The organism is Paenibacillus sp. 01T424, from assembly GCF_056398745.1.
Genome location: NZ_JBFTPZ010000037.1, coordinates 1 through 57,671 on the forward strand (window position 1 = coordinate 1; position 57,671 = coordinate 57,671).

At 46.2% G+C, this 57,671-nt stretch carries 53 protein-coding genes, 1 tRNA gene and 2 other annotated features (1 of these 56 running past the window's edge); of the genes, 49 read left to right on the forward strand and 5 right to left on the reverse strand.

What is annotated here, in order from left to right; genetic code table 11:
- Window positions 1-722: discoidin domain-containing protein (locus AC1DPK_RS24415; RefSeq protein WP_477511907.1), on the forward strand; the 722-nt coding region annotated here is incomplete at its 5' end.
- Window positions 723-972: 250 nt separating this feature from the next.
- Window positions 973-1,944: a class II fructose-bisphosphatase gene (gene glpX / locus AC1DPK_RS24420; protein WP_477511908.1), complete on the forward strand. Its 972-nt coding sequence runs from the start codon at window positions 973-975 to the stop codon at window positions 1,942-1,944.
- A 1,108-nt stretch (window positions 1,945-3,052) separates the two neighbouring features.
- Here the strand turns inward: glpX and AC1DPK_RS24425 are convergent.
- Complete coding sequence (locus tag AC1DPK_RS24425) at window positions 3,053-3,733, reverse strand: TIGR00266 family protein (protein ID WP_339207825.1); 681 nt, start codon at window positions 3,731-3,733, stop codon at window positions 3,053-3,055.
- A gap of 133 nt (window positions 3,734-3,866) precedes the next feature.
- A complete protein-coding gene (locus tag AC1DPK_RS24430; protein ID WP_076271639.1) occupies window positions 3,867-4,406 on the reverse strand; it encodes a phosphatidylglycerophosphatase A family protein in 540 nt (179 codons plus the stop codon).
- A gap of 131 nt (window positions 4,407-4,537) precedes the next feature.
- On the opposite strand from AC1DPK_RS24430, the gene AC1DPK_RS24435 reads away from it, so the two are divergent.
- The 3 genes from AC1DPK_RS24435 to rdgB all read left to right on the forward strand — a co-directional run bounded on the left by AC1DPK_RS24435 (window position 4,538) and on the right by rdgB (window position 7,278).
- On the forward strand, window positions 4,538-5,590 hold the full coding sequence (locus tag AC1DPK_RS24435; protein ID WP_477511909.1) for a GerMN domain-containing protein: 1,053 nt from the start codon (window positions 4,538-4,540) through the stop codon (window positions 5,588-5,590).
- Between the two features lie 292 nt (window positions 5,591-5,882).
- A complete protein-coding gene (gene rph / locus AC1DPK_RS24440; protein WP_076271641.1) occupies window positions 5,883-6,620 on the forward strand; it encodes a ribonuclease PH in 738 nt (245 codons plus the stop codon).
- A gap of 7 nt (window positions 6,621-6,627) precedes the next feature.
- The gene (gene rdgB / locus AC1DPK_RS24445) at window positions 6,628-7,278 is read left to right on the forward strand and encodes an RdgB/HAM1 family non-canonical purine NTP pyrophosphatase (RefSeq protein ID WP_477511910.1); all 651 of its coding nucleotides are present in this window, start codon (window positions 6,628-6,630) and stop codon (window positions 7,276-7,278) included.
- A 104-nt stretch (window positions 7,279-7,382) separates the two neighbouring features.
- Here the strand turns inward: rdgB and asnB are convergent, their stop codons facing one another.
- The gene (asnB, locus tag AC1DPK_RS24450) at window positions 7,383-9,227 is read right to left on the reverse strand and encodes an asparagine synthase (glutamine-hydrolyzing) (RefSeq protein WP_339209540.1); all 1,845 of its coding nucleotides are present in this window, start codon (window positions 9,225-9,227) and stop codon (window positions 7,383-7,385) included.
- Window positions 9,228-9,368: 141 nt separating this feature from the next.
- Between asnB and AC1DPK_RS24455 the strand changes: the two genes are divergently transcribed.
- Window positions 9,369-9,701 carry a hypothetical protein gene (locus AC1DPK_RS24455; RefSeq protein WP_076271644.1) on the forward strand — a complete coding sequence of 111 codons (333 nt, stop codon included), beginning with the start codon at window positions 9,369-9,371 and terminating at the stop codon, window positions 9,699-9,701.
- 221 nt (window positions 9,702-9,922) lie between these two features.
- Entirely contained in the window at window positions 9,923-10,531 is a 609-nt protein-coding gene (locus AC1DPK_RS24460; protein ID WP_477511911.1) for a P-loop nucleotide/nucleoside kinase family protein, read from the forward strand.
- A gap of 71 nt (window positions 10,532-10,602) precedes the next feature.
- On the opposite strand, the gene AC1DPK_RS24465 is transcribed toward AC1DPK_RS24460, so the two are convergent.
- Window positions 10,603-11,496, reverse strand: coding sequence for a LysR family transcriptional regulator (locus AC1DPK_RS24465; protein WP_477511912.1), 894 nt, complete (start codon window positions 11,494-11,496; stop codon window positions 10,603-10,605).
- Between the two features lie 115 nt (window positions 11,497-11,611).
- On the opposite strand from AC1DPK_RS24465, the gene AC1DPK_RS24470 reads away from it, so the two are divergent.
- Window positions 11,612-12,076, forward strand: coding sequence for an HPP family protein (locus AC1DPK_RS24470; protein WP_477511913.1), 465 nt, complete (start codon window positions 11,612-11,614; stop codon window positions 12,074-12,076).
- Between the two features lie 111 nt (window positions 12,077-12,187).
- Here the strand turns inward: AC1DPK_RS24470 and AC1DPK_RS24475 are convergent.
- Window positions 12,188-12,264, reverse strand: a tRNA-Arg gene (locus tag AC1DPK_RS24475).
- A gap of 239 nt (window positions 12,265-12,503) precedes the next feature.
- Here AC1DPK_RS24475 and AC1DPK_RS24480 point away from each other — a divergent pair.
- The 41 genes from AC1DPK_RS24480 to obgE all read left to right on the forward strand — a co-directional run.
- The gene (locus AC1DPK_RS24480) at window positions 12,504-13,409 is read left to right on the forward strand and encodes a hypothetical protein (RefSeq protein WP_256711093.1); all 906 of its coding nucleotides are present in this window, start codon (window positions 12,504-12,506) and stop codon (window positions 13,407-13,409) included.
- Window positions 13,410-13,497: 88 nt separating this feature from the next.
- Window positions 13,498-14,787 (forward strand): trigger factor, encoded by a 1,290-nt coding sequence (gene tig, locus AC1DPK_RS24485; protein ID WP_441875719.1) that lies wholly within the window; start codon window positions 13,498-13,500, stop codon window positions 14,785-14,787.
- A 228-nt stretch (window positions 14,788-15,015) separates the two neighbouring features.
- On the forward strand, window positions 15,016-15,609 hold the full coding sequence (gene clpP, locus AC1DPK_RS24490; protein ID WP_053374767.1) for an ATP-dependent Clp endopeptidase proteolytic subunit ClpP: 594 nt from the start codon (window positions 15,016-15,018) through the stop codon (window positions 15,607-15,609).
- Between the two features lie 16 nt (window positions 15,610-15,625).
- Window positions 15,626-16,882: an ATP-dependent protease ATP-binding subunit ClpX gene (gene clpX, locus AC1DPK_RS24495; RefSeq protein ID WP_076271649.1), complete on the forward strand. Its 1,257-nt coding sequence runs from the start codon at window positions 15,626-15,628 to the stop codon at window positions 16,880-16,882.
- A 205-nt stretch (window positions 16,883-17,087) separates the two neighbouring features.
- Complete coding sequence (gene ispG, locus AC1DPK_RS24500) at window positions 17,088-18,197, forward strand: flavodoxin-dependent (E)-4-hydroxy-3-methylbut-2-enyl-diphosphate synthase (protein ID WP_054027210.1); 1,110 nt, start codon at window positions 17,088-17,090, stop codon at window positions 18,195-18,197.
- 805 nt (window positions 18,198-19,002) lie between these two features.
- Window positions 19,003-20,706, forward strand: a complete 1,704-nt coding sequence (gene lonB, locus AC1DPK_RS24505) for an ATP-dependent protease LonB (protein ID WP_339207835.1) — start codon at window positions 19,003-19,005, stop codon at window positions 20,704-20,706.
- A 37-nt stretch (window positions 20,707-20,743) separates the two neighbouring features.
- Entirely contained in the window at window positions 20,744-23,113 is a 2,370-nt protein-coding gene (lon, locus tag AC1DPK_RS24510) for an endopeptidase La (protein ID WP_477511914.1), read from the forward strand.
- Window positions 23,110-23,697: a ribosome biogenesis GTP-binding protein YihA/YsxC gene (gene yihA, locus AC1DPK_RS24515; protein WP_076271653.1), complete on the forward strand. Its 588-nt coding sequence runs from the start codon at window positions 23,110-23,112 to the stop codon at window positions 23,695-23,697. Before lon ends, yihA begins: the two co-directional genes overlap by 4 nt.
- A 212-nt stretch (window positions 23,698-23,909) precedes the next feature.
- Window positions 23,910-24,500 (forward strand): non-ribosomal peptide synthetase module, encoded by a 591-nt coding sequence (locus AC1DPK_RS24520; protein WP_339207840.1) that lies wholly within the window; start codon window positions 23,910-23,912, stop codon window positions 24,498-24,500.
- 170 nt (window positions 24,501-24,670) lie between these two features.
- The gene (locus tag AC1DPK_RS24525; RefSeq protein WP_477511915.1) at window positions 24,671-25,354 is read left to right on the forward strand and encodes a YjgB family protein; all 684 of its coding nucleotides are present in this window, start codon (window positions 24,671-24,673) and stop codon (window positions 25,352-25,354) included.
- A gap of 281 nt (window positions 25,355-25,635) precedes the next feature.
- Window positions 25,636-26,034, forward strand: a complete 399-nt coding sequence (speD, locus tag AC1DPK_RS24530; RefSeq protein WP_054027216.1) for an adenosylmethionine decarboxylase — start codon at window positions 25,636-25,638, stop codon at window positions 26,032-26,034.
- 199 nt (window positions 26,035-26,233) lie between these two features.
- On the forward strand, window positions 26,234-27,616 hold the full coding sequence (gene hemA, locus AC1DPK_RS24535) for a glutamyl-tRNA reductase (RefSeq protein WP_477511916.1): 1,383 nt from the start codon (window positions 26,234-26,236) through the stop codon (window positions 27,614-27,616).
- Window positions 27,617-27,638: 22 nt separating this feature from the next.
- Window positions 27,639-28,451: a cytochrome C assembly family protein gene (locus tag AC1DPK_RS24540; RefSeq protein ID WP_076271657.1), complete on the forward strand. Its 813-nt coding sequence runs from the start codon at window positions 27,639-27,641 to the stop codon at window positions 28,449-28,451.
- 31 nt (window positions 28,452-28,482) lie between these two features.
- Window positions 28,483-29,127, forward strand: a complete 645-nt coding sequence (locus AC1DPK_RS24545) for a precorrin-2 dehydrogenase/sirohydrochlorin ferrochelatase family protein (RefSeq protein WP_477511917.1) — start codon at window positions 28,483-28,485, stop codon at window positions 29,125-29,127.
- Window positions 29,127-30,098, forward strand: coding sequence for a hydroxymethylbilane synthase (gene hemC / locus AC1DPK_RS24550; RefSeq protein ID WP_339207845.1), 972 nt, complete (start codon window positions 29,127-29,129; stop codon window positions 30,096-30,098). Before AC1DPK_RS24545 ends, hemC begins: the two co-directional genes overlap by 1 nt.
- 5 nt (window positions 30,099-30,103) lie before the next feature.
- Window positions 30,104-31,672 (forward strand): uroporphyrinogen-III C-methyltransferase, encoded by a 1,569-nt coding sequence (gene cobA, locus AC1DPK_RS24555; RefSeq protein WP_477511918.1) that lies wholly within the window; start codon window positions 30,104-30,106, stop codon window positions 31,670-31,672.
- Window positions 31,673-31,675: 3 nt separating this feature from the next.
- On the forward strand, window positions 31,676-32,674 hold the full coding sequence (gene hemB, locus AC1DPK_RS24560; protein ID WP_076271668.1) for a porphobilinogen synthase: 999 nt from the start codon (window positions 31,676-31,678) through the stop codon (window positions 32,672-32,674).
- 4 nt (window positions 32,675-32,678) lie between these two features.
- Complete coding sequence (gene hemL, locus AC1DPK_RS24565; RefSeq protein ID WP_477511919.1) at window positions 32,679-33,980, forward strand: glutamate-1-semialdehyde 2,1-aminomutase; 1,302 nt, start codon at window positions 32,679-32,681, stop codon at window positions 33,978-33,980.
- 87 nt (window positions 33,981-34,067) lie between these two features.
- The gene (locus AC1DPK_RS24570) at window positions 34,068-35,069 is read left to right on the forward strand and encodes an RluA family pseudouridine synthase (protein ID WP_477511920.1); all 1,002 of its coding nucleotides are present in this window, start codon (window positions 34,068-34,070) and stop codon (window positions 35,067-35,069) included.
- Window positions 35,070-35,158: 89 nt separating this feature from the next.
- Window positions 35,159-36,451, forward strand: coding sequence for a LysM peptidoglycan-binding domain-containing protein (locus AC1DPK_RS24575; protein ID WP_441875749.1), 1,293 nt, complete (start codon window positions 35,159-35,161; stop codon window positions 36,449-36,451).
- A gap of 119 nt (window positions 36,452-36,570) precedes the next feature.
- Window positions 36,571-36,811, forward strand: a binding site (T-box leader).
- 56 nt (window positions 36,812-36,867) lie between these two features.
- Window positions 36,868-39,510: a valine--tRNA ligase gene (locus tag AC1DPK_RS24580; RefSeq protein ID WP_076271664.1), complete on the forward strand. Its 2,643-nt coding sequence runs from the start codon at window positions 36,868-36,870 to the stop codon at window positions 39,508-39,510.
- Between the two features lie 29 nt (window positions 39,511-39,539).
- Window positions 39,540-40,925 (forward strand): bifunctional folylpolyglutamate synthase/dihydrofolate synthase, encoded by a 1,386-nt coding sequence (locus AC1DPK_RS24585; protein ID WP_430057732.1) that lies wholly within the window; start codon window positions 39,540-39,542, stop codon window positions 40,923-40,925.
- Window positions 40,926-40,932: 7 nt separating this feature from the next.
- Window positions 40,933-42,327 carry a UDP-N-acetylmuramate--L-alanine ligase gene (gene murC, locus AC1DPK_RS24590; RefSeq protein ID WP_477511921.1) on the forward strand — a complete coding sequence of 465 codons (1,395 nt, stop codon included), beginning with the start codon at window positions 40,933-40,935 and terminating at the stop codon, window positions 42,325-42,327.
- A 984-nt stretch (window positions 42,328-43,311) separates the two neighbouring features.
- Window positions 43,312-44,733 (forward strand): SPOR domain-containing protein, encoded by a 1,422-nt coding sequence (locus tag AC1DPK_RS24595; protein ID WP_477511922.1) that lies wholly within the window; start codon window positions 43,312-43,314, stop codon window positions 44,731-44,733.
- A gap of 61 nt (window positions 44,734-44,794) precedes the next feature.
- Window positions 44,795-45,037: a DUF4321 domain-containing protein gene (locus AC1DPK_RS24600; protein ID WP_477511923.1), complete on the forward strand. Its 243-nt coding sequence runs from the start codon at window positions 44,795-44,797 to the stop codon at window positions 45,035-45,037.
- 54 nt (window positions 45,038-45,091) lie between these two features.
- The gene (locus AC1DPK_RS24605) at window positions 45,092-45,721 is read left to right on the forward strand and encodes a Maf family protein (RefSeq protein WP_477511937.1); all 630 of its coding nucleotides are present in this window, start codon (window positions 45,092-45,094) and stop codon (window positions 45,719-45,721) included.
- A gap of 90 nt (window positions 45,722-45,811) precedes the next feature.
- On the forward strand, window positions 45,812-46,501 hold the full coding sequence (radC, locus tag AC1DPK_RS24610; RefSeq protein ID WP_076270860.1) for a RadC family protein: 690 nt from the start codon (window positions 45,812-45,814) through the stop codon (window positions 46,499-46,501).
- 39 nt (window positions 46,502-46,540) lie between these two features.
- A complete protein-coding gene (locus AC1DPK_RS24615; protein ID WP_076270859.1) occupies window positions 46,541-47,569 on the forward strand; it encodes a rod shape-determining protein in 1,029 nt (342 codons plus the stop codon).
- A gap of 73 nt (window positions 47,570-47,642) precedes the next feature.
- Window positions 47,643-48,491 (forward strand): rod shape-determining protein MreC, encoded by an 849-nt coding sequence (gene mreC, locus AC1DPK_RS24620; protein WP_430057735.1) that lies wholly within the window; start codon window positions 47,643-47,645, stop codon window positions 48,489-48,491.
- Window positions 48,488-49,012 carry a rod shape-determining protein MreD gene (gene mreD / locus AC1DPK_RS24625; RefSeq protein ID WP_076270857.1) on the forward strand — a complete coding sequence of 175 codons (525 nt, stop codon included), beginning with the start codon at window positions 48,488-48,490 and terminating at the stop codon, window positions 49,010-49,012. Before mreC ends, mreD begins: the two co-directional genes overlap by 4 nt.
- Before the next feature lie 65 nt (window positions 49,013-49,077).
- The gene (locus AC1DPK_RS24630) at window positions 49,078-49,743 is read left to right on the forward strand and encodes a septum site-determining protein MinC (protein ID WP_076270856.1); all 666 of its coding nucleotides are present in this window, start codon (window positions 49,078-49,080) and stop codon (window positions 49,741-49,743) included.
- A gap of 3 nt (window positions 49,744-49,746) precedes the next feature.
- Window positions 49,747-50,538: a septum site-determining protein MinD gene (minD, locus tag AC1DPK_RS24635; RefSeq protein WP_054027234.1), complete on the forward strand. Its 792-nt coding sequence runs from the start codon at window positions 49,747-49,749 to the stop codon at window positions 50,536-50,538.
- A 7-nt stretch (window positions 50,539-50,545) separates the two neighbouring features.
- Window positions 50,546-51,691, forward strand: coding sequence for an FtsW/RodA/SpoVE family cell cycle protein (locus AC1DPK_RS24640; protein WP_477511924.1), 1,146 nt, complete (start codon window positions 50,546-50,548; stop codon window positions 51,689-51,691).
- Window positions 51,692-51,853: 162 nt separating this feature from the next.
- Window positions 51,854-52,771, forward strand: coding sequence for a peptidoglycan DD-metalloendopeptidase family protein (locus AC1DPK_RS24645; protein WP_477511925.1), 918 nt, complete (start codon window positions 51,854-51,856; stop codon window positions 52,769-52,771).
- A complete protein-coding gene (locus AC1DPK_RS24650) occupies window positions 52,764-53,645 on the forward strand; it encodes a M50 family metallopeptidase (RefSeq protein ID WP_477511926.1) in 882 nt (293 codons plus the stop codon). The genes AC1DPK_RS24645 and AC1DPK_RS24650 overlap by 8 nt, the downstream gene beginning before the upstream one ends.
- A gap of 37 nt (window positions 53,646-53,682) precedes the next feature.
- A complete protein-coding gene (locus AC1DPK_RS24655; protein WP_477511927.1) occupies window positions 53,683-54,912 on the forward strand; it encodes an Rne/Rng family ribonuclease in 1,230 nt (409 codons plus the stop codon).
- A gap of 101 nt (window positions 54,913-55,013) precedes the next feature.
- Window positions 55,014-55,103, forward strand: a sequence feature (ribosomal protein L21 leader region).
- A gap of 15 nt (window positions 55,104-55,118) precedes the next feature.
- Window positions 55,119-55,430, forward strand: a complete 312-nt coding sequence (rplU, locus tag AC1DPK_RS24660) for a 50S ribosomal protein L21 (RefSeq protein ID WP_053374798.1) — start codon at window positions 55,119-55,121, stop codon at window positions 55,428-55,430.
- Between the two features lie 11 nt (window positions 55,431-55,441).
- Window positions 55,442-55,780, forward strand: a complete 339-nt coding sequence (locus tag AC1DPK_RS24665; protein ID WP_054027239.1) for a ribosomal-processing cysteine protease Prp — start codon at window positions 55,442-55,444, stop codon at window positions 55,778-55,780.
- Between the two features lie 88 nt (window positions 55,781-55,868).
- Window positions 55,869-56,180, forward strand: a complete 312-nt coding sequence (gene rpmA, locus AC1DPK_RS24670; protein ID WP_076270851.1) for a 50S ribosomal protein L27 — start codon at window positions 55,869-55,871, stop codon at window positions 56,178-56,180.
- A gap of 211 nt (window positions 56,181-56,391) precedes the next feature.
- Window positions 56,392-57,129, forward strand: a complete 738-nt coding sequence (locus tag AC1DPK_RS24675) for a Spo0B domain-containing protein (RefSeq protein WP_076270850.1) — start codon at window positions 56,392-56,394, stop codon at window positions 57,127-57,129.
- Between the two features lie 13 nt (window positions 57,130-57,142).
- On the forward strand, window positions 57,143-57,671 hold the 5' portion of the coding sequence (gene obgE, locus AC1DPK_RS24680; protein ID WP_076270849.1) for a GTPase ObgE. It continues 797 nt past the right edge of the window; the window shows 529 of its 1,326 coding nt (coding positions 1-529); it begins with the start codon at window positions 57,143-57,145; the stop codon falls past the right edge of the window.

Here is a 57,671-nt window from a genome sequence, read left to right on the forward strand (position 1 = left end):
ATGGAAATGGAAAAGCCTATAAGCTGCAAGTATCCTCGGCGGCAGCGCCAGGAGAAAGCGACTGGACGGATGTATTCACAGAAGCCGCAGGCAATGGCGGGCTCGACAACATTACATTAAACGGGCAAGAAGCAAGGCATATTCGAATGGTTGGATCTGCTAGGGGCACCATTTACGGTTATTCCCTGTGGGAGTTTGAGGTGTATGGCACATGGGTAAGCGGCGGCGAAGGAGGAGAAAACGGAGGCAATCCGGATCCTGGAACCACTCCGAATCCAGTGCTAGTGAACCTGGCGCTTAACAAGCAAGCTGTTGCATCAAGCTTTAATGCCGTTTTTCCTGCTCATTTGCTAACAGATGGCGATAAGGTTACAAGATGGGAAGCAAAATGGAGTGACAATAATACAGCTCCGTATCATGCAGAATGGTTTTATATTGATTTGGAAAAAGTTTATTCCATTAATAAAATCATTTTGACTTGGGAAGCTGCGTATGGAAAAGTGATTGATATTCAAGTTGCTGCAGCAGGAAGCGATTTATCGGCAGCAAGCACAGATTGGAAGACGGTACATTCCTTGAACAGAGAATTGAGAGCGGAAGACTTTGTTGAAACAATCACCCTTGCAGACAGTGCGGAGGCTAGATATGTTCGTATTTTAGTGACAGAAAAAGGTCTTCCTCCATATGGTCCATCGCTTTATGAAATTGAGATTTATGAATAACTGTTTTATTTAGAGTGATAAAGAGAGCATGCTTTTACAGGGAATCCTGTGAAGTATGCTCTTTTTTCTTTTTGACGAACGATGGTTGCTCTTAAGGTAAACGTTTGTTTATTAATGATGATTTAATGAAGAATGGTAAATATATATTGCGACACATATAAATATATGATACATATTAAATAACGGAAATGACCTCAAAATGCGTTCTAATTATTTATTCCGTCATATGAAAGCAAAGGGAGACTGGATCATGGAGAGAGAATTAGCATTAGAGCTTGTACGCGTAACGGAACTGGCTGCGCTCGCATCGGCGCCTTGGATGGGAAGAGGCGATAAGAATAGCGCTGATGGAGCAGCAACATCTGCGATGCGCTCCATGTTTGATTCAGTGTCCATACGCGGTACTGTCGTTATAGGCGAAGGGGAAATGGATGAAGCGCCGATGTTGTACATTGGGGAGGAAGTAGGAAGCTTGAATGGCCCCGAGGTTGACGTAGCGGTTGATCCGCTGGAAGGTACGGAAATTGTAGCCAAAGGACTTAACAATGCAATGTCCGTGCTTGCAGTGGCAGGGAAAGGTCAGCTCTTGCACGCTCCTGATATGTACATGGAGAAGCTCGCTTTCGGTCCTGCTCTTGTTGGCAAGCTGTCGATAACTGATCCGATGGATGTCACGCTCCGTAAAGCGGCTGACGCATTAAACAAGAAGGTTTCGGATTTAACGGTTATGATTTTGGACAGGACGCGCCATGAAGCGATCGTCAAGGTGCTGCGCCGAGTAGGTGTGCGTATAAAGTTTTTGTCGGATGGTGACGTTGCAGGCGCGATGGCACCTGCATTTCCGGAGGCAGGCATTGATTTGTATGTTGGTTCGGGAGGTGCGCCAGAGGGGGTACTGGCTGCGGCAGCGCTGAAGTGTTTAGGCGGCGAGCTGCAAGCAAGGCTGATGCCGGCGGATAGCAATGAGTACAATCGCTGTGTTCAAATGGGCATTGCAGATCCGTATCGGGTGCTTACGATGGAGGATATGATCGGAACGGGCGATGTTTATTTTGCAGCAACAGGCGTTACGCCAGGCGAGTTTTTGGGCGGAGTACAGTATTTTCCTGACGAGAGGGCAGAAACGCATTCCATCGTAATGCGCGCTAAGACCAAAACGATCCGATTCGTACGTGCTATGCACTATTTGCCGAATAAAACATTTTTAAATAATGATAATTGATTGATCACTGGAGTGGCCGGCCGAAAGGCCGACCACTATTAAAATAACATTCTAATAATACAATGAGCAGCAAGAATATAACTCAGCTGATTAGGAATTAACGGACATCAGATCCGTTATTTGCTTGAAATCCCCGTTTTTAAAGAGCTAACGGACATACAGTCTCTTATTTGGTCTCAAAAGCCATGATTATGCTTCCATTTACATAAATAACGTATCTGATGTCCGTTAGAATTGTATTTGAGCTGTATTCACCATAATAGCGGAACCTATGTCCGTTAGAGCTGAGCGCGTAAGCTTAACCTGCCAAACTTTGTCTAATCTCGTCAACCTAACGACCCCAACGACCCCAACGACCCCAACGACCCCAACGACCCCAACGACCCCATCAACCCTAAGACCCCCCCAGAACCCCCACCTAAAACTAATATTGATTTCGAGCTGGAAACGCTCCTATTAACCTTTATTGCGAAAGCGTTCCTCATAGAGGAATTGACGGACATCAGATCCGTTATTTGCTTGGAATCCCCTATTTTTAAGGATCTAACGGACATACAGTCTCTTATTTGGCTTTAAAAGCCGTGTTTACGCTTCAATCGCCATAAATAACGTATCTGATGTCCGTTAGAATTCAATTTGAGCTGTATTCACCATAATAGCGGAACCTATGTCCGTTAGTGCTGCGAGAGGGCTTAACCAGTCTAACCCCAAGCCCCCAAGCCCTCAAGCCCTCAAGCCCTCAAGCCCTCAAGCCCTCAAGCCCCCAAGCCCCCCCCACCTACAAAATGTCGATGCTGAGCTCGATACGCTCTAGTCACTCATCATTCGATGAGTTAGGTGGCATATTACTGAAAAAACTCCCGTCAATTCGAGTACATCCTCTCCTTAGAGTAGATGTTGTCGAAAAAGCGGGAGTTTTTTTAAATTAACCGATATGAAGTCTGTCACAAATGAGATAAGTAGAAGCTATTCTTGTTAGTTTTTCTATGAGGTGGCTGCTTACTTTTAGTGCTTCATTGTGTGTAAATGCTCTCACATCTGAATGGGACTTCTTCCGTAAAAGTAACTCAAATGCTAAGTAGAAGTGCTAATGTTGACTATGAGTACGTTAGTTGCCGCCTGGTATGAACTTTTTCAACCAAGTTCCAAAGCTGGATGGATTGCGAGTTTGAATCAGCACGACACCTTCACCGCGGAAGCGGCATACGAGACCTTCGCCGCTCGTAATGCTGGATAACCAGCCTTTAGACGCTTTTTCTATCGTATAGTTCATATAGCCCGGCCAAGCAACTAAATGACCGTTATCGATGATGACTTCTTCGCCATGGCTCAAGTTTAGAGCATGGATCGCGCCATATGAGGAGAGAAACACCGTGCCTCGGCCGCTGATTTCTACAATAAAGAAACCTTCGCCCGATAAGAGCCCCTTGCCTAGGTTTTGCATTTTTGTATTGACCTCTATGCCGCTGGTGCCAGCTAAGAAACCATCCTTTTGCACATAAAGCTTATAGGAGCCGTCGAGTTCAATCGCTTCAATATCACCGAGAGAAGGAGGGGCAAGGTGGACTTCACCTTGACCCCGATTTGCTGTCATCTCTTGGAAAAAGAACGTCTCTCCGCTTAACATTCTTCCGAGTCCGCGCATAAACCCGCCGTCTGTTGTCCCTTTAAGATCGATGGTAGGGGACATGGACACCATTGCACCCATTTCGGCTTTTACGCTCTCACCCGGATTGAGCTTCACCTTCAGCATGGCAAAGGCGCCTTTATAAAAAATATCATAGTTCATGTATTAACCTCCTCAAAGGTTTACCTAAGCAATATCTACTTCGCATCCATCGCATCAAGCTCGCGATGTAAAACTACGCTTCGTCTCCATCGCACTAAGCTCGCAATGTAAAACGAAGCCTCTTAAATTCCATTTAGTCAAGCGGAGGCTGTGTCACACCTTCGCGCTCTGCTTGTCTGCGATGAGCCATCCGACTTGCTGCAGATGCAGCGATAGCCCCAACGATATCGTCCAAAAATGTATGGATTTCTCCATCGGTTTTGTCGTTCAGCTTGACCAAAATGCCTGGCTTCAGCTTATCGACATATCCGAAATTCGTAAACCCGATGCTTCCATACACATTGACAATGGACAATGCCAAAATTTCATCGCATCCATAAAGACTCTCGTCATGCTTGATCATATCCTGCAGCGGAGCCATAAGCTTGCCTTCCTCAGCGAGGATATCAAGCTGGATGCCGGTCAAAACGGCATTTTGCACCTCGCGCTTCGATAGGACGGCATCAATATGGACGATACAATCCTCAGGCGTTAAGCCAGGGAAATAGTCTTTTTGCAAAAAATGCACGAGCTCGGCGATAGCCAGCTTTGTTACTCCGCGTTTGAGGAGCCATTCGTCTGTAGCCTCAGCCACTTTGCGGCTGTTGAGGCTATAAGTTTCGGGATTGGACATGTTTTTGTTCCCCCTTAGGATTTTATGGACAAAACTGGTCTAAAAAAGGGAAGGGCTCGTATACATAGTACTACAAATAAGGAGTTGTACAAAGCCGCTAGGCAAAACTTGATTAGGGAGGAAAGGTCAATATGATTCAAAAAAGATGGATTAGGGGTGCTGTACTTTCGGGGGTTCTCGTGCTGCCCATTCTTACTTCGGGTTGTGGTCTGTTTTCCAAGCAGACAAGCCAATCAATCGATCCGCCGCAGATTGAGGTTAAGGAGGGAGTAGAAGGTGCAGAAACTGGACAGGCAATCGGAGTTGGTGAAGAAGCGCAAATGACGGTATACCTTGAAGATCGTAACGGTTATTTGGCTCCAATCTCACTTCAGACCTCACTCGGAGCGAATGAGCAAGCCGCACAAAAAGCGCTGGAAATGATGGTCGAGAATGGGGCGTACGCAAACCAGCTGCCTGAGGATTTCCGCGCAGTTATCCCGCAAGGCACTCAAATTAAATCGTATAAATACGATAAAGAGCAAAAGCTTGCTAAAGTAGAATTTTCTGAGCCGTTCAGTGACTACAATCCACAGGACGAACGTACCATTGTTGAAGCGATCACATGGACTCTGACAGCTATGCCGGGGATTGAAGGAGTAGAAATTTGGTATGAAGGCGCTAAGCTGCCAGAAATGCCACAAGACGGCTTCCCGCTTGACAATACGCTGACACGTTCAGTGGGCATTAATATCGAAGCAGCAGACGGTGTGAACTATGCGCAATCAACGCCTGTAACGCTGTACTTCTCCGCTCAAACGTTAAACGATGAACAATATTATGTGCCAGTTACAAGACTAGTCGCTCGCTCGGAGACTCCGACGAAAGCAGCGCTGGAACAGCTCATTTCGGGTCCGCTTAACAAAAAAGAGTTGACCAGTGTAATCCTTCCGGATGTACAAGTGAAGGATGTTGTACAGGAAGGTGATGTTGTCACTGTAGATTTGCAGGATGAAGCGTATCAGCAAGGTCAGAAGCTTCCGTCCGAAATGCTTCAGGCGCTCGTTCTTTCTATCACTGAAAATACGAAAGCAGCAACGGTTCAAATTAAAGTAAATGGAGAATCTAATTTTACCGACGAAGCGAATAACTCCTATAGCGAGCCTGTAGGCAGACCGCATCACGTCAATGCTATTAAGTCATAAGAGATAACACCGTAATGTACAAAGAGGCCGATCAAAAGTGAACGCTTTTGAAAAGCCTCTTTTGTGCATTTATTAGCATGTATTCGGTCTGAACGGTTTATTTTAAACAGAAGCAAGCATGCAAAAAACTTCCACCAAACAACTAAACTTGTACATTCATGATCGCTTCACTTTTCTTTTTCACGGGCAGCGGATGCAATTCACAGGTTACTTTGTTAAAATAGGAAAGATTGCAGGATGGGATACTTTTGTTTTCTAATCGAAAAACGCTAGCACTCAGGAGGAAATTAGAATGAGAAACGATGGTCGGCAACCGAACCAGCTTCGGCCGGTAACCATAACGACAGGTGTCAATAAATACGCAGAAGGATCGGTTCTCATCGAGGTTGGAGAGACGAAGGTCATTTGTACAGCGAGCGTGGAGGATAGAGTACCTCCATTTATGAAAGGGCAAGGCAAAGGCTGGATTACAGCTGAATATGCAATGCTGCCTCGCGCAACACATACACGCAATATTCGTGAAGCGGCTAAGGGGAAGCTGACAGGTCGGACGATGGAAATTCAGCGCCTCATTGGTCGTGCTTTGCGTTCGGTCATTGATTTACAAGCACTAGGTGAGCGGACTATTACGCTTGATTGCGATGTCATTCAAGCCGATGGCGGTACTCGTACGACATCGATTACGGGTGCGTTTATCGCGCTTTCCATTGCAATTAACAAAATTTCCGAGAAGGTTCAATTTGCAAAATATCCGATTACAGATTTTTTGGCGTCGGTAAGTGTAGGCGTCATCCAAGAGAGAGCGCTGCTTGATCTGAACTACGAGGAAGATTCCAAAGCTAAGGTTGATATGAACGTTGTTATGACGGGCAGCGGCAAGTTTGTTGAGGTGCAAGGAACTGGCGAGGAAGCACCATTTTCGCGCGATGAGCTTAACCAATTGCTGCAACTTGGAGAAGAGGGTATTCACGAGTTGATCAGCAAGCAAAAGGATGTTCTCGGTCCTTTGGCGGCGCGAATCGGAGGTTAACATTCTGATGAAACATTCCATATTAAATCATGCTGTTATTGTTGTAGCTACAAAAAATGCAGGTAAAGTGAAGGAATTTGCGCATGCGCTTCAGAAGCTTGATAAATCGGTAGAAAGCTTGCTGGATTATCCGCAAATTCCAGATATCGTGGAAGATGGCGATACGTTTGCCGCCAATGCTCGCATCAAAGCTAAGACGACGGGAGACATTCTTGGCGTTCCTGTGCTGGCTGATGATTCAGGCTTGCGCGTTGCAGCGCTGAATGGCGATCCAGGTGTCTATTCCGCTCGTTATGCAGGTGAGAATGCGACTGACGGTGAAAACAATGCCAAGCTCATTCAGGAGCTTCATCAACTAGCTGATCATGCAGAACGAGAAGAATTGCAAGACGGGTCCAAAATACTGAGCAAAGCGCAGTTCGTATGCGCGTTAGCGCTGTATGATCCTGCGACCGGTTTGTTTCTGGAATCGGAGGGAACAGTGGATGGCGTCATCACGGATAATCCTCACGGCAATGGAGGCTTCGGTTATGATCCGCTGTTTTGGCTTCCTAGCTTGAATCGCGGGATGGCCGAGTTGTCTAAGGAAGAGAAGCAGCAGATCAGCCATCGCGGTGATGCATTAAGAAAGCTCCTTCCGTTGCTTAAGCAAGCATAATAAGTGAAAAAGCAACCCTATCCAAGAGCAGCTGAATGCAGCGGCTTTTAGCGGATGGGGTTGCTTTTTTTTGTGATGAGAACAAAAACATTGTCCTTGTCAGCTTATGATATGACGACTTTATATTCCTTCAGCCATAAATTCACCTGATATAAATAAGCGAATAGCTGCGGACCGGACATCAATTGACCAAACCAAGGGGTATTCGAGCTTGCGGATTCCGACTCGGTTAGCGCTCTAACCTTTTCTACATTAATTAATGGAAGGAGCGGAGAGCTGGAATCGTTCAGTACATCTAATAAAAGTCCTTTGACTGCGGCCAAATAGTTCGGATTATGCGTTTTAGGGTAGGGGCTTTTTTTACGAGTCAATACGTCTTCAGGCAATACACCGCGCAGCGCCTTGCGCAATATTCCTTTTTCGCGATCGCCGGATGTTTTGATCTCCCATGGGATATTCCAAACATATTCAACTAACCGATGATCACAGAAAGGGACACGAACCTCAAGGCCTGCTGCCATGCTCATTCGATCCTTGCGGTCTAGAAGCGTTGGCATGAAGCGGGTAATGTTCAAATACGACATTTGACGCATCTTCCGCAGCTGCTCAGATTCGCCATCTAGATGAGGAACCTCTGCTATCGCTTGGGAATAACGATCCCCAATGTAGTCAAGCGGTTTAATCCAAGCGGCAACGTCAGGTGCGAGCAGATCAGCGCGCATAACTGAAGCAAGCGACCAAGGGAAGGTATTGGCATTTAAAGCCTCTTCGCGATGAAACCAAGGATAGCCGCCAAAAATTTCATCGGCAGCTTCGCCTGATATTGCTACGGTTGCATCTTTTTTTATTTCATGGCAAAAGAGCAGCAACGAAGCATCAACATCGGCCATGCCCGGAAGATCGCGAGCAAAGGTGGCTGCTTTTAATGCGCCAACCAAATCAGGTGTATCAAACTGTATAGGATGATGAATTGTGCCCAGATGCGTCGTCATTCTCTCGATCCATGGCGCATCACTATTAGGCTGGAAGGCATGTGCCTTAAAATGTTTATCGTTGTCCGCATAATCAACAGAATACGTGTGGACATTCCCTTGCCCGTTCTCATTGTAATAATTGACAGCGAGTGTAGTTAGCGCACTGGAATCAAGGCCGCCAGACAGCAGGGTACATACAGGAACGTCCGAAACGAGCTGCCGCTCAACGGTATCTTTTAGCAGCGCTCCTACTTGTTCAGCTGTTTCTTCTATATTTTGCCCATGGGGGCTGCTCTCAAGCTGCCAGTACGTAATCGTCTTCACGCCCGCGTGATTGACGGTCATACACTTGCCAGGTCTAAGCTCATTGATTTGCTTATATACACCATGGCCTGGAGTGCGTGCTGGTCCTAAAATAAAAATCTCAGCAAGCCCTTCCGCTCCAACCTCCGGCTTCACGGCAGGGTGTGCCAATATACATTTTTGTTCGGAGCCAAAAATAAACAAACCGTCCTGTGTGCTATAGAACAGCGGTTTGACGCCAAGCCGATCACGCGCTAGAAATAGTTCTTGCTCTAATACGTTCCATATGGCAAAAGCAAATATTCCATTAAAACGCTCTACGCATGACTTGCCCCATTCCATAAAAGCGACCAGCAGCACTTCTGTATCGCAATTTGTCGTAAAGATTCTGCCCCTGCTTTCAAGCTCCTTGCGAAGTTCTGGTGCATTGTACAATTCCCCGTTATAGACAACGACATATTTGTCGTCGCCGGTATGGCGAATCATTGGCTGTGCCCCGTTCTCCGGATCAATGACGGATAAACGTCGATGGCCTAAAGCGCAATGAGCTGATATCCACGTACCGGAAGCGTCGGGACCGCGCGGTGCAAGGGTGTCTGTCATCTTCTCTAAGCTTTCACTTTGCTTAGTCAGATCACGGTTCCAGTCGATCCAGCCGGTAATTCCACACATTGATCTCATTCCTCTCTTTTGCTGGTCTCAAAGTAGCGATAATATCAGTTATATGCAGAATAAGGGATAAAATGTCTGTCCGACGGGGGATGCTAGAAGTGGCTGTGAAAAGTAATAAACGCAGGAAGGAGTGTGCGATTGATGGCAGAGCAAGAAGCAGGCAGTGAAGAACGCAAGCATTATTTCGTTTCTGTTCAGGCGGGACAAATATTAGAGGATCCACAGGCAGCTGCGTATGAGCTTGAGATTATAATGAACGAAAATGAGCATACGAAGCTTAGAGAGCTGTTTGATGAGCTGTCCAGCATGGATGAAGCGGAGATGTTTCATTTCTCGCACAGTCCGTTTGGCTCAGCAAGCGACGGCGAAATCAATGCTGGCTACGATCAGTTGATTGAGCGTATTTACAGGCAATTGTATGAGTTTGGAACGGACACGACGAAGCAGCATATCGAATCCATGCAGTTTTTTTAATAAGCAGATAAGCAAGCATAAACAGGGTGTTGCAGAAGCTGAATAGCAGCGGCAACATCCTGTTTTTTTATAAAACAATAAATAAATATAAGATGATTGATACTATAAAAATGAATATGAGTGTTTTTTCCAAATTATATCGCTGCTTTTACGTAATCATTTCTATTATATTGCTGCAAAAAATGATATACTTCTACAAAAAATAGTGGAGGGTTTTCGTTTTGCAAAAGTTAGTTTTTTTTGTCGGAGTAGCGGGGACGGGCAAAACAACGGTAGCTAGAAAGTTGTCTGCTCGCATTCCAGCTGCTTTTCTTGACCGGGATACGATAGGCGGTCGTTTTGTTGAGGCTATATTGGAGTTAAACGGCCTGGATAAAAGAGATCGGGATTCTGATTATTACAAAAAGCATTTGCGTGATTTGGAATATGATACGGCGAAGGACGTATGTATCGAAAATTTGGCTGCTGGTCAAAACGTATTTATGATTTCACCTTTTACGGCAGAACTGAAAAACAAACAGTGGATCGAAGAGGTTGTTGAAGCAGCAGGCCTCACGATGAGCGAGGTAGTCGTTAAAGTGGTTGTTGTCACGCTGCTGGATATGGAGCTGCAAAAAAATCGGATCATTGGGCGTCAAACAGAGCGCGATCAGTGGAAACTGGACAACTGGGGCGACTTTGAGAAGCGGATTGAATTTGTTCCGCAAATCAACTGGGATATTCCTAACTCCTCCATCCTCGTGTTTGATAATAGCGGAGAGCTAACGGAAGAGAAGGCCGAGCAATTATTCCAATTTGTTAATGAACAGCAGGCAACATTATCCGTTTAATATAATYAGAAAAGGCGGCTTCATTTAGGAAATTGCCCTATGAAGCCGCCTTTTTATTTGTGATTTTGGGATTAAACGGTTTTCAAAAATGATTTCAATTGCTGGATAAWGGCTTGTGCCRCAGCTTTAGGCTCACGTGCTTTATGTGTAATAATGCCATGCGTCAATAGGAGCTCTTGGTTCAAGGGCAATGACAGCAGCGTACCTGCGGCTACCTCATTAGCTACATTTGATTCTGGTACGAATGAGATACCCATTCCGCAAGCAACCGTCTGCTTAATGAGCTCAACACTGGAGAAAGACAAATGATCGGCAAGCTCAACATCGACTTCTCTCAGCATATCGCGTCCATAAGTGTGGTAGATACACTGATCCCCGAAGCTAATGAAGGCGTTGTCGTGCAACGCTTGCCATCCAAGCTGCGCGAAGCGCTCTTCCAGCGCAGGAGCACAGATCAGCAAGAGCTTCTCTTCTATTAAAGGTGCAAATAGAAGGTCGTCACGTTCCGGAGGCTTGGGGACAATGCCAAGGTCAGCGCGATGATTTAAGACTTGTGCGGTAATATCATGCTGCAGACCAGGCGTTAAATGCAGCTTGATCTTGGTATATTGCTGGAGAAAGCCGGTTAAAAAAAGCGGCAGATGAGAGATGGCAAACGACTCTAGAGCTCCAATTCGAACGATACCAGACGGCATGCCAGACTCCGAGAACGCATCCTGAAGCGAATGTCCAAGCTGGATAAATTGATACGCATAGGGAGCTAGCAGCAAGCCTGCTTCTGTTGGCTCTACACCGCGCGGCAAACGGTGAAATAGCTTTTTGCCGCTTGCTGTTTCCAAATGTCGAATATGTGAGGTTACCGTCGATTGAACGTAACCGAGACGATCAGCGGCACCGCTGAAGCTTTTCTCCTCCAGCACAGCAGTAAATGTAACAAAAAAACGTCCTTCCCAAGACTCCAGCATGTTATCTCCCCTTAGGTATCGGAATTTGAAATGGGTTCCATTGTAAATATTCAATTCTCGAATGATTCCTCTTATGATAGCATGATGTCATAATAAGAGAAACGGGGAATGAAAAATGCTGAGAAATAAAAATTGGAAGCCGCTGGCGGCAGCGGTTGTTGGCACCGTTGTTATCGCATTGCTGCTGACCATGGGCGATTTAATGTCGATTACGCTGATGATGGCTCCGTTTGGGGCCAGCTGTGTTATCGTATTTGTTTTGCCAGATAGTCCGCTTGCCAAAGCCAGAAATGTTGTTGGAGGCCATTTGATCAGCACTGGAGCTGGTCTTGTGATGCTGCATCTCTTCGGTGATTCAACATGGATCATTGCACTATCTGTTGGATTGTCCATCCTTCTGATGCAGCTTACAAGAACCGTTCATCCACCCGCAGGTGCTGATCCGCTTGTTGTCATGCTAAGCCATGCCGGGTGGTCCTATCTGTTTACTCCGGTCCTATTCGGAGCGGTGCTGATCGCGCTTGCCGCTTATGGTTATAGGAAATTATTGGCGACCAAGTTAGCAGCTTTGAAGTCATAGAAATAAAAAAAGGGCTGATCCAGTTGGTAAATACCGGAATCAGCCTCTTTTAAATAGATCAATATATAATAAAAAAACCACCTGAGTAGGCGGCGTTAATGGATATTAATATGGCGTCCCGGAAGAGATTCGAACTCCCGACCGACGCCTTAGAAGGGCGTTGCTCTATCCAGCTGAGCTACCGGGACACAAGAAATAATATAGCACACATCATTAAAATATTGCAAGCACTTTTTTGAATTTATATTCTTTTTATTATAAAATAAGATTTATGAGTTGTCGGAATACTACATTTGTTTTTTCTTTTGATTGTACATGGTATAATCGTACGCAAGATTGTCCGAATGAACAAAAGGCACGACCATAAGGCGGTGTTATCATTACAACTCCCAATGACACACAAGGCGACAACAAGGATAACGTTTACTTGTTCCCTAGCATGCTGGACCATTATCAGGTACAGTTAACCCGTATGCTGGAAGCGGAACAATACGGGGAGGCCAAGGAGTTGCTGCGCTTTTTGCTGCAATGCCAGGGCGAGGATGCTCGCCATTATGAAGAGTGGGACAGCTTACTTACGTGGCTTGACATGGCTTTTCCTGGAGAAGGAAATGATGGAGAAGATTCGGGATTCCTATCGGCCAAGCGAGAGAAGGAAGAGGACGAGGCGACTATGCGCGAGCAGCTACTTAATCCTCCTGATCAAGATGAAGCTTATGTGAACCAAGTGCTCTACATCATGCAAAATCATCCGATGATCGATCAGCAAATTCTTGCTCTTGAACGTGCTGCTTATATTCAGACTCCAGAAGTGGATGATTCCATTAAAAATTGGCTGGTAACCCAGCAGGTTCACCCTGTCGTTCAGTTTAAGGCACTGCAATGCTTGCGCAAGCGGGGTGCTGCCGGTTTACTGACACTGGAGAGACTTGGTGAAACCGTAGAGCTTGATTTGGAAGCGACGCCTCTTTCTATGGATGAATTCCCTTCGCCAATTATTAGGATATTGGAGCGGACAGAGCAGGTTGCCGAGGTCGATGATCCCACATTGCCGCATTTTGCTAGAGAGCTTTGGAAGGAAAGTTTACAGTTTTTGTATGGTACGGCTGCTTATCATTGGATGTTGAGAGAAGACGAGGATACAGTCGATTATTTTGCAGCTGCGCTGCATTTGACGCTGCTTCTTACCGTTTACGGCTCGGCAAACGATGACGATATTCGTGATACATACGGCATTACCGAAGGTTTAAGGTTCCGTTATGAGCAAGCATGCAAGGCGCTTAGACAGGTTGCCGTTTTGCAGCAATCGGGAGAAGATGAGCCAGAGTCTTGATAATCTGGGCTAGCTTGTTTATAATAGAATGGTTTATGAAACGTGATAACTACTGATGCATGAGCATTTTCGGAGGGGAAGGCATAAAATGAAAGCAACTTGGGAAAAAATAGACAAGAACATCGTGTCGATCGACGTGGAGGTAGGGGCGGAGAAAGTCACTGTTGCTCTTGATCAAGCATTTAAGAAAGTCGTTCAAAAAGTAAACGTACCTGGATTCCGTAAAGGTAAAGTGCCTCGCGGCATGTTCGAATCCCGTTTCGGTATTGAGAGCCTGTACCAGGATGCAATTGACATTCTGTTGCCAGATGCTTATTCCGATGCGATCAAAGAAACTAATCTTGAGCCGGTTGACCGTCCTGAGATTGAAGTTGAGCAATTCGCAAAAGGCGAAACATTCAAATTCAAAGCAAAAGTTATCGTTAAGCCAGAAGTTACACTTGGCGAATACAAAGGCTTGGAAGTTGAATCCGTTGTTTCTGAAGTTACAGAAGAGGAAATCGCAGCTGAACTTGAGCGTTTGCAACAGCGTCATGCTGAGCTTACTGTTGTTGAAGAAGGCGCAGCGGCTAACGGCGACATCACAGTTATCGATTTCGACGGTTATGTAGACGGCGAAGCGTTTGAAGGCGGAGCAAGCGAGCGTTATTCACTAGAGCTTGGTTCGAATTCCTTTATTCCAGGTTTCGAAGAGCAAGTGGTTGGCATGCAAATCGGAGATTTCAAGGACATTGAAGTTAATTTCCCTGAGAGCTACCATGCAGAGCACCTCGCAGGCAAACCAGCTGTGTTCAAAGTGAAGCTTCACGAAATCAAACGCAAAAGCTTGCCAACGCTAGACGATGAGTTTGCAAAAGACGTAAGCGAGTTCGATACGCTTGAAGAGTACAAGCAGGATCTCGTTAGCAAACTTAAAGAGCGCAAAGATCAAGAAGGCGAACAAGCTCGCGAAACAGCAGTTGTTGACAAAGCTACGGCAGCAGCAGATGTTGAAATTCCAGAGCCAATGATCGTGACTGAAACGGATTACATGATCAAAGATTTCGAAAACCGTCTTAAAATGCAAGGCATGAACATGGACCTATACTTCCAATTCTCCGGTCAAAACGAATCTGTTCTTCGCGATCAAATGCGCGCAGATGCTGAGAAACGCGTTCGCAACAACCTTGTGCTTGATGCAATTGCTAAAGCAGAAAACATCGTTGCAAACGACGAAGATTTGAACGAAGAGCTTGAGAAGCTGTCCAAATCATACAACCGTCCTTCTGCTGAGCTTCGCGACATTTTTGAGAAAAACGGAAATCTTAGCAACTTGCAGGAAGATATTGCACTTCGCAAAACAATTAAGTTCTTGCTTGAAAACAGCAAAGCTGTTTAATAGCCACATACGAATAATTGAATAAATGCTTCACTCAGGATAAGGCACGTCGTTGATACGTGCCTTATTTTGACCCTACATATGGAAATGTGCTTGTTTTGGAGGCTAAACTCCGTACATATCGAACGGCCGGCGTCGTATAATGTATTAGTGGAAAAATGACATGAATACGATGACGTGTTACAATAAGTAAGTAACCAAAGTCATAAACGAAAAGAGGTTGGTCGCATGAATCTAGTACCGATCGTAGTCGAACAAACGAATCGCGGGGAACGTTCTTACGATATTTACTCCCGTTTGCTGAAGGACCGTATCATTTTCCTTGGGAGCGCAATCGATGATGATGTTGCAAACTCCATCATTGCACAGCTGCTGTTTCTGGCGGCCGACGACCCAGAGAAAGACATTCATCTATACATTAACTCTCCCGGCGGCTCCGTGACTGCGGGAATGGGTATTTTTGATACGATGCAATATATTAAGCCTGAGGTGTCCACGATTTGTATGGGCATGGCAGCAAGCATGGGTTCGCTGCTTCTTACAGCGGGAGCGAAGGGCAAGCGTTTTGCGCTTCCTAACGCTGAGGTTATGATCCATCAACCACTTGGCGGCGTACGCGGTCAAGCATCTGATATCAAAATCCATGCTGATTGGATTTTGAAAACGAAACAAAAGCTAAACCAAATTTACGTAGACCGCACCGGACAGCCTTATGAAAAAATCGACCGAGATACCGACCGTGACAACTTCATGAGCGCGGAAGAGGCTCTTGCCTACGGTTTGATTGACAAGGTGATTACTGCACCGGTATCGACGATTTAATCGAAGGGGTGATTACATGTTTAAATTCAACGACGAAAAAGGCCAGTTGAAATGTTCTTTCTGCGGCAAATCGCAGGATCAAGTACGTAAATTGGTTGCCGGTCCTGGCGTCTATATATGCGATGAGTGCATTGAGCTTTGTACCGAAATTGTTGAGGAAGAACTCGGCAATGAGGAAGAGCTTGATCTTAAGGATATTCCGAAACCGAAAGATATCCGGGCTATTCTGGATTCTTATGTCATCGGTCAAGAGTTTGCGAAAAAATCGTTGTCTGTAGCGGTTTATAACCATTACAAACGGATTAATTCCGGAAGCAAAATCGAAGACGTAGAATTGCAAAAGAGTAACATTTTGCTGCTAGGTCCTACGGGCTCAGGTAAAACGCTGCTAGCTCAAACGATGGCTAAAATTTTGAATGTTCCATTTGCAATTGCAGATGCAACTTCGCTAACAGAAGCAGGTTATGTGGGCGAAGACGTTGAGAACATTTTGCTTAAGCTCATTCAAGCTGCAGATTATGATGTGGAAAAAGCGGAACGCGGCATTATTTATATCGATGAGATCGATAAAGTAGCTCGCAAATCGGAAAACCCATCCATTACGCGCGATGTTTCTGGTGAAGGTGTTCAGCAAGCATTGCTCAAAATATTGGAAGGTACAGTTGCATCCGTTCCTCCGCAAGGTGGGCGCAAGCATCCGCATCAAGAATTCATTCAAATCGATACAACGAATATTTTGTTCATTTGCGGCGGCGCATTCGATGGCCTCGAATCATTGATCAAACGTCGTATCGGTAAGAAAGTTATCGGCTTTAGCTCTACAGGCGAATTGCAGAAGGATCTTAAAGCTGGTGAATACCTCACGATGGTATTGCCAGAGGATCTGCTCAAATTCGGTTTGATTCCGGAGTTTGTAGGCCGTCTGCCTATCATTTCAACGCTTGAGCCGCTTGATGAGCCTGCACTCGTTCGGATTTTATCCGAGCCGAAGAACGCGCTTGTGAAGCAATATCAGAAGCTGCTTGAAATGGACAATGTGAAGCTTGATTTCGAACCGGCTGCACTTGATGCTATTGCGAAAGAGGCAATTAAGCGCAACACCGGAGCTCGTGGCTTGCGTGCGATTATTGAAAGCATTATGCTGGAAGTTATGTACGAGGTACCATCACGCGATGATCTAAGTACATGCCTAATCACTGAGCAAACCGTTCAAGAAAAAATCATGCCTGAGCTTACCGCTAAGAAAAGCAAGAAGAAAGAAGAGAGTGCGTAAGCCAGCACTCCAATATAAGAAGCTATAAGTCTAGGCTTATAACTTAACTTATATATGACCGCGAAACGAGCTGTTTCCGCTACATTGTAATGGAATGGGAGCAGCCGTTTACGCTTGACTACCGTCATTGTTTCCACCCAGCCGCGCGGTTTCTAAAACCGCCAGTCAAAGGGTGGACTTTGCCGTTCATGGGAGAGATAAGCTTATGTACTTACGTCAAGATACGGTACCGGTTAAAGTCGGCAATCTAACGATTGGCGGCAGTAACGAAGTGATTATTCAAAGTATGTGTACGACGAAGACTGCTGATGTCGAAGCTACTGTTGCGGAAATACTAGGACTTGAAGAAGCTGGCTGCCAGCTTGTCCGGGTTACTGTCAACAACAAGGAAGCGGCGGAAGCGATTAAGGAAATCAAGAAACGCATTCATATTCCGCTAGTTGCGGATATTCATTTTGATTATCGCTTGGCACTGCTAGCTATCGAGAACGGCATCGACAAAGTGCGGATTAATCCGGGCAACATCGGTCGCCGCGAACGCATCGAAGCGGTTGTTAAGGCTTGTAAGGAAAAAGGCATCCCGATCCGGATTGGCGTCAACGCTGGTTCATTAGAAAACCATTTGCTAGAAAAGTACGGTTACCCGACGCCGGAAGCAATGGTAGAGAGCGCGTTGTTCCATATCGGTATTTTGGAGGAGCTCGATTTCCACGATATTATCGTATCTCTTAAAGCATCGGATGTTCCAATGGCCATTGCTGCTTACTCGATGGCGGCAAAAGTCATTAAGTATCCGCTCCACCTAGGCATTACAGAAGCTGGAACGCTGCACACAGGCACGATTAAGAGCTCCGCTGGTATTGGTGCTTTGCTCGCGCTTGGCATTGGCAACACGCTGCGTATCAGCCTTAGCGCTGACACGGTAGAGGAAGTCAAGGTTGCTCGTGAGCTTCTTAAAACCTTTGGTCTAATTACAAATGCTGCAACACTCGTTTCCTGCCCTACTTGCGGTCGTCTAGATATCGATCTGTTTTCGATTGCAAATGAGGTAGAAGATTATATTTCAAAAATTAAAGTGCCAATCAAGGTTTCTGTGCTTGGTTGTGCGGTCAATGGTCCAGGCGAGGCTCGTGAAGCGGATATCGGTATCGCTGGCGCTAGAGGCGAGGGCATGCTTTTCCGTTATGGGGAGCTCATTCGCAAGGTGCCAGAAGCTGAATTGCTGTCTGAGCTAAAGAAGGAAATTGACGAAATCGTACGCGTTTTTGAAGCGACGGGCGAAATACCTGGCCGCAAGCATCATACACCTGCATAATCATTTATGAAAAGGTTTATTTACGTCATTTGCAGACGTGAGTAAGCCTTTTTTTTGTTGATAAAAAGGAGGGAAGTTTTGTTTAACGCTTCCTATGATGAATGTGATGTTAGGCTTATATTGTACTTTATACTTTTCGTGATAATAGGATATTCCTCTAAGTGACGAGCTTCGCTAAAGTAATTTCCCCTTTCCCAACCCGAGGTTTCGAAATAAAGAGAATTGCTTGTGAAAAATAACAGCATTAACGGTTATTACCACATCGTAGAGGCAATACTATTTTATACGCATGTTTATTAAGGTTAGCTATGTACATTGAAATCAACGAAGCAGGTCTAAGTTCTTCTCTTAAGCCTTCTTGTAGTTGCATGATTAGCTAGAAAGGTATGAAAATGAAGCAAGATAATTAATTATTATTTCCATTTAAGGATTATATTCCTGCGGAAATGATCGTCACTATTCAAATGGCTACAGCCGTTTACGCTTGAAATATTAGAATGAAAATAGCTGATCATTTTCATAAGAATCTTATATTTCTACGCGAAACGAGCCTACACTATTTCATCGGCTACAGCCGTTTACGCTTGAAATATAAGGATGAAAATAGATGATTATTTTCATAAGAATCTTATATTTCTACGTGAAACGAAGTTTACACTATTTCATCGGCTACAGCCGTTTACGCTTGAAATATAAGAATGAAAATAGATGATTATTTTCATAAAAAGCTTATATTTCTACGCGAAACGAGCCTACACTATTTAGACGGTTTCAGCCGTTTACGCTTGAAAGGAGCGGATTACTAATGAGTTTAAGTGTTGTATTAATGTTGATTCAAGTGTTTTTTGCAGTTGTTATCGGCTTGTATTTCTGGAATTTGCTGCGCAATCAGAAGACGAACCGCTCGGCCGTTGATCGTGAGTCTCGCAAGGAGATGGACAAGCTCAGAAAGCTTAGGAGTGTATCGCTTACGAAGCCCTTATCGGAGAAGACAAGGCCGCAAGCGATGCAGGACATTGTTGGCCAACGTGACGGTCTGCGTGCCTTAAAGGCGGCGCTGTGCAGCGCAAACCCTCAGCATGTTATCATTTATGGCCCTCCAGGTGTTGGGAAGACCGCTGCGGCGCGTGTCGTGCTGGAGGAAGCCAAAAAAAATCCATCCTCGCCGTTTTTGCCTGAAGCGAAATTTACAGAGATCGATGCGACAACCGCTAGGTTTGATGAGCGCGGAATAGCTGATCCGCTAATCGGCTCGGTTCATGATCCTATTTATCAAGGTGCAGGTGCGATGGGTGTAGCAGGTATTCCTCAACCTAAGCCAGGCGCTGTGACGAAGGCGCATGGCGGGATCTTGTTTATTGACGAAATAGGTGAATTGCATCCGATTCAAATGAATAAATTGTTAAAGGTACTGGAAGATCGTAAAGTGTTTCTGGAGAGCGCGTATTATAATTCGGAGGATTCGAATATACCAGTGTATATTCATGATATCTTCCAAAACGGCCTGCCTGCTGATTTCCGTCTAGTCGGTGCAACAACACGGTCGCCGCAGGAAATTCCGCCAGCTATCCGTTCGCGCTGCATGGAGGTGTTTTTTCGTCCGCTGCTTGCTGAGGAGATTGGCTTAGTAGCAGAAAACGCAGTGAAAAAAATTGGCTTTGCTCCTTGTCCTGAAGCGATCGATGTCGTCAAGCGATATGCGACGAACGGACGCGAAGCGGTTAACGTCATTCAGCTAGCTGCGGGTGTAGCTCTATCCGAAAAAAGGGACAGCATCGCTGCGGGCGATATTGAATGGGTTGTAAACAGCAGTCAAATTCCACCGCGTCCAGATCGCAAGGTGCCGGATGCACCGCAAATCGGTTTCGTAAATGGCCTTGCTGTATATGGTCCAAATATGGGCACGCTGCTCGAAATCGAAGTAAGCGCAATTCCTGCTGCTTCTGGCAAAGGTCTGTTTACAATAACAGGCGTTGTAGACGAAGAGGAGCTTGGCGGAGGATCGCGGACGCTTAGAAGAAAAAGTATGGCAAAGGGCTCAGTCGAAAACGTAATTACAGTTTTGAGACGTATCGGGCTTAATCCGCAGGATTTTGACTTGCATATCAACTTCCCTGGCGGTACGCCAATTGATGGCCCTTCTGCCGGTATTGCGATGGCAACAGCTATTACATCAGCAATAAAAGGCATTCCAATTGACAATAAACTGGCCATGACAGGTGAAGTTGGCATACATGGAAACGTAAAACCAGTTGGCGGCGTATTAGCTAAAGTTGAGGCAGCTTTCCAAGCTGGTGCGAAAACAGTCATTATTCCGAGGGAGAACTGGCAAGCGATTTTTGCAGACTTGGAAGGTCTTAAGGTCATTCCTGTCGAAAAGGTGGAAGAAGTGTTCAAGTTTGTGTTTCCAGATACTGAAGTGTCCCCTGTGCGGGTCGAAGCTCCGCTTGGAACCGATCTTTTTATCGCTTCAGCCGTTCCGTATTTGCAGGCTGATTCCGTAGAATGATAAACTAGGGTAGACGTTAACAATTGGAGGTGCTGGTGTGGGACCTAGTAAATCGAAAGGTCGTCGGCTGCCCTTGCTTCCGCTTAGAGGGCTACTCGTTTATCCCAGCATGGTGCTCCACCTTGATGTGGGTAGGGACAAATCGGTTCGAGCGTTAGAACGCTCGATGGTCGAAGATCATATGATATTGCTTTGTTCACAGTCTGAAGTGAACATTGAGGAGCCGACTGAGGAAGATATATATAAAGTTGGCACCATAGCAAAAGTAAGGCAAATGCTGAAGCTGCCTAACGGCACGATCCGTGTGCTGGTGGAAGGCGTATCGCGTGCTGAGATTTTGGACTATTTGCCGAACGACGAGTTTTATGAAGTATCTGTAAAAGAATTGCCGGAGCAGGAGACGGATGATCCTGAAGTCGATGCGCTTATGCGCTCGGTCTTGAACCAATTCGAGCATTATATTTCATTATCGAAGAAGGTTACGCCTGAAACCTATGCGGCGGTTTCCGACATTGATGATCCGGGCCGCCTTGCGGATGTCATTACGAGCCATCTTTCGCTGAAAATCAAGGATAAGCAGGATATTCTTGAAACCGTAGATGTCGGAGCTCGACTAGAGAAGCTGCTCGACATCTTGAACAACGAGCGCGAAGTGCTGGAGCTTGAGCGCAAAATAAACCAACGCGTCAAGAAACAGATGGAAAAGACGCAAAAGGAATATTATTTGCGCGAGCAAATGAAGGCGATCCAGAAGGAGCTCGGAGAGAAGGAAGGCCGTGCTGGCGAGGTCGAGGAGCTGCGTGCGCAGCTGGCCGAGGCAGGCGTGCCTGATCTCGTGAAAGAGAAGATCGAGAAGGAAATTGATCGACTCGAGAAAATGCCGTCCACCTCTGCAGAAGGCGGCGTCATTCGCAATTATATCGATTGGCTGCTTTCTTTGCCTTGGAGCAAGACGACCGAAGATGATTTAAGCTTGAGCAAAGCAGAAGCGATTCTTAATGATGACCATTATGGTCTAGAAAAGCCGAAAGAGCGGGTGCTTGAATATTTGGCGGTTCAGAAGCTAGTCAAGCAGCTAAAGGGTCCAATCCTTTGCTTGGTAGGCCCGCCGGGTGTTGGTAAAACTTCGCTTGCCCGTTCGATTGCCAAATCTCTTGGTCGTAAGTTTGTGCGTATCTCGCTTGGCGGGGTGCGAGACGAAGCAGAGATCCGCGGTCACAGGCGGACTTATGTAGGCGCTATGCCAGGAAGAATTATTCAAGGCATGAAGACGGCAGGTTCTTCAAATCCTGTATTTTTGCTGGATGAGATTGACAAAATGGCGATGGATTTCCGTGGAGATCCAGCTTCAGCGCTTCTAGAAGTGCTCGATCCAGAACAAAACAACACGTTCAGCGATCATTATGTAGAAGTGCCATTTGATCTATCTAATGTGATGTTCGTAACGACCGCGAATGCGATGCACAATATTCCTCGTCCGCTGCTTGATCGGATGGAGGTCTTGTATATTCCAGGATATACGGAGCTTGAGAAGCTGCAAATCGGTAATCGTTATCTATTGCCGAAGCAGAAAAAGGAACATGGCTTGACCGAGGAACAGCTCATTGTCTCGGAAGAGGTATTGCTCCAGCTGATTAGGGAATATACGAGGGAATCCGGCGTTCGAAATTTAGAGCAGCAAATTGCAGCAGTGTGCCGTAAGGCAGCGAAACGATTTGTTGCAAATGAGCAAACGGAATCCTCCGAGCCATTTGAAGTTACGAGTGAGGAGCTCAAGGAATTGCTGGGCCCTTCGAAGTTCCGTTATGGCCTAGCTGAGAGCGAGAATCAGATCGGAGCGGTGACTGGTCTTGCGTGGACTGAGGTAGGTGGAGATACGCTTGTCATTGAAGTCACAGTAATGCCGGGTAGCGGAAAACTAACGTTAACTGGTAAACTAGGTGATGTCATGAAGGAATCTGCTCAAGCGGCATTCAGTTACACTCGCTCGAAAGCGCTTGAGCTGGGCATTGACCCAAGCTTTCATGAGAAAAATGATATTCATATTCATATTCCAGAGGGTGCGATTCCAAAGGATGGTCCATCAGCAGGCATTACGATTGCAACAGCGCTTATCTCCGCGCTTACAAACCGCTATGTGGATAAGGAAGTGGCGATGACGGGCGAAATTACGCTCAGAGGCCGCGTGCTTCCGATTGGCGGTTTGAAGGAAAAATCGCTGGCAGCGCATCGTGCAGGCATTCGCAAAATATTGTTGCCGAAAGAAAATGAACGGGATCTAGGGGATATTCCCGATAGCGTACGACATGATATGCAATTTTTTCCTGTCAGTCATATGGATGAAGTGCTGCAGCATGCGTTGCTTCCGGTTCAAACGGAAGAGAAAGCAGGTACAACGATTTTATGAAAATTACACAAGCAGAATTCATCATCAGCGCAGTAAAACCACATCAATACCCAGAGGACGCCTTGCCAGAGATAGCTCTGGCAGGGCGTTCGAATGTCGGAAAATCTTCATTGATTAATAAACTTATTTTACGCAAAAACTTAGCTAGAACGAGCTCGCAGCCAGGCAAAACGCAGCAGCTTAATTACTACCGCGTGAATGACCTTATTTATTTGGTTGATTTTCCGGGGTATGGCTATGCTAAGGTTTCCAAAACTCAGCGCTTGCAGTTTGGCGAAATGATTGAACGTTATATCCGTGACCGTGAGCCGCTCAAGCTTCAGCTGCTGGTCATCGATATTCGTCATGAACCGTCTCTGCTCGATCAGCAAATGTACAAATGGCTGAAGCATTATGAAATCCCAACATGCGTCGTTGCGACCAAGGCGGATAAAATTCCGAAGTCGAAGTGGGACAAGCATATTAAAATGATCAAAAAAACGCTTGAAGTCGACCCAAGCGATTCCGTCGTATTATTCTCGTCTGAATTAGGGCTTGGACGCGAGCAACTATGGGACATCATAACTGAAGCGATTGCTACATGAGGTAGCAAGACCAGCAAGTTATTCTATAAAGCAGAGGATTTAGTGAAATAGTCGGCATTCCTCGTGAATTCTACCGTTATTTTGTGGAATATGCGAGAATATCGGGGATGAACGACAGGAATAAAATGATAAGATCACGTATAATATACTTAAGCAACAAGACCAAAGTTAAAGACCAAAGCGTGCAAGTTCAAAGAATTGAGGAGATTTTTATGGCTAAGCGGCTAGCCACAGAGTATGTAAATGCCAAACTGCAATTGACGAATGAAGAGATGGCTGAGTTTATCCGTTCATTTGAAGAGCAACAAATACACCTTCAGGTGTTGGTGCTTGACAATGGGAATCAGGAGCTCGTTCTCGAAGATGTAGCAGGGAGGGAAGAAGTCCGACTGACCTTTGAACGTCAACAAGACTATTACGTGTGCGTATTATCTTGCCGTCTTGTGCAACCGAGGCTGACCAATGCTATGCGAAAAGCTCTTTCAGCTTTCCGTGGCAACGCGATCGTCAACCGAATCTACAGTCATTATACGATGATCTATCATTATAAGAATGGTTCCGTTCACCAAATTGTCGAAAGCTCGAGCACAGGGGAGCGCATTGTATTCGAATTCAAGGATACACTTGGCCAACTGGAGCGTGTGTTCCAAAGTCGTTTGATCGAGCGGGAAATCGGATTGTTAAGCAATGCAGTCAATGAATTGCTAGATCTTCGCAACCAAACGAAGGATGCTGAAGAAATTAGCAAAATCGATGAGCGTTTAACCGATCTGACTCGCAAGCTCTTCATCCTTGAAGCTTAAACCATTTAGGAAATCTTGATTAAAGAGGCTGCTTTCGCAGCCTCTTTTTTTTGTTTTCAAAATATTGCATCTATGAATTTTGCAACATTTTGCGTGTTTAAACAGTTAGTATCAGGGTAAGGCGAGTGGATAGCATCTTAGTTTTTTATACAACAAGGAGATGAATAGGAATGAATCAAACCAAACGATTTAAACAATTTGCTATCGGAATATCATTTGCGATCGCATTATCTTTAACAGCGTGCAGCAATAAGGATACAGGAGCAGATCAAGTGCCGCCGCCGGCAACGGAGATGCCGAGCAATCAGCCAGAGACAAGTACACCGGCTTCACCGGACACCAAGCCAAGCGTCCCGCCTTCTGAACAGCCTAATGAGCAACCAGGCGGTAATGGCGCTGAGGAGCCGTCTAGCGGCTCTGAGGCCGGAGAAACGATCAGCTCAGTCTATGCGCTTGCGAAGGAAGGCAAAGTTCCAGGTTCCGATTATGCTGCCCATATCGCATTATTCGATGATATAGAGAAAAAATGGGGCAAGCCTGATACCAACGAATCCGCTGGGAAAGGGATGTACGCTGCCTACAAAGATAAAGGGATTACATTTGGATACAACAAAGGCATGCTTGTTTATGATGTAAGATCTTATTCGAAAAAGCTTCAAGGCATTACATTGAAAGACATAGAGATCGCGCTTGGGTCTGCTGATGAAAAAACGGTTAACGGTACGGATGACATTTATACCTATGAGGTCAATAAACAATATCAGCTTAAATTTATTTTGGCTGAAGCAACTGGCAAGGTGGATCACATCTCTGTATACAGTCCGCAGGACGCAAAAAATAATATGGCGGGATGATCGCACAGCCCATTGCGAGATAAGCTTCAACGTCATACATTGAAAACGGGGCTGGCAATGAAAGGTTATTTCCATCCTTTAGAAAAAAAGTATTGCAATTATCCCGGATAGATGTTATTTTTATTCTCGTTGAAAAGATTGTTGATGTTAATAATAGGAACCAGGATTCACTCAGGACATTGTTATGTTGCGAGAGATTAATCCCTCGAGAAGTGAATGACGTAGGTCCTAGCGGATGAAATTTTTCAAACATTTTATTCCTAGGAAGGGGGAACCGGAAGATGGAATACTCAACTTTCGGAAGACACGTTGCTGTTGATACTTGGGGTGTAGACTTTGATCTACTGAACAGCGCTGAATTTTTGCAATCACACATGGTAGAGGCTGCAGAGGCTTGTGGTGCTACTGTATTGTCGGTTCAAGCCAAACAATTCGATCCTCAAGGCGCAACTGTGCTCGTGCTGCTGTCGGAGAGTCACCTCTCGATTCATACGTATCCTGAGAGAGGTTTTGCTGCGCTTGATTGTTATACTTGCGGCGAAACTGTAGATCCTCAGCTTGCGATCGACTACATGCTCGCTGTACTGAAGCCAAAAGCGACGTATGCGAAGAAGCTTGTACGCGGTATGGGCGAACTGCAAGTAGAAGAGCCAAAAATGAAACAAACTGAGCTCGTTTAAGAGCTTTAAAACTTATTGYTCATAGCGAAATAACCATGGATGGTATCCATGGTTATTTCTTTGTAGTAAAAGGGAATAATGAGTCTGTACTTTTCAAATATTATTCATAAATGAACATTATCTGAATGTTTTACTATGCTATAATTATCGATAACATCAATGCTTGATCGCTTAAAGAGAAGGAGGCAGGTGACCGCGCATGCACATTATCGCAGTAGGACTGAATTACCGAACGGCTCCCGTAGAAGTAAGAGAACAATTTGCGTTCGCAGAACGGGATTTGCCGGAAGCATTAATACAGCTCATTCAGACACAAAGCATAATGGAATGTGTCATAGTAGCGACCTGCAATCGGACGGAGCTTTATGCAGTTRTAGATAGGCACCATCTATGCGGGCATTACATTCGAAGCTTTATGGAGAAGTGGTTTAAGCTGCCTAGGCAGCACTTCACCAACCATTTATATATGTATGAGGACGAGAAGGCGATTGATCATTTATTCCGAGTAACGAGCGGACTTGATTCCATGGTCATCGGCGAGACTCAAATTTTGGGACAAGTAAAAACAGCTTTTCAGCTCGCACAGCAGCAGAAGACGACAGGTACAGTTTTTAATATGCTGTTTAAACAGGCGGTTACGATGGCCAAGCGTGCCCATTCCGAAACGTCAATTGGCGAATCTGCAGTTTCTGTGAGCTACGCTGCCGTTGAGCTTGGGAAACGGATTTTCGGACAATTCAACAAAAAAACGGTTATGGTCATTGGTGCGGGTGAAACGGGCGAACTGACTGCCAAGCATCTGTACACGAATGGCGCAGATCGCGTCGTTGTTGTAAATCGCACCTATGAGCGGGCAACACAGCTGGCAGACAAGTTTAATGGAATCGCATGGTCGATGGAAGAAGCAGTGGATAAGCTTCATGAAGCAGACATTATTATCAGCTCCACTGGCTCGAAAGAATATGTGTTAACGCGCAAACAGGTTGCAGAAGCTATGCAGCGTAGAAAAGCGAAGCCGCTCTTTATGATTGATATTGCGGTCCCGCGTGATTTGGACCCTTCGATTGCTGCCGTTGATAATGTATTCTTGTATGATATTGATGATTTAGAGGGCATCGTGGAAAGCAATCTCGCGCATAGGCGTCAAGAGGCTGCCAAAATTGAAGCGATGATTACCGAAGAAATTGAAGTGTTCGAGCAGTGGTACAAAACGCTTGGCGTTGTTCCCCTTATTCGAACTTTGCAATCCAAAGCAGCAGGCATTCACGAGGAAACGATGAACAGTTTGACGAATAAATTGCCTGATCTCGGCGAGCATGAGCTTAAAGTAATCCGTAAGCTAACAAAAAGCATCGTTAACCAAATGATGCAGGATCCTATTTTACGAATTAAAGAAATGGCTGGCGAGAAGCGGGCAGACGAAGCGATGGATATGTTCGTTAAGCTGTTTGCACTCGAGGAAGATCTTGCTAAAGCGCGTCAAGCGGAGCTTGAAGCGGCAACAGATACTGTCGCTGCTGCAAAAAAGAAAAATGTTCAACCCCATGCAGCTGCGGCGGTATTAGCACCTATTACAAGGTAGAGGGCTGCTAGGTGGAGGAGCTATGGAGACGCAAAACTTTTTATATGATGCGATACTTTATATTTACGCCCTGAGCCTGCTGTTTTATTTCTCCGACTTCATGAATGCAAGTCGGAGAGCGAAACGGATGGGTACAGGGCTGCTTATTTTTGTTTGGGTATTACAGACTGGTTACCTTGTTACTCGCATCGTATCTCATTTGCAAATGACGGAAGTATCAACCTTTGAATACTGGTTAGGCTTTTCTTGGCTTTTAGTTACCATTTCGCTAGTGATCAGTCGATTTATTAAAATTGATTTCATTGTGTTTTTTGTAAATGTTGTTGGTTTTGCGGTGTTGGCGCTTAACCTGTATAGTGACCCTGGAAATGGCGAGTCGCTTAAAGTTTGGGAAACAACAAGAGAGCTATTATACATTCATATCAGTCTCGTTTTGCTTGCGTATGCTGCATTAACCATAGGCGCTTTGTTCGCCGGCATGTATTTGTTTTTGCATAATCAGCTGAAACGAAAGCGCTGGTCAAACTTTGTGCGCAGATTGCCAAGCCTCGATATGATTGAGCGTTATGGAGATCGAGCAGTCATTGTTGGCGTTCCATTGTTTGCAATGTCGCTTGCGATTGCGGTGACGTCTATACTTGTCGAAAGACGGTTTGCGTTGTTGATTGACTGGAAGGTACTGTCTTCCTTTGGAACCTTGGTCATGTACATTATTTATGTGTACCAGAGAGCGATGCTCAAACGTCCCGGATTGCAATTGGCCCGCTTTTATATTATTTCGTTTGGTTTGCTGCTTCTGAATTTGTTTACTAATTATTTCTCCTCCTTTCATTAACGAGAATTGACTGCTGGAGGCAAGGACGGCAATGAATGGTTTATATCCAATTTTCATGCAGCTTAAAGGCAAACGCTGCGTTATAATCGGCGGCGGAAGCGTGGCGCAGCGAAAGCTGCAAGGGCTGCTGGCTGCTGGAGCGGATGAAATATGGGTCATCAGCCCGTCATTAACTCCTCAACTCGTGAGTTTGGCTTCCGACGGGGAAATCAACTGGTTCCAGCGAGAATACAATGATGGCGATCTTGCTGGTGCATCGTTAGTGTTTGCGGCAACAAACGATAAACGTTTAAATGCGGAGATTGCGGCCGCCGCCGATCGGCTTGGCATTTTAGTAAACGCGGTGGATGATGCGGACAAAGGCTCGTTTATTTCACCTTCGATTGTCAGGCGTGGAGATTTGCTGCTGGCGGTTACTGCTTCAGGTGCAAGCCCGGCATTGTCTCAGCAAATAAAGAAAGAGCTTGCAGCGCTTTATGGCCCGGAATACGAAGAAATAACTATAGTAATGCGACGCTTTCGGGAGAAAGTGTTAAACAGCTTGCTTGATGAACAGGAGAGACAATCCGTGCTGAAGCTTGCGGCCGAAGAGGCAGCGACGCTAAAGCGGATCAATATTGATATGGATGAATGGCTGCAAAGCTTGCTTCATCGGATAGACAGGGGGCTTACATAATGGCAACAACTAACCAAGGACAACGAATTATCGTGGTAGGAACAAGGCAAAGCGCACTTGCGCTTACACAAACGGGACAAGTGATCGATGAACTGACACGCATAAGTGAGAAGCATGGGTTTGATTATAAGTTTGAAGTGAAAAAAATAGTAACAAAAGGTGATCGCATACTTGATGTTACGCTGTCTAAAGTAGGTGGAAAAGGGCTGTTCGTTAAGGAAATCGAACAAGCACTTGCAGACGGTGTAATTGATTTGGCCGTTCACAGCATGAAGGACATGCCTTATGAGCTTCCAGAAGGGTTAATAAATGGAGCGATTCCAAGACGCGTCGATCCTAGAGATTGCCTTATCACTCGTGAAGGCGGCGGATTGTCTGAATTGCCTCTAGGTGCGAGAGTGGGAACGAGCAGCCTGCGCAGATCCTGCCAGCTTAAAAACGCGAGACCTGATCTTCAGCTTGAGTCCATAAGGGGCAATATAGATTCCCGTATTCGCAAATTAGAAACCGAAGGTTTCGATGCGGTTGTGCTTGCTGCAGCTGGTCTGAAACGCATGGGATGGGAAGATCGCATATCTGCGAACATTCCTGTTGATGTATGCTTGCCTGCTGTAGGACAAGGCGCACTTGGCATTGAATGCCGCGAGAATGATGAACAAGTTCGAGAGCTGCTTTCCCTTCTTAACGATGATGAAACCGAGGTTACGGTACGAGCTGAGCGAAGCTTCCTTGGTTCACTGAATGGTGGATGCCAGGTGCCGATAGGCGCATATTGCACATTAGGTGATGAGCTCCCAGGCCAAAGCGGGAAACATGAGCTTATCCTGACGGGCATGGTCGGATCGCCGGACGGAGCAACGCTGCTGAAAGAAGTGATGAAGGGAATTGATCCTGAACAGCTTGGTCGTGATGTTGCAGATGCACTCATTGCACGCGGCGCAGACCGTATTTTAGCTGAAATTGGGGGATGACGGGCTTGGACAAGGGGAAGGTATATTTAGTTGGCGCCGGACCGGGAGATCCGAAGCTGATTACGGTGCGCGGACTGCAATGCTTGGAGGAATGTGAGGTTGTCGTTTACGATCGCTTGGCAAGCCCGAGATTGCTCCGGTACGTGAAGCCGGGAGCGGAGAGAATTTACGTCGGCAAGCTGCCAGACCGTCATACAATGAAGCAGGAGGAAATCAACCAGCTTCTTGTCGATTTGGCGCTGCAAGGCAAGATCGTTACACGTCTGAAAGGCGGAGATCCTACGATTTTTGGACGAGTTGGAGAAGAAGCCGAGCTTCTTTATGATAACGGAATCGAGTTCGAAATCGTGCCAGGCATTACCTCGGCAATCGCAGTTCCCGCTTACGCAGGCATTCCAGTCACACATCGTGATATGGCATCATCCTTGTCCATTATTACGGGTCATGAGAGTCCGGATAAGCTTGACCGCTCCATTCATTGGGATAAAGTAACGAATGCTACTGGAACCCTTATTTTTCTAATGGGTGTTGCCAAAATAGGATATATTTCTGATCAGCTCATGAAGCATGGCAAGCCGCCGAAAACGCCAGTTGCGCTTATTCGCTGGGGAACGAGAGTTGAACAGCGTACCATTGTTGGCACGCTGGAAACCATTGAGGGGATTGTCAAAGCAGCGAATTTCCAGCCGCCTGCTGTCATTGTGGTAGGCGATGTTGTACTGCAGAGAGAGAAGCTGAAATGGTATGAGAACAAGCCGCTATTTGGCTTGCGTATACTCGTTACACGAGCTAGAGCACAGGCAAGCGAGCTAGCTGAACAGATTGAAACGCTTGGCGGGGAGCCTTGCGAGTTTCCAGTCATTGAAACGATTGAACCAACGGACCCCGTTGTTGTAGCTAACTTAAAGGAACAGTTGGAGCAGGCAGAAAAATATGAGTGGCTAATGTTTACGAGTGTAAACGGCGTGGAGTACTTTTTTGGATGGCTGCGTAAATTTAATATCGATATTAGGAGATTTTTTGGTGCGAGAATTGCAGCAGTTGGTCCTAAGACAGCTGAGGCGCTTGCAAAGCGCGGCTTAGTGGTTGATGAGCTGCCTGTAAAGTTCCATGCGGAAGGCTTGCTGGACAAGCTGGCGCCGCAGCTGAAGGCCGGAGAACGAGTGCTGCTGCCTCGAGGAGATCTTGCACGCGAGGTATTGCCCCGTGAGCTGAAGGAAATGGGACTTGTGCCAACGGAAATCGATGTTTATGAAACGGTCATTGTCGATGAGCAGGACGAGCTTGCCCTCGAATGGATTCGCGAGAAAGATATTCACATGATTACATTCACTAGTTCATCGACGGTGACCAATTTGCTTGAGGTATTGAGACGCAAGGGCGTTTCAGATCCAGTACAACTATTAGCGGACATTCCCATTGCGAGTATTGGCCCGCTTACAACAAAGACTGCACTAGAAGCAGGCTTGAAGGTTGCTATTGAGCCAGAAGATTCAACGCTGGATAGTATGCTTAAAGCAATCGTTGATTATCAGCAAAAACAACTTGCTAAGCTAGTCGAGGAGGAATACTAAGTGATGAGTTTCCCAACAGTAAGAAATCGCAGATTACGCAAAACGTCTGCTCTTCGGAGCATGGTAAGAGAAACCGTGCTGAGTGTAAATGATTTTATATATCCGATCTTCGTTACGCATGGTGTAAATATAAAAGAAGAAATTCCATCAATGCCGGGTGTATACCATCTGTCGATGGATCTTTTGGAGCAGGAGATTCGTGAAGTGGTTGCTTGCGGCATTCAATCGGTGCTGCTGTTCGGCCTTCCAGAATATAAAGATGCTTTGGGATCTTCGGCTTATGATGCGAACGGTATCGTTCAACAAGCGATAAAAGCAGTGAAGAAGTGGGCGCCGGAGCTTGTTGTTGTCGCTGACACTTGTTTATGCCAATTTACCGACCACGGTCATTGCGGCATCGTACATTTGCATGAGGAAACAGGCATAGCGGAAGTGGATAATGACTCCTCGCTTGATCTGCTCGTACAAACGGCGGTATCGCAAGCGGAAGCAGGAGCAGACATTATCGCACCTTCCAATATGATGGACGGCTTTGTGCTTGCTATTCGTGAAGGACTAGATGATGCTGGCTTTAGTGATGTTCCGATTATGTCTTACTCTGTTAAATTTTCTTCGGCTTACTACGGCCCTTTCCGTGATGCCGCACATTCGGCTCCACAATTCGGCGACCGCAAAACATACCAGATGGACCCAGCTAACGTACGCGAGGCACTTCGTGAAGCAGAGTCAGATATTGCTGAGGGTGCCGATATGCTAATGGTCAAGCCTGCTTTAGCTTACTTGGATATTTTGAGGCTGCTTAAGGATAAATATAATTTACCGGTTGTCGCTTATAACGTCAGCGCCGAATACTCGATGGTGAAAGCCGCTGCAGCTAATGGCTGGATCGATGAGCAATCGATCGTTCTAGAAACCTTGCTAGGCATGAAGCGTGCTGGTGCTGATCTCATTATTACGTACCATGCAAAGGATGCGGCACGTTGGTTGAAGGGAGAGGGGTAAGCAGATGAGTGAACAGTCGAACCTTAGAAATGATGCGCGCTCAGTAGAAGCTTTCGAAAGAGCGAAAAAAGTAATGCCAGGCGGTGTAAACAGCCCGGTTAGAGCATTCAAATCAGTGGGCTTGAACCCTGTCTATATGGAGCGGGGAGAAGGCAGCCGCATTTATGATATCGATGGCAACAGCTATATCGATTATGTAGCATCATGGGGCCCTCTCATTATGGGTCATGCCCATCCTGAAGTGATCGAAGCGATTAAACGTACGGCAGAGAAGGGGACAAGCTTCGGCGCCCCAACAGAGCTTGAAACATTGATGGCTGAGCTTGTTTGCGAGCGAGTACCTTCAGTTGATATCGTTCGCATGGTTAACTCCGGTACGGAAGCGACGATGAGCGCCATTCGGCTTGCTCGCGGTTATACGAAACGAAGCAGGATTTTGAAGTTCGAAGGCTCATATCATGGTCATGCGGATAGCTTGCTCATTAAAGCAGGCTCAGGCGTTGCGACGCTTGGTTTGCCTGACAGCCCGGGTGTACCGGAGCATGTAGCTTCGCATACGATTACGGTACCATACAACGATATTGAATCGGTAAAGCTTGCTTTCGAAAAATTCGGTGAGGAAATTGCTTGTGTCATCGTTGAACCGGTAGCTGGCAACATGGGCGTTGTTCCGCCATTGCCTGGTTTCTTGCAAGGGTTGCGCGACATTACAACGCAGTACGGTGCGGTTCTTATTTTTGACGAGGTAATGACGGGCTTCCGTGTTGGTTATAACTGCGCGCAAGGACTTTACGGTATTACGCCAGACCTTACTTGCTTTGGCAAAGTTATTGGCGGCGGATTGCCAGTCGGCGCATACGGCGGCAAACGGGAGCTTATGGAGATGATTGCACCGAGCGGACCTATCTATCAAGCGGGAACCTTATCAGGCAATCCGCTTGCGATGGCGGCAGGTTATGCAACATTGAATCTGCTAACCCCTGAAGTGTATGAGCATATGGAGCGTCAAGCAGTTAGGCTGCAGCTTGGTTTTGAAGCGAATGCGCGCAAACATGGCATTGCAAATACGATTAACCGTGTTGGATCGATGGTTTGTCCGTTCTTCACGGATACGTTTGTCATCAATTTCGAAACGGCAAAAACATCCGATCTAGAGCGCTTTAAGGCTTATTTTGCGGCGATGCTTGATTTGGGTGTAAGCATTGCTCCTTCACAATTTGAAGGCATGTTTGTTTCCGGGGTTCATACGAATGAGGATATAGATGCGACAATTGAAGCGCATGATATTGCGTTTAGCCGCTTGTAATATCGCTGTATTTTGAAATGAAGGCAAGAGGCTCGTAAGGAAGCGAAGTTGTTTTTTTACTTCGTTTACGATTGGGAGGAACGTTATATGATTGATGGTCAGATGAAGAGGAATGGACAATGGCTGGAGCTAGACTGGCTTGCTCTTGGCGCTGCGTCCTCTGATACCATTAATCCTGAATCGGAAAAGGATCCGGCAGCAACGCCGGAGCTTGCGCAGCCGCGGGCTGGCAGTCATCCGCACCTTGTGCGTCAGTGGCTGCTGGCCCGTTCCTTTTTTCCGCAGAAGTGGATTAATCGGTTGTTTTCAATTGGAGGCATTCAGTGGAACGGGGAGCAGCTGCAGCTGCTTGCTTTCCCGCCAGTAGATCCGCGCAGTGATGCTTCATATCGTCACCTGCGCAGGGATACTAAACTAAATATGCCAGATGTGTTATATGAAGACGATTTCTGCATCGTATTTGACAAGCCAGCTGGCATGGCAGTGCATGGATCATCTCCCGGTCAAAGCGGAACGCTGGATGAGGCGGCGGCATGGCATCTTTTGAGCCAAGGCGATCCGCTGAATATACGTCATATCCACAGGCTGGATGATGATACGTCTGGTCCCGTTTTATATGCAAAAAATGATTTGGCCCAGTGGAAGCTTGATGAGGCGATGAGAGCGAAAGCGATAGACAGACAATATATGGCTGTCGTTCAAGGCCGAATGTCAAAGCTTTCGGGTACGATCAATATGCCAATAGGGAAGGATCGACATCACCCGGCAAGGCGCAGAGTTTCAGAAAACGGCGATCTAGCAATTAGCCATTACGAGGTTGTGGCAGCAAATTCTCGATCGTCACTAATACGTGTAAAGCTTGAGACGGGACGAACGCATCAAATTCGGGTTCACTTAAGTCATATTGGACATCCGCTGCTTGGAGACGGTCTGTATGGAGGCAGCACAGCACAGTTGAAGCATCAAGCGCTGCATGGGGAAAAGCTTGTTTTTCCTCATCCTCTGACCGACTCGCTAATAGAAGCAGCCTCGCCTTGGCCGCAATGGCTGATGCAGCTTTCAGAAGAGATGGAGTTCCGTTCAAAATGATAGTCATGCTCCTGCCCAACCTACCATATAGATAAGTAGTGAATGTAACGTTAGACCAAGCATTCAGTATGAGAGGGGAGGATTTAGGCGTGTCGGATCAAACGAACGGATTACGTTTTGATGTGTATGAGCGCGTCCACTTGCCCGATGATGTTGCGGCAATTGACGAGTTGGAGGAAATTGAGCTTGTTCCTCGTATTCAAGTTATCGATCAAGGGGACCATGCCGTGCTTAGAGGGCAGCTTCTGCTTAGCGGGGTATATAGGAGTCAAACTGATTCCGAAAACTCCCTGACGCTGGAGCACTGGATACCGGTCGAAATAACGCTGCCAATGAACCGAATATCACGGCTGGATGATATTTCGATTGAAATTGACAATTTTGACGTCGATCTTTTGTCTGCTCGCACATTAAACATTACGGGTGTTCTTTCTTTGCGCGGTATTTCTGCTCAGCCTATTCAGGAGCCGGAGGACATTTGGCGCGAAGAACCTTTTACTGTCATTCATCAACGGGAAGTTTATGATGAACGAGCCGTGGAAGCTTTTAATGGTCAAAATGCCGCTATTGAACAATCGTACATAGCGGAAGAACTTGAGCTTGCTGCGCAAGAGGAGATTTCAAACGAGCAAATAGCCGATGCATCGGATGAGCCTGAGGAAGCAACCGTAACCATCTCTTCCTCATCTTCAGGTGGAGGTTGGTCATCTTCGCAGTTATTCGCCTCTCCTGCTCCGCAGGAAGAGGATGTGGAGAGCCAAGAAGATGAGAGAGAAATTTCACTATCTTCTCAGCAAACAAGCAACGAGGGCTGGTTAGCAACATCCTCGCCGTTTGCAAATGATTCCGCAGTGATTCCACCAGTTGAAGCAGCAAGCGAGCAAGTACTGGCGGAGGAACGTGAAGAGCCGGTACAAATCGATGCTCCAATAGCTCAAATAGCTCCAGTAGCAGAGGCTTTCCCGCAGCAGCAGATTCCTGTTCCAGAGCAGGAAAAGCAGGAGCCGCGTATCGCAATTACAAACAAGCAGCCGCAAGAGGGTTCTGGTTTGGCAGGAGACGTCGGCATTCTCACGCTRCTTCAGACGAGTCGGCGTGAACAAGCAGCACGTCAGGCGGCAGAACAGGTAGTCGCTCAGCAGCGGGCAGATGAGGAAGCTAGAGTACAGGCTTCCGGCGATGAGATTGAGTGGAAAAACTTATTTCTGGGCAAACGCTCGGAAGATAAGGAATTTAAGAAAATTCGGATGTGTATTGTGCAGCGGGACGAGACGCTTGATGTCATCGCTACACGCTATAGCATGAATCCGAGGGAAATTGTAATGTATAACCGATTGGACGACTCAAGTGTGTCGGAAGGACAGCTGTTATACATTCCATAGAGGCTTCTGTAACGAAAATGCCCTTATTGCTCATTAATTTGAGCGATAGGGGCATTTCTTGCTTCTGCCGAGGTTGACTCAGGTCAGCAACAAAGGTATGATAAAAGTATATATGTGTTATAACGACATTGATGGGGAATAGTAGGCAGCAAAGCCTTCAGAGAGTGGAACCGTTACGCTGAGAGGTTCTGCAGGAAGTGACTGCTACGAGTCGCCCCGGAGTTGCCTGAGCCAAGTAGGAGCAACCTGTGCTCTACCGAAGTCAGGCCGGCCGCAGCCGTTATCTGTTTGAGTGCCATGCGGATACATTTCGTGTGGAACAAAGGTGGTACCACGGAAGCTTAACCTTTCGTCCTTTATGATAAGGGCGGCAGGTTTTTTTTGTTTTTGTAGATCGATTTATGGAGGATGGACGAATGTCAGAAAATCAAACGACAACTGCAATGCCGACAACTTATGATCCTAAGGCAGCTGAGCAGAAATGGTACGATTACTGGATGCAGGGAAAATTTTTCGAGGCAGGCAAACGACCGGATGCACAGACGTATACGATTGTTATTCCGCCTCCTAACGTTACCGGAATGCTGCATATCGGGCATGCGTTAGATTTTACCCTACAAGATATTTTAATTAGAACAAAGCGTATGCAAGGTTTCGACACGCTATGGGTGCCAGGAACTGACCATGCGGGCATCGCGACGCAAACAAGAGTTGAGCAGAAGCTGCGTGAGCAAGGAATTTCGCGCTACGACCTAGGTCGTGAAGCATTCCTAGAGAAAGTATGGGAGTGGAAGGATGAGTACGCAAGTACGATTCGCGATCAATGGTCGAAGATGGGACTTTCCCTCGATTATTCGAGAGAGCGGTTCACTTTGGATGAAGGCCTCTCCAAGGCTGTACGCGAGGTTTTTGTTAAGCTGTATGATAAGGGCTTGATCTATCGCGGCAAAAAAATCATTAACTGGGACCCTGCTGCTCGCACAGCTCTTTCAGATATTGAGGTAGAGCACAAGGAAATCAATGGTCATTTGTATCACTTGAAATACCCGCTTAAGGACGGTTCAGGCTTTATAACGGTTGCAACGACACGTCCAGAGACGATGCTCGGCGATACAGCTGTAGCGGTTCATCCAGAGGATGATCGTTACAAGCACTTGATTGGGCAAATGATCGTGCTTCCAGTCGTTGGGCGCGAAATTCCGATTATTGCAGATGAGTACGTCGATAAGGAATTTGGTTCAGGTGCCGTAAAAATTACGCCTGCACATGATCCAAATGACTTTGAAGTTGGCGAGCGCCACAGTCTGCCGCAGATCATTGTGATGGATGAGACAGGTACTATGAACGCTGAAGCTGGTCCTTATCAAGGTCTCGACCGTGCGGATTGCCGCAAGCAGCTCGTTAAGGATTTGCAGGAGCAAGGTGTATGCGTGGAAATCGAAGATCATGTGCATCAAGTTGGTCACAGTGAGCGAAGCGGCGCCGTTGTTGAGCCCTATTTGTCTACACAATGGTTCGTTGCAATGAAACCTCTAGCTGAGGCTGCAATCGCAGCTCAAAAGGCTGGCAAAGGTGTCAACTTCGTACCTGAGAGATTCGAGAAAATATATTTGCACTGGATCGAGAACGTACGCGATTGGTGTATTTCGAGGCAGCTATGGTGGGGTCACCGCATACCGGCTTGGTATGATGAGACGACAGGTGAAACACATGTCTCCCGTGAGAATATGGAGGGCGATCACCTTACCCAAGATAATGACGTGCTTGATACGTGGTTCAGCTCTGCATTATGGCCGTTCTCTACGCTAGGCTGGCCGGATGAAACGAATGACCTGAAACGTTATTACCCAACGGATGTACTCGTAACGGGTTATGACATCATTTATTTCTGGGTATCCCGAATGATCTTCACAGCTCTTGAGTTTACAGAGCAATCTCCGTTCAAGGATGTGCTGATGCACGGACTTGTTCGTGACTCCGAAGGACAAAAGATGTCCAAGTCGAAGGGCAATGGTGTCGATCCGCTTGAGGTTATCGAGAAATATGGTGCAGATGCTATGCGTTATATGATCTCGACAAGCAGCACGCCAGGACAGGATTTGCGTTTCCGCTGGGAGAAGGTTGAGCAATCGCGCAACTTTGCGAACAAGATTTGGAATGCATCACGCTTCGCGCTGATGAATCTTGAAGGGGTTGAAGCAGCTGATATTGATATCACTGTTAACCTCGGTACAGCGGATCGCTGGATTTTGCATCGTCTGAATGAAACGGTTCGTGATGTAACTCGATTAATTGACAGCTATGAGTTCGGTGAAACTGGACGTCTATTGTATAATTTCATTTGGGACGATCTTTGCGACTGGTACATTGAATTCGCTAAGCTTAGCCTTTACAGCACGGATGAAGCAGCTAAAAAAGCTACGCAATCGGTACTTGCTTATGTGCTAGACCGTACGCAGCGCCTTATTCACCCGTTCATGCCATATATCAGCGAAGAGATTTGGCAGCATCTGCCTCATGTTGGCGATACGATCACTTTGGCAGAATGGCCGGTTTATGATACTGCGCTTGAAGCGCCGGACGCTGTGAAAGAGATGGAGCTCCTGATGGAGATGATCCGTTCAGTGCGCAATATCCGAGCAGAAGTAAATGTTCCGATGAGCAAAAAGATTGAAATGCTAATTAAGCCTGCTAGCGAGGCTGAAGCTGCTATTATGTCCCGCAACGAAGAATTTATTAAACGTTTCTGCGGTACGTCAAGTTTGGAGACTGGCCTGCACATTAGTGCGCCGGACAAAGCAATGACTGCGATTTTAACTGGTGCTGAGATTTATTTGCCGCTTGCCGGCTTAATCGATATTGCTCAGGAGATTGCTCGTTTAGAGAAGGAACATCAGCATTTGAATACCGAGGTAGAGCGGATTGAGAAGAAGCTCAGCAATGAAGGCTTTGTGGCAAAAGCGCCAGCTAAGGTTATCGATGAAGAACGCGCCAAAATGAACGATTATGCAGACAAACGCGACAAGGTACTAGCTAGAATTGCGGAATTGCGCGGATAACGCTGCAAAACGGAAGAAGGACGATTAGTATGGCAGAACAACAAATAGAGCAGCGGCCTGCAGGGCCGCTGCAATCCTACCGGGAAGCGGTAGATTGGATTACTGGGCTAATTCCATTCGGTATACGTCCAGGTCTTGATCGGATCGAGGAATTGATGGAACGGCTGGATAATCCGCATCGCAGATTAAAGTTTATCCACATTGCCGGGACAAATGGGAAAGGGTCTACTTGTGCATATTTGACGAGCGTTTTGCTGCGCGGCGGATATGATGTAGGCACATTTACATCGCCATATATAACGAAGTTTACGAATCGTTTTCAATATAACGGCATCGATATCGAAGAAGAGACGCTGCTTAGACTTGCCAACGAGCTAAAACCTCATGTTGATGAGCTTGCTCAGACAGAACTAGGCTCGCCTACGATGTTTGAAGTATCTACAGCGCTGGCTATTCTTTTTTATGCAAAGGTCACTTATCCCGATTATGTCGTGTGGGAGACTGGACTTGGCGGCAGGCTTGATGTGACGAATATCGTTCAACCGGTTGTTTCCGTCATTACGAATATTGGCCATGACCATATGGATAAACTCGGTGATACGATTGCTGCAGTTGCGAGCGAAAAAGCTGGCATTATTAAAGCAGGAATACCGGTTATTAGTGCGGTTACTCAGCCAGAGGCAATTGAGGTTATCAAGCAAGCAGCTGAAGGTAAAAAAAGCACGCTATATTTGTTAGGTGAGCAGTTCCATGAAACGGCAATCTCGGTTCGCGAGAATGAACAAACTTTCCGCTTCGACAATCTATTCCGCAGCATCGAGCCTTTGACAATCACGCTAAATGGCGCCCATCAACGGACGAATGCAGCGGTTGCTGTCATGACGCTTGAGATACTTCGCCAATATAATGCACTGGTCATCGAAGATGATGTTCTGGCGGAAGGGCTTCAAAAGGCTGCGTGGCCGGGACGACTTGAGATGGTTTCTGATCAGCCTCGTATTTTGGTCGATGGCGCACATAATCCAGAAGGTGCAGAGTCACTCGTGGACGCTTTAAAAAATACTTACAAATATGATCGGTTACATCTTATGATGGGTATGCTGGAGAATAAGAATCATCAGGATGTTCTTAAGCATATACTACCAATAGTGGATACGCTTATTGTGACCGAGCCTGACTATCGAATGAAAAARGATGCCTCTGCTTTGGCTGATTTGGTACGTGAAATGCGTCAGCAACAGCCAGATCAGTACGCTTTCGAGCTTGTAGTGGAATCAAACTGGCAAGCAGCATTACAAAAACTACAACAGTTAACCGGGGAAACAGACCTTGGAGTCGTGACAGGCACGCTATATTTAATTGCTGACGTTCGCTCCCGCATTTTGTATGACTCGGATTCTGAAAAAGGTTGGTGAACCGTCTTTGAATACGGCAGAACACGTTCATTTCATCGGAATCGGCGGTTACGGAATGAGTGCCATTGCCCGCGTTATGCTGGAAATGGGCTATAAGGTGACCGGGTCCGATGTCGCACGTCAAGAATTAACAGAGAAGCTTGCAGCAAATGGTGCCAGCATTTATATCGGTCATCAGCCCGAGCATGTGAATGGAGCGGACTTGGTCGTATACTCTACGGCACTTTCCAAAGATAATGTTGAACGGAAAGCAGCTGAAGAGCTCAATATCCCAGTTTTGCATCGATCGCAAATGCTGGCTAGATTGATGAATGCAGGCAAAGGAATCGCAGTAGCCGGCGCACATGGCAAGACGACGACCTCTTCAATGATCGCGCTTGTTATGGAATCTTGCGGTGCGGATCCAACCTATATTATCGGTGGCGAAATCGTTAATGTAGGTACAAACGCAAAAGCGGGCAAAGGTGAATACGTCGTAGCGGAAGCGGACGAGAGTGATGGTTCATTCCTTCATTATCACCCTACGCTTGCTATCGTGACGAATATTGAGCCGGATCATCTTGAAAATTATGATGGCGATTTCGGCAAGCTGAAGGCTGCTTATGTGCAGTTTTTGCAGCAGGTGAAAGCGGACGGCAAGGCGATTGTATGCGCGGATGACGAGACGGTTAACGAATTGATACCGCAAGTATATCAAGGCAATATGAACTCATCGCAGCTAGTGACTTATGGCATTGACGGCGATGCAGACTATAAAGCTCAAAATGTTGTACTTGGAGACCGGAAGGTAACCTTTACAATGACGCATAAAGGGACATTGCTTGGAGATGTGGAGCTATCTGTTCCAGGTCTTCACAATGTGTACAATGCAATGGCTACTGTTATTACTTGTCTCGAAGCAGGCTTGTCCTTTGACAAAATTGCTGTTGCGATTCAATCATTTAGAGGCGCGAAACGCCGCTTCCAGGTGCTTGGGGAAGTTAATGATATTTTGGTCATTGATGACTATGCGCATCATCCAACGGAGATCAGAGCGACAATCAGCGCTGCAAAAGCAACAGGTAAGCGTATTATTGCCGTGTTTCAACCACAGCGTTATACGCGGACGTTTTTCTTATTCGAGCAATTCAGCCGCGCATTCCCAGAGGCCGATGAGGTAATTATTACCGACATCTACTCGCCGGCAGGCGAACTGCAAATCGAAGGAGTAACATCCCGCAAGCTGGTGGAGCTGATCAAAAGCAACAGCAACGCGAACTCCGAGTATATTCCAACCAAAGAAGAAGTGCTTGCATACTTGACTGAGCGGGTCGCACCAGGCGATCTTGTTATCACCATGGGAGCAGGCGACATTTGGAAGGTAGCGGATTCGTTAGCGAAATCGTTAAAATCAAACCAATAAGCAGCTAATGCCCGGGATTCCATATCGGAATCACCGGGCATTTTGTATAAGCATGGGACTTTTCGTAAAAAAGGCTCTAAATAAGCCCACATAAAATTAGCTTCAAAAATCGATAAAGTTGAATCTCACTAATCCAATTCCCTGTCCCCCAATTCAATTGCTTGTACTCACTACCTAATTCACCTCTCACTCTATACCTCACTCATTCACTCACTCACTCACTCACTCACTCACTCACTCACTCATTCACTCACTCATTCACTCACTCATTCACTCACTCATTCATTCACTGATCTAATCAACCCACTTAAACTAGCACTAGCTCAAAATCCTCATAATTCAACAACCCAATAACCTATGTTTTAAAAAGCCTCCACCGCCTCCCAGCGGGACGGAGTGCACTAAACCTCATAAATCTACAATCAAAATTTACGGACCCTTAATAATCCGTTTACGGGTCTCAGAATACGCATCAAGGTTTTATGAAACGCCGAGCGTGTCAAAGCGGGACAGGCTTTTGTTAGTCCAATTGCGAGTCTCAGAGGATGCAGTAAGGTTTGTAGAAGCTTCCAGCGTGTCTAAGTAGGGACGAAGCTCACTCCAAGCGACATTTGCTTATTAACGCTAGTTGCAGACTTTTAATATTTCAATTGGGAGTCTCAGAGGATGCAGCAAGGTTTGTAGAAGCTTCCAGCGGGTCCCAGAGGGACAAAGCGCTCCAACGCTTCATGAACTGTTGGACGCCGGATGTGGTTGTACGTTAGTTGAGTTGCGGGTGTCCAGAGGGTGCAACCCTTGGGGCCCTCCCTTGGAAGGGAGGGTTTGGGTGGGTTCGAAAATCATTTAATCTTTAATTTTGAAATGGTAATCTCTTTAATTTAAAACCTTTGAAGGTTTGGTAGATAACCCTCTAAGGGCATGGGTCTAAATCTCTCAAATGTCTCATAGATTAATACTAGATGAAAGGGACAAGGAGTGGATGAAATGACTCAGAAAAACCGTATTACTTATCGTTTTGACCGTAATGGCAATGGACAGTCCGTTAACGAAGAAAGCCGCAGCAATGACAATCAACAAGAGGCTCTCGACCATAAAGCAGCATCACCCAACAACTCTAATAACAATGCGAATAAAATGATTTCCAAGAAAGTTGTTCCTCTATACCCATCTACAGAGAAGCATTCCGTCAGCGAAGTGAGTCCATGGAACAGTCCGTTCCAAGAGGATATTGGCGCATTGGAGCAGCTTATTAGAGATGCTGATTCGAAGCCAGTATCCACTCCAAAACAGGCTCAGCCCAATCCTCCAAAAGAGAAGAAAAAAACGATAAAACCAACCTTTATGGATGATCCCTATGAGCAGCCTGAGGATCAACAGACATATACGGAAAGGTATTCAGATAGGGAATATATGCAGGAGCCGATTCAAGCGTATGAAGAAGAGTTCGTAGAAGACGAAATCAGTATAAAAAGAGTGAACAATGCGCGAGCGAAACGTAAGGCGGGAGCGCCATCATGGTTTAATGTATTTTTGTCAGTGACGGCTGCGCTTGCTACTGGAGCGCTGTTTGGTTATTTATTGTTGTCATTGTTTACGGGGGCAAGCATTTGGCCGGGAGGAACTGGTAATAAGCCTGACTCAGTACCCGTGATTGGTGATTCTGTCCAAGAAGGAACAGGCAAAGAACCGGTTGCAGGTGTAGGTGAGGAAAGCAAGGAAGCGGGAGTTGAAAATAAAAATGACCCTGCAGCAAAACCAGATCCGAATACTGCGATGGCTGCACTTAAGGGGCTGGATCGTTCTTATTATTTGCTGCAATTTGGCGTGTTTAGCAATACAGAGGGCAGGGATGCCGCAATGGCGCAATTGGCCGAGAAAGGGCTTGCTGGCGCTGCTATGACAAGTGCTGCTGATTATCGCGTATATGTAGGCATGGGTACAGATCGAAAAGGAGCTCAGGTTATTCGGAATATGATGCCGGAAATCGATCTTTATATCAAAGAAGTAAATATAGTAAATCCAGGAAAAATACCGTTTAAAGGCGATCAAAAAGCAGCACAATCTTTCTTCGATCAAACGGCTGTAGTCGTCCAAATGTTGGATGAATTAACATTAGCCCAGCTGGAACAGCCGACCTTATCGCCGCTTGGCGATGTTGCAGCAAATTCGTGGAAAGCCGAGCATCAAAAATGGACAGAAAACGCGGAAACGCTGCGAATAGGTATAGTAGATGCGGAAGGTAAGGCCTATTTGGATAAAATCAATCAAGCGATGAATGCGGCAGCAAAGACGATGGCAGAGTACGATAAAAAGCCTTCTCAAGCACAATTGTGGAAGACGCAAGCGGAAGTTATGAAAGTGATCATTACGCAAAAAGAATGGTTTGAGAAGATCAGCGCATTGTAAACGAATAGGTTCATGCGTATAATAGTCTTAGGTGTCATTTCATGGCGAGAGGCGTTGAAAGATGAAGAAAAACGGCTGGATTCTTCTCATATTTATCATACTTGGATTGTTGGCTGGCGCTCTAGTAGCGCGATGGCTGACTCCAGTTCCAGGCATCTCTTTTTTAACGAAACCAATCGAAACATCATGGTCACCTGCTGTCGATCTATATGTGCTCAGTTTCAATCTAACGCTTCATCTGCAAATCAGCTTGTTTAGCTTAATTGGAGCCGTAATTGCAATATGGTTATACCGCAAAATGTAGTGCAGCAGACATTGACGCATGAAGGAAAGCATGAAGGAGCGCAGCATTCAATTTATGGAATATAAAAAATTACGCAACGAAGCGATTAGCCAGCTCGTACTGGCCTCTTCGTCACCGCGCCGGAAGGAACTGGTCGCATCGCTGGACCTTTCTTTGCCGGTTTATATTTTGTCTACTGATACGGATGAAACGATTGAAGCGGGCTGGTCGCCATCGGAAGTTGTTGAGCAGCTCAGCCTGCGCAAAGCAAAAGCAGCTATACCTCTACTGCAACAAAAGCAGGAGGTACCAACGTCTTTAATTATTGGTGCGGACACCATTGTCGTGCTTGACGGAGATGTGCTTGGCAAGCCTGTTGACGACGAAGAGGCAAAGTCTATGCTTAGACGCCTTCAAGGCCGCTCCCATGAAGTGTATTCAGGAGTTGCTTGTGTTCTCTCTACTAGCGGGGAAGCATTGGTTGCCCATCGCAAAACGAAGGTAATGATGAAGCCGCTTAGTGAGGATCAGATTGCTAGGTACGTTGCTACCGGCGAGCCGAGGGACAAGGCGGGCTCTTATGGCATACAAGGACTTGGAGCGACGATTGTAGAGCAAATTGACGGCTGTTATTTTAATGTCGTTGGCTTGCCGTTATCGCTTCTCTCAGACATGCTCGCTTCCTATGACATTGCTGTTTTTTAAAAGGTAATTTAATTGATTTCAATCGGATTTTTTTTCATGAATGTGGCAGGATATGAATAATTCATTTTTTCGAAGAGGCGGGATTGGGACATGTTGCCGCAACCTATGATTTTGCGTGAAGTCCCCCATGAAGAACGTCCAAGAGAGCGCATGATGAAATATGGGGCAGAAGCACTTAGCCATACCGAATTGTTAGCCATACTGCTGCGAACAGGTACGAAGCGGCAATCTGCCGTACATTTGGCAGGAGCGGTGCTTAAGCAATGCGGCAGCCTGCGTAATTTAATGGATATGAGCATGGAACAATTAACAGCCATTCGAGGAATTGGTCCGGCAAAGGCGATTCAGCTTCGTGCTGGCATTGAACTGGGGAGAAGAATTTCCCGGAGTCAGCTGGGTGAGACGGTTATTGTGCGCAAGCCGCAGGATGCTGCGGAATATGTGATGGAAGAGCTTCGCTATTTGAAGAAGGAGCACTTCGTATGTTTATTTTTAAACACAAAAAACCATATTATTGCCCGCGAAACCTTATCTGTCGGTACGCTTAATGCATCGCTAGTACATCCTCGAGAAGTATTTCGTGCAGCTATTTCACGTAACAGCGCATCTATCATTTGTGTTCATAATCACCCAAGCGGCGATCCTACGCCAAGCCCGGAAGACATTGCGTTAACGGGACGTCTAGCGGAAGCTGGACAGCTAGTCGGAATTGAAGTTCTTGACCATTTGGTAATCGGTGACGGAAGATTCGTAAGTTTGAAGGAACAAGGTCATATGTAATATAATTAAGTGATGTGGCAATTAGAAGGGAGCAAGAACATGTTTGGTGGTTTTTCGAAAGATTTGGGTATTGATTTAGGAACAGCGAATACGTTGGTATTCGTCAAGGGAAAAGGAATTGTGGTAAGGGAGCCTTCCGTGGTGGCCCTTCGTACAGATACAAAAACAATTGAAGCAGTAGGCGAGCAAGCCAAAAAAATGATCGGTAGAACGCCCGGCAACATTCGTGCTGTTCGTCCGATGAAAGATGGCGTTATCGCTGATTTTGAAACGACCGCTACGATGATTAAATATTTTATTCGCCAAGCCCAAAAACAGCGTTCTTTATTTCCTCGTCATCCAAACGTAATGGTTTGTGTGCCGTCAGGCATAACAGCGGTTGAGAAACGCGCAGTCGAGGATGCGACTAAGCAAGCTGGAGCTCGTGAGGCCTATACGATTGAAGAACCATTCGCAGCAGCGATTGGCGCTGATTTGCCTGTATGGGAGCCGACAGGCAGCATGGTAGTTGATATTGGCGGAGGTACAACAGAGGTTGCTGTTATTTCATTAGGCGGAATCGTTACGGCGAGATCCATTCGTGTAGCTGGTGACGAGATGGATGAAGCGGTTATTCAATATATTAAAAGACAATACAATCTGATGATCGGGGAACGTACATCCGAGCAGCTGAAGATGGAAATTGGTTCAGCACTTCCACTGGATCGTCCGGAAACGATTGAAATTCGTGGACGCGATCTCGTATCGGGATTGCCTAAGACACTAGCGATTACATCCGATGAGATTACAGAAGCATTAGCAGATACCGTTAATGCCATTGTTGACGCGGTGAAAGTAACGCTGGAGAAATGCCCGCCGGAGTTGTCTGCGGACATTATGGATCGCGGTATCGTGCTCACAGGCGGCGGCGCCTTGCTGCGCAATCTGGACAAGCTGCTTCAAAGAGAGACAGGCATGCCTGTTATTGTTGCCGACAATCCGCTTGATTGTGTTGCGATCGGTACTGGCCGCTCGCTCGATAATATTCATTTATTTAAAGCAAGAAGCTCATCTCGTTCGAGACGCTAAGTTAGGTCCGATGGGGAAACGGATATGAAATGGGCAGGTGGTCGAGCTGTTTAAGCTAATGAGAAATAAGCGTATGTTTATGCTTATGATCGGGTTTATTTTATTCATAGCGGTCATCGGCTTCTCGCTAAGCGACCGCAAGGAATTATCGTGGCCGGAGAAATTTTTGAAGGATTCGGCAGCATACGTGCAGCAATGGTTCTACAAGCCCGCTGGTTATATAGCGGGCTTCTTCGAGGATATTAGTAATTTACGTACGATTTATGAAGAAAATGAGCAGCTGCGCCTTACAGCTGCAGCTTATTCTCGTGACAAGATTAATTACAATTTCGTAGAAAAAGAGAATGAACGTTTAAAGGCAGAACTCTCGTTCACACAGCGTCAGAAAGAGATGTACAATTATAATTATTTGATCGCACAGGTTGTATCGATCAGCAACGATGCGAATAACCGCACGATGACGATTAACCTAGGTTCCAGAGATGGCATCAAACCGAATATGGCCGTAACAACCATAGAAGGGTTGATCGGTCTCGTAAGTTCAGTAACCCCCAATTCGGCAGCTGTTACTCCAATTACAGAACTTGACGAAGCATCACCAACGTTCAACTCCATTGCTGTGACGATTATGGGTCGTGAGAATGAATCATTTGGTGTTCTGAGCAGCTACAACAAGGAAACGTCTAGAATCGTTATGACGAAAATCGCCGAAGACGATAAAATGGAATTTCAAGATACAGTTATTACATCTGGCCTAGGCGGAATTTATCCAAGAGGACTCGTTGTCGGAACGGTTGAAAACAAGCAGCTTGGCGACTTCGGCCTTACATATACAGCATCGGTCAAGCTATCAGCAAGTTTTGATCATCTGACTGAGGTATTTGTTGTTCAGGTCCCTGAAATGGAGGAAGCCGAGAAATGAGCTTGAACCGAATCATCCTGCTCATGTTGCTCTTGTTTGTTATCGAGGGAGCAGTGATGCCGTGGATTATTCCAGCCGGCTTCGGTCAACGGATCATTCCTCACTTTGTATTTGTAATGGTCATCTTCTCAGGCCTATATAGCAGAAGGCATCTTGCACTCATGCTTGGCATAAGCTTCGGATTGCTTCAGGATATTGTATACTTTGGTCATCTGCTTGGAATTAATGCGTTTATTATGGGTTTAATGGGTTACTTTACTGGCGTATTGCTGGAGCATCGCCGTTCAACGCTTATGATGGCGATTTCTGTTGTGGGTTTTGCCTGCATTCTATATGACAGCGCCATATATTTCATTTACAAAGCATTTCGAATTACGAATGAAAGTTATGCATGGGCTCTTATCGATCATATCCTTCCTAGTTTATTTTTACAGCTGGCGTTTGCACTCTTGTGTTATGTACCGGCGCGAAAATGGTTTGAAGGGCAGACATTGGTCAAAGCAGAGAAGGATGAGGAATAAAATATTGCTGCAGGCAGGATTTTGCCCAGCTTAGCAAGAATCCATTAGGTTGGGGAGGGACGAACGTGACCGATAAGCAGCATATTATTATTAAGGGTGTAAAAGAAGGTCTCGTGTTCCTTCTCGACGATAAATGTGAATTTGCGACGCTTCTAGATGAATTGCAATACAAGCTGGAGAAGACGCATCAGCAGTTGCTCACAGGTCCCCTTGTTCACGTTCAGGTGAAGCTTGGATCCAGGCAGATTTCTGATGATGATAAAGATCGCATCAAAAACGTGATACGTTCACAAGGAAACCTAATGGTTCAATCTGTTGAGTCTGAAGCGCCTAAGATCGATCCTCAGCTCGGACAGCAACCTAATCTGCAAGTGCTCACGTCTATTATACGCTCAGGCCAAACTTATGAGCATGATGGGGATTTACTTTTAATCGGCGATTTGAATCCAGGCGGTACTTTAATGTGTACAGGTGACATATATGTGCTGGGTGCATTGCGTGGAACCGCGCATGCTGGGATTGGCGGGAGGACGGACGTGATTATAGCGACTTCACTCATGCGGCCAACTCAGCTCCGCATTGCGGATGTAATCAGCAGACCGCCAGAGGAATGGATGACCGGCGATGCCTCTATGGAGTTCGCCTTCTTAAGTGAAGGTAGAATGCAAATTGATAAGCTAGCGCAATTATTCCGCATACGGCATAATCCTATAATGTTTAAAGGAGTGTAGAATATGGGAGAAGCGATTGTTGTAACATCAGGAAAAGGCGGCGTCGGCAAGACGACCACTTCGGCGAACCTGGGTACCGCGCTAGCTTTACTTGGTAAGAAGGTTTGCATGGTTGATACAGATATCGGACTTCGCAATCTGGACGTGGTTATGGGACTTGAGAATCGAATCATTTATGATTTGGTTGATGTTGCCGAGGGCCGCTGCCGCTTGAATCAGGCGCTCGTTAAGGACAAGCGCTTTGAAGAGCTATACATGCTTCCTGCCGCACAGACGAAGGATAAGGATTCTGTTACGCCTGAACAAGTTCGAAATATGATTTTAGAGCTCAAGAAAGAGCATGACTATGTTATTATTGATTGCCCAGCGGGGATTGAGCATGGCTTTCGAAACGCAATTGCAGGTGCAGATCGGGCTATCGTGATCACTACACCTGAGAACGCTGCGGTGCGGGATGCCGATCGTGTAATCGGACTGCTGGAGCAGGAGAAAATACCAAGTAAGCTGATCATTAACCGGATTCGTCAAAATATGATGAAAACGGGTGAAATGTTGGATATCGATGAAATTTGTCAAGTGCTGGCAGTCGATTTGATCGGAATCGTACCTGATGATGAGAAAGTTATTTCTGCTGCAAACAGCGGAGAGCCGACAGTTATGAATCCGGCTTCACGTGCCGCAATCGCCTACCGGAACATCGCACGCCGCATACTTGGCGACATGGTTCCTCTCATGCTGCTTGATGAGAAGGCGGGAGCGTTCAAACGTTTCCGTAAGTTCCTCGGAATAGGATGATTACGACTTGCTTAACAAATTAAAAAAGCTGGATTGGGGAATTTTGATAATCTTAGTTTTCCTTATGATTATCAGTATCGTACTTGTCTATAGTGCAACTGCAAATAATCCAAAGTACGCCGGTCATGAGATCAAACAGCTGAAGTTTTACGGCTTAGGCTTTTTTGTAGCTATCGCAGCCACCTTATTTGATTATCGTATCGTTCTCAAGAGCTGGCATGTCCTTTATGGCATAGGGGTTACATTGTTGATTCTTGTTTATTTCTTTGGAGCGGTTATAAATGGGGCTAGAGGATGGTTTCAGTTTGGAGCCTTATCGTTTCAGCCTGCGGAAATGGTCAAAATTATACTCATTATCGGTATCGCTTATATTATGGGACGACGGCAAGGCGATCGGCTGACGTTCACACAAGATTTGCTTCCGATTGCAGCATTTGCTTTCCTGCCGTTTATGCTCGTAATGATTCAGCCGGATCTCGGCAATGCGATCATATACGTAGTTATCGTGTTAGGGATGTTATGGATTGGGAATGTCAAATATTCTCATGTCATTACAGGGATTACCGTCGTTGTTGTAAGTCTTGTCCTTTTTGTTTCTCTGTTCAATACATTCAATCAAGAAATTTACAATTACTTGAAAGATAATGAAATGGGACATTGGCATAAAAGGATTAATACATTCATTAATCCGGAGACGGCAACTGCAGATGATAAACATCAATCGGAAAATGCACAAATTGCAATCGGTTCAGGCGGTTTAAACGGTGACGGTTATATGCAAGGCGATATGAAAAATGGCGGTTTTGTACCTTATCCGTATTCTGACTCGATTTTTGTTGTTATCGGCGAGGAATTTGGTTTTCAAGGCGCAGCCATCTTATTGCTTCTGTATTTCTTGCTCATATATCGGATGATTATTATTGCTTTTAAGTGTTATGATTTGCGAGCCTCGTACATTATTATTGGCATCGTGTCCATGTATGTGTTCCAGGTGTTCCAAAACATCGGAATGATGATTGGAATTATGCCAATTACGGGAATTACGCTACCGTTTATTAGTTATGGAGGCACATCTCTACTGCTTAATATGTTGTCAATCGGACTTGTATTCAGCATTAAGGCACATCAAGAAAAATATGAGATGGCTGACTAAAGGTTAGCCAAGTTAGAAAGCTGCTTCTGAGACGGATGTTATCCGATCTTGGGGTGGCTTTTTTTATGATCAGCTGCGCTCGCATACTTGTCTCAATCCCCACATATCCATGTATAAAGGAACAAGCTGTCCCAAGGACGATGGAAGCGGGGGAAAAATGAGATGTTAATGAAGGATAATGAGAAGCGGCGCAATCAGCATAAAAATCAAAATACAGGGGATCGGAACTCTGTGCCTTTACAAGAAGAGGACATATATTCAGACCCTCGCATGCCATACAAGCACGGATATTTTGATGAAGACGAGGCGGAGGAGCTTGATCCAGAGGTCGTTTGGAAAACCAATCCTAATCCATGGGCAAATTGGAACGAGGACAAAGGGTATGTTGATAATAGAAGATTTATAAAAGGGCCAGTTCTATCGAATGAGAACGATCCGGGATCAGGCGGCGGGAAAAATAATTATACTTTCGGCAAGGAGCTGAAATGGAAGCTAGCAGTAGCATTGCTGTTATTTGGCGCGGTATGGGCTATGTTTCGATATGATACGGAATACACGCTCAAGGGACAAGCGCTCGTAAAACAAGCGCTTACGGATGAGATTGATTTTGCAGCTGCGGCTGCTTGGTATAAGGAAACGTTTGCTGGGGCTCCCTCCTTTATTCCTATTTTTCAGGACGATCCTGAACCTGCAGTAGGCGCAGATGGAACGGTAAAGCTGCCTATCGTAACCCCATTGGAAGGAGGATCGCTTGTTCGAACGTTTGCGGAGATGCTTAATGGTATAGAGCTTGCTGGAAGCTCTGAAGCAGAGGTTGTTGCAGCAGAGACGGGGCGCGTATTGCTATTATCAGATCAGAGTACGCAAGGTTCGACTATTGTTATCCAGCATGTCAATCAGCGCGTAACCGTATATGGGATGCTTGGGAAAACGAATGTAAAAGTAAACGACTGGGTTGAGGCAGGGGATTCTATCGGCAACCTGCTGAAAGCTGAAGGTACGCAGCCAAGCCTGCTATATTTTGCTGTTAAACAAAATGATTTGTATATCGATCCCGTGGGCGTGATACCGATTGATTAAATGGAAAGGAATCCTATGGTCGGTCCATCCGTTGTTCGTTATCATTATGCTTGGGTCGGTCATGACAGGATATTTTGCCGAGCTGATTACCTTGTTTTTACTCGTGCTTGTCCATGAAATTGGGCATGTTATTGTAGCTCGGGGTTATGGCTGGACGATAAAGGAAGTAAAGCTGCTGCCCTTTGGCGGTGTTGTCGAGGTTGAGGAAGCCGGCGGCGTACCTGCAAAAGAAGAAGCTATTGTAGCGATTGCGGGTCCTTTGCAAAACGTTTGGATGGGACTAGCAGCGTGGGGCTGCGGGCAGCTTGGCATATGGGACTTAGCATGGGCGGAGTATGTATGGAAAGCAAATCTAATGATCGGCTTGTTCAACCTGCTGCCTATTCACCCACTTGACGGAGGAAAGCTGCTGCAGGCGGCATTAAGCTACACGGTTAACTATTATAAAATGCTTATTTGGAGCGCGCGAGTCAGCTTGTTTTTTAGTGTGCTGATGATCATCGTCTCCTTGCTTCCATGGTTAGTGTATAAGGATGGGATTCAACTCAATCTGCTCATTGTCGGCCTATTTCTTGTGATGACGAATTGGACGTACTATCGTAATGTTCCGTATTTGTTTTATCGTTTTCTGATGTACCGGGAAAGGATCACGCTGCAGGCGCTGAGGCTCGGACACATTGCAAGTCCTTTAATCGTAAGCGGCAAGCAGTCAATCATCTCGGTAGCAAGGCTCTTTCAAAGGGAGCGATATCATTTGATATACATGGTGGAGTCGCACAGCAAGGAGGTCAGAGTGCTTCCGGAGCAGAAAATTGTAGAAGGATGTTTGTCCGAAAATAATCCGAATCGTGCAGTGTCGGAACTTTTCAGTTAAAATAGATGAAAAGCGTACGGGCAGGTGATATTCAGGAATGAAGCAAATGTTGATGCACGTTAACGGTGAAATGCTGCAAACCGCTGTACTGGAAAATGGCCGCCTAGTCGAATTTTTTATGGAAAAATCAAAAGCAAGCAGTTTGGTTGGCAATGTTTATAAAGGTCGTGTCGTGAACGTGCTGCCTGGCATGCAGGCGGCTTTCGTAGATGTAGGACTAGCTAAAAATGCATTTTTGTACATTGATGAGCTGCTCCACCCTCATTTGGAAAAACAGCCAGCTGAAAAGCCGCTCATTCAAAATATGGTCAAGCCGAGGCAGGAATTGCTCGTACAAGTTATGAAGGAGCCGCTGGGAGGCAAGGGCGCCCGTGTCACTACACATTTTTCACTGCCTGGCCGGTTTCTTGTTTATATGCCAAATGCCGATTATATTGGCGTTTCCAAAAAAATCAGTTCCGAAAGCGAGCGGTCGAGATTGCGGGCCATCGGCGAGAAGCTGCGTGAGCTGGAGGAAGGCATTATTTTAAGAACGGCGGCTGGAGCTGAAAGCGAGCTGTCTTTGCATGCCGATGTCGCTGGGTTAAGAGAGATTTGGCAAAGCATTTCGGAGCGAAGCGTGGAAGCGACTGCGCCAAGCGAGCTGCATAGAGAGGCAGGTCTCATGCGGAGGGCTGTACGAGACACGCTTACGATGGATATGGATGAAATATGGATAGACAATGCGGAGAGGTTTGAGGAAGCGTCAGCTCTGCTGGAGGAAATGACCCCTCAGCTTCGTGAGCGGTTAAAATGTTTTGAATCAAGGCAAGGCAATTCTTTATTTGATACGTATCGTGTGACGGAGCAGGTAACGAGAGCGTTCGAGCGCAAAATTCAGCTTACCTGCGGGGGGCACCTCATATGGGAAGAGACGGAAGCTCTGACGGTTATTGATGTGAACACAGGCAGATTTATTGGGACATCTGGCCTTGAGGACACTGTGTTCCGCACGAATATGGAAGCAGCAGACGAGATTGCAAGATTGCTCCGAGTTCGAGATGTAGGCGGCATTATTATTATTGATTTTATTGATATGGAGCAGGACAACCATCGCGAGCAGGTTATGCAAAGACTCGTAGAGAAAGCGCGCAATGATCAAACCAAATGTACGATTTTGGGCTGGACAAAGCTCGGATTAATTGAAATGACGCGTAAAAAGGCTCGTGAGAATGCTGTCCATCAACTGATCGAGCGCTGTGAGAGCTGCGGAGCGCACATAAAATGATCAGAGTTGTATAAATAGTTTAAATTTTCTTGTTGGATGAATTGATATAGCTTGCATAGTATGGTACAATCTTTGGGTGTGTGTCTCGTACCTCATTGGAATGGGACGTACAAGTACCGCTCCGATTGGGTAAACAAGCGTTTACGGCGCATGCCGTGAGCCACCTGAATTAGGCGAGTCTTCGAAAATAAGGAGGTGCACCAACAATGTTCGCAATTATCGTAACTGGCGGCAAGCAATACAAAGTTCAGGAAGGCGATGTAATCTACATCGAAAAACTGGATTCTGAAGCAGGCGAAAGCGTAACGTTTGATCGTGTTTTGGCGGTTTCTAAAGGTGACGGTCTTGTAACTGGAACTCCGGTTGTTTCCGGCGCTACAGTAACAGGCAAAGTCGAGAAACAAGGCAAAGGCCAAAAAATCATCGTTTACAAATACAAAGCCAAAAAGAACTATCGTCGTAAGCAAGGTCATCGTCAACCGTTCACAAAAGTAACAATCGAGAAAATCCAAGCGTAAGAGGAATTTCTATGATAACAGTTACCTTTGTACGAAGAGCCGCTGACAGACGTATCGTATCATTTGCGGTCGAAGGACATGCTAAATATGCGAAGCCCGGCAAAGATATCGTTTGTGCGGGTGTATCAGCCATCTCGGTTGGTACCGTTAACGCGATCGAAGCTCTAGCGGGAGAGGAGCTCCCTGCCAAGATGAAGAACGGCTGGCTATCGTCGGATATTCCGACGCTTGCAGACGAGGCTTCAGACGGCCGGATGCAGCTGCTGCTGGAATCGATGGCGGTTATGCTTGACACTATTGCAAAATCATACGGCAAGCATGTCGTTATTCATGAACATCTTAATGCGTAAGCATTCGGTGCAGGTTTGTTTTACAAGCCTCTAGTTCATGCTTACGGTGCAGCTTTGCTCACCAATCCTTTAGAAGGAGGGAATAACTATGTTGAAACTGAATCTTCAGCTCTTCGCTTCGAAGAAAGGTGTAGGTTCCACTAGAAACGGACGTGACTCACAGTCGAAACGCCTTGGCGCTAAACGTGCTGACGGTCAAACCGTATCTGCTGGAAGCATCTTGTTTCGTCAACGCGGAACAAAAATTCACCCAGGAACTAACGTAGGCATCGGGAAAGACGATACGCTTTTTGCATTAGTAGAAGGCGTAGTGAAGTTCGAACGTTGGGGACGCGACCGCAAAAAAGTGAGCGTGTATCCAGCTGTTCTTGCTCCGGTAGCTGCAGCAGTAGAAGCTTAATACAACCTTATATATGCAACAAGCCCCGGCCTGCATCGCTTGGCCGGGTTTTTTTATTCCATGGCTGATGACCGTAGGACGGCTGCGTGATATACTGGATAAGCAAGCAAAAATGCCTAAGGCGTCTTGGACGCTGAAGCAGCTTTGACGGGGAAATATAATATATTCGTTATTATATTTTCGGGAAATACGAAGAAAGTAGGTTTAATCGATGGGACGCTTAACAACGGTGAAATATTACGCGGCGGCAACCATTTTGTTGCCATGCGCCGCTGTACTTATTTGGCCCAATCAAGTGTGGTTAACTGCTGTCTTTCTCGTTTGGCTTATAGCTGTTGCGACTTACTGGATACGAACGGAACGGAAAGAGCACGCAGAGCGGACTGCGCGAACGATTCAATCGTTGCAAAACTCTGCAATACGAACTCTCAATCATCATCGTCATGACTGGATGAACGACCTGCAAGTCGTGTTTGGCTATATTAGGCTCAAAAAGCTGGATAAAGCCGCCGAGTATGTGGAGAAAATAAGTGAACGGATGGCTGTGGAGAGCAGTATATCCAAGCTAGGGGTTCCATCACTGATTAGTTATATTCAATCGTTTCGTACGATATCGAATTCGCTGGAGTTACAAATTGTAATTAAAGGCGACATTCATTTAAACGAAATAACGGCAGATGCCGATCAAATAGCCGAAACGCTCATTCATACGATTAACGCATATCGGTTTGCGGCTAAGCCTGGCTATGGTAATGCTGCTGTTCTTACGCTGGAGCTATCGCTGGATGAGGATGCACTGTATGCAGCCTTCTATTATGATGGCGAACTAATGAATGAACAGCAATGGAAGCAAAAAATACAACAGCAGTTGGAAGGCGCGCCAATGCAGCCGATCAACTTCGAGCAGCCGTATGCAAAGGTGTTGCTGAGGGCGGAAATGCGCGCATGAACGGGGGCACATCATGTTTGTCGATAAAGCGAAGATATTTGTAAAAGGCGGCGACGGAGGCGATGGTATCGTTTCTTTTCGCCGTGAGAAGTATGTAGAGCAGGGCGGTCCTGCAGGTGGCGACGGAGGCCGAGGCGGCGACTTGATCTTTCAAGTTGACGAGGGTTTGCGTACACTGATGGACTTCCGCTATCAGAAGCATTTCAAGGCTGATCGCGGCGAGCGCGGAAAAGTAAAAAGCATGCACGGAGCGGGCGCTGATGATACAATCGTACGGATTCCGCCCGGTACAATAATCGTTGATGATGATACGCAAGAAATTATTGCAGATATGACTCGTCACGGTCAACAAATCGTTATTGCAAAAGGCGGACGCGGCGGACGTGGCAACATTCGCTTCGCTACGCAAAACAATCCAGCTCCTTATATTTCGGAGAATGGTGAAGAAGGACAAGAGCGCTGGGTTGTTCTTGAGCTTAAAGTAATGGCAGATGTAGGCCTTGTTGGTTTCCCAAGCGTAGGCAAATCAACCCTGCTATCTG

Bases quoted from the DNA above. Each gene is read 5' to 3' on its own strand.
- glpX (WP_477511908.1), top strand. From the start codon at position 973: ATGGAGAGAGAATTAGCATTAGAGCTTGTACGCGTAACGGAACTGGCT.
- AC1DPK_RS24425 (WP_339207825.1), bottom strand. From the start codon at position 3,733: ATGAACTATGATATTTTTTATAAAGGCGCCTTTGCCATGCTGAAGGTG.
- AC1DPK_RS24430 (WP_076271639.1), bottom strand. From the start codon at position 4,406: ATGTCCAATCCCGAAACTTATAGCCTCAACAGCCGCAAAGTGGCTGAG.
- AC1DPK_RS24435 (WP_477511909.1), top strand. From the start codon at position 4,538: ATGATTCAAAAAAGATGGATTAGGGGTGCTGTACTTTCGGGGGTTCTC.
- rph (WP_076271641.1), top strand. From the start codon at position 5,883: ATGAGAAACGATGGTCGGCAACCGAACCAGCTTCGGCCGGTAACCATA.
- rdgB (WP_477511910.1), top strand. From the start codon at position 6,628: ATGAAACATTCCATATTAAATCATGCTGTTATTGTTGTAGCTACAAAA.
- asnB (WP_339209540.1), bottom strand. From the start codon at position 9,227: ATGTGTGGAATTACCGGCTGGATCGACTGGAACCGTGATCTGACTAAG.
- AC1DPK_RS24455 (WP_076271644.1), top strand. From the start codon at position 9,369: ATGGCAGAGCAAGAAGCAGGCAGTGAAGAACGCAAGCATTATTTCGTT.
- AC1DPK_RS24470 (WP_477511913.1), top strand. From the start codon at position 11,612: ATGCTGAGAAATAAAAATTGGAAGCCGCTGGCGGCAGCGGTTGTTGGC.
- tig (WP_441875719.1), top strand. From the start codon at position 13,498: ATGAAAGCAACTTGGGAAAAAATAGACAAGAACATCGTGTCGATCGAC.
- clpP (WP_053374767.1), top strand. From the start codon at position 15,016: ATGAATCTAGTACCGATCGTAGTCGAACAAACGAATCGCGGGGAACGT.
- clpX (WP_076271649.1), top strand. From the start codon at position 15,626: ATGTTTAAATTCAACGACGAAAAAGGCCAGTTGAAATGTTCTTTCTGC.
- ispG (WP_054027210.1), top strand. From the start codon at position 17,088: ATGTACTTACGTCAAGATACGGTACCGGTTAAAGTCGGCAATCTAACG.
- lonB (WP_339207835.1), top strand. From the start codon at position 19,003: ATGAGTTTAAGTGTTGTATTAATGTTGATTCAAGTGTTTTTTGCAGTT.
- yihA (WP_076271653.1), top strand. From the start codon at position 23,110: ATGAAAATTACACAAGCAGAATTCATCATCAGCGCAGTAAAACCACAT.
- AC1DPK_RS24520 (WP_339207840.1), top strand. From the start codon at position 23,910: ATGGCTAAGCGGCTAGCCACAGAGTATGTAAATGCCAAACTGCAATTG.
- AC1DPK_RS24525 (WP_477511915.1), top strand. From the start codon at position 24,671: ATGAATCAAACCAAACGATTTAAACAATTTGCTATCGGAATATCATTT.
- speD (WP_054027216.1), top strand. From the start codon at position 25,636: ATGGAATACTCAACTTTCGGAAGACACGTTGCTGTTGATACTTGGGGT.
- AC1DPK_RS24540 (WP_076271657.1), top strand. From the start codon at position 27,639: ATGGAGACGCAAAACTTTTTATATGATGCGATACTTTATATTTACGCC.
- AC1DPK_RS24545 (WP_477511917.1), top strand. From the start codon at position 28,483: ATGAATGGTTTATATCCAATTTTCATGCAGCTTAAAGGCAAACGCTGC.
- hemC (WP_339207845.1), top strand. From the start codon at position 29,127: ATGGCAACAACTAACCAAGGACAACGAATTATCGTGGTAGGAACAAGG.
- hemB (WP_076271668.1), top strand. From the start codon at position 31,676: ATGAGTTTCCCAACAGTAAGAAATCGCAGATTACGCAAAACGTCTGCT.
- hemL (WP_477511919.1), top strand. From the start codon at position 32,679: ATGAGTGAACAGTCGAACCTTAGAAATGATGCGCGCTCAGTAGAAGCT.
- AC1DPK_RS24570 (WP_477511920.1), top strand. From the start codon at position 34,068: ATGATTGATGGTCAGATGAAGAGGAATGGACAATGGCTGGAGCTAGAC.
- AC1DPK_RS24580 (WP_076271664.1), top strand. From the start codon at position 36,868: ATGTCAGAAAATCAAACGACAACTGCAATGCCGACAACTTATGATCCT.
- AC1DPK_RS24595 (WP_477511922.1), top strand. From the start codon at position 43,312: ATGACTCAGAAAAACCGTATTACTTATCGTTTTGACCGTAATGGCAAT.
- AC1DPK_RS24600 (WP_477511923.1), top strand. From the start codon at position 44,795: ATGAAGAAAAACGGCTGGATTCTTCTCATATTTATCATACTTGGATTG.
- AC1DPK_RS24605 (WP_477511937.1), top strand. From the start codon at position 45,092: ATGGAATATAAAAAATTACGCAACGAAGCGATTAGCCAGCTCGTACTG.
- radC (WP_076270860.1), top strand. From the start codon at position 45,812: ATGTTGCCGCAACCTATGATTTTGCGTGAAGTCCCCCATGAAGAACGT.
- AC1DPK_RS24615 (WP_076270859.1), top strand. From the start codon at position 46,541: ATGTTTGGTGGTTTTTCGAAAGATTTGGGTATTGATTTAGGAACAGCG.
- mreC (WP_430057735.1), top strand. From the start codon at position 47,643: ATGTTTATGCTTATGATCGGGTTTATTTTATTCATAGCGGTCATCGGC.
- mreD (WP_076270857.1), top strand. From the start codon at position 48,488: ATGAGCTTGAACCGAATCATCCTGCTCATGTTGCTCTTGTTTGTTATC.
- minD (WP_054027234.1), top strand. From the start codon at position 49,747: ATGGGAGAAGCGATTGTTGTAACATCAGGAAAAGGCGGCGTCGGCAAG.
- AC1DPK_RS24645 (WP_477511925.1), top strand. From the start codon at position 51,854: ATGTTAATGAAGGATAATGAGAAGCGGCGCAATCAGCATAAAAATCAA.
- AC1DPK_RS24655 (WP_477511927.1), top strand. From the start codon at position 53,683: ATGAAGCAAATGTTGATGCACGTTAACGGTGAAATGCTGCAAACCGCT.
- rplU (WP_053374798.1), top strand. From the start codon at position 55,119: ATGTTCGCAATTATCGTAACTGGCGGCAAGCAATACAAAGTTCAGGAA.
- AC1DPK_RS24665 (WP_054027239.1), top strand. From the start codon at position 55,442: ATGATAACAGTTACCTTTGTACGAAGAGCCGCTGACAGACGTATCGTA.
- rpmA (WP_076270851.1), top strand. From the start codon at position 55,869: ATGTTGAAACTGAATCTTCAGCTCTTCGCTTCGAAGAAAGGTGTAGGT.
- AC1DPK_RS24675 (WP_076270850.1), top strand. From the start codon at position 56,392: ATGGGACGCTTAACAACGGTGAAATATTACGCGGCGGCAACCATTTTG.